This window comes from Micrococcus sp. iso_239, assembly GCF_056173395.1.
In genome coordinates this window covers 1,188,117-1,244,490 of the sequence record NZ_CM149672.1, presented here as the reverse complement: position 1 = coordinate 1,244,490, position 56,374 = coordinate 1,188,117, and the positions used below count along the sequence as shown (strand labels likewise).

General features: G+C 73.9%; 51 protein-coding genes and 1 tRNA gene (1 of these 52 running past the window's edge). 21 read left to right on the top strand and 31 right to left on the bottom strand.

All coding sequences use genetic code 11. The features are described from left to right. The 3 genes in view from AC0VX2_RS05800 to AC0VX2_RS05790 are tightly spaced (at most 16 nt apart) and all read right to left on the bottom strand, a layout consistent with a single transcriptional unit that may run on beyond the window. On the bottom strand, positions 1-137 hold the 5' end (the start) of the coding sequence (locus AC0VX2_RS05800; protein WP_070709752.1) for a tRNA (adenine-N1)-methyltransferase. Its footprint begins 928 nt before the window's first position; only the first 137 of its 1,065 coding nucleotides appear in the window; its start codon is at positions 135-137; the stop codon falls past the left edge of the window. Positions 138-153: 16 nt separating this feature from the next. Then, on the bottom strand, positions 154-1,281 hold the full coding sequence (locus tag AC0VX2_RS05795) for a site-2 protease family protein (RefSeq protein WP_036315175.1): 1,128 nt from the start codon (positions 1,279-1,281) through the stop codon (positions 154-156). Next, the gene (locus tag AC0VX2_RS05790) at positions 1,278-2,018 is read right to left on the bottom strand and encodes an HAD family hydrolase (RefSeq protein ID WP_051995261.1); all 741 of its coding nucleotides are present in this window, start codon (positions 2,016-2,018) and stop codon (positions 1,278-1,280) included. Before AC0VX2_RS05790 ends, AC0VX2_RS05795 begins: the two co-directional genes overlap by 4 nt. A gap of 91 nt (positions 2,019-2,109) precedes the next feature. On the opposite strand from AC0VX2_RS05790, the gene AC0VX2_RS05785 reads away from it, so the two are divergent. Beyond that, entirely contained in the window at positions 2,110-3,060 is a 951-nt protein-coding gene (locus tag AC0VX2_RS05785; protein ID WP_251393442.1) for a proteasome assembly chaperone family protein, read from the top strand. Between the two features lie 22 nt (positions 3,061-3,082). Here the strand turns inward: AC0VX2_RS05785 and mshC are convergent, their stop codons facing one another. The 3 genes from mshC to AC0VX2_RS05770 form a co-directional block, all read right to left on the bottom strand. Beyond that, entirely contained in the window at positions 3,083-4,351 is a 1,269-nt protein-coding gene (gene mshC / locus AC0VX2_RS05780; RefSeq protein ID WP_036315180.1) for a cysteine--1-D-myo-inosityl 2-amino-2-deoxy-alpha-D-glucopyranoside ligase, read from the bottom strand. Between the two features lie 64 nt (positions 4,352-4,415). Then, entirely contained in the window at positions 4,416-5,249 is an 834-nt protein-coding gene (locus AC0VX2_RS05775) for an undecaprenyl-diphosphate phosphatase (RefSeq protein WP_036315183.1), read from the bottom strand. A gap of 69 nt (positions 5,250-5,318) precedes the next feature. Next, a complete protein-coding gene (locus tag AC0VX2_RS05770; protein ID WP_036315190.1) occupies positions 5,319-5,537 on the bottom strand; it encodes a hypothetical protein in 219 nt (72 codons plus the stop codon). 93 nt (positions 5,538-5,630) lie between these two features. Here AC0VX2_RS05770 and AC0VX2_RS05765 point away from each other — a divergent pair, with 93 nt between their 5' ends. Continuing rightward, on the top strand, positions 5,631-5,870 hold the full coding sequence (locus tag AC0VX2_RS05765) for a DUF5703 family protein (RefSeq protein ID WP_036315193.1): 240 nt from the start codon (positions 5,631-5,633) through the stop codon (positions 5,868-5,870). A 52-nt stretch (positions 5,871-5,922) separates the two neighbouring features. Here AC0VX2_RS05765 and AC0VX2_RS05760 read toward each other — a convergent pair whose 3' ends face one another. Next, positions 5,923-7,248: a M20/M25/M40 family metallo-hydrolase gene (locus AC0VX2_RS05760; protein ID WP_036315197.1), complete on the bottom strand. Its 1,326-nt coding sequence runs from the start codon at positions 7,246-7,248 to the stop codon at positions 5,923-5,925. Positions 7,249-7,364: 116 nt separating this feature from the next. Between AC0VX2_RS05760 and AC0VX2_RS05755 the strand changes: the two genes are divergently transcribed. Both AC0VX2_RS05755 and malQ read left to right on the top strand, forming a co-directional pair. Continuing rightward, a tRNA-Leu gene (locus AC0VX2_RS05755) sits at positions 7,365-7,448 on the top strand. Between the two features lie 85 nt (positions 7,449-7,533). Then, the gene (gene malQ, locus AC0VX2_RS05750; RefSeq protein ID WP_036315200.1) at positions 7,534-11,043 is read left to right on the top strand and encodes a 4-alpha-glucanotransferase; all 3,510 of its coding nucleotides are present in this window, start codon (positions 7,534-7,536) and stop codon (positions 11,041-11,043) included. 64 nt (positions 11,044-11,107) lie between these two features. Here malQ and AC0VX2_RS05745 read toward each other — a convergent pair whose 3' ends face one another. Genes AC0VX2_RS05745 through AC0VX2_RS05735 form a run of 3 tightly spaced genes read right to left on the bottom strand, consistent with a single transcriptional unit; the run spans position 11,108 to position 14,729 of the window. Then, on the bottom strand, positions 11,108-12,001 hold the full coding sequence (locus tag AC0VX2_RS05745) for a MaoC family dehydratase (RefSeq protein WP_036315203.1): 894 nt from the start codon (positions 11,999-12,001) through the stop codon (positions 11,108-11,110). A 2-nt stretch (positions 12,002-12,003) separates the two neighbouring features. Continuing rightward, positions 12,004-13,353: a 3-oxoacyl-ACP reductase gene (locus AC0VX2_RS05740; RefSeq protein ID WP_036315206.1), complete on the bottom strand. Its 1,350-nt coding sequence runs from the start codon at positions 13,351-13,353 to the stop codon at positions 12,004-12,006. Between the two features lie 32 nt (positions 13,354-13,385). Then, positions 13,386-14,729: an acetyl-CoA C-acetyltransferase gene (locus AC0VX2_RS05735; protein WP_036315208.1), complete on the bottom strand. Its 1,344-nt coding sequence runs from the start codon at positions 14,727-14,729 to the stop codon at positions 13,386-13,388. A 127-nt stretch (positions 14,730-14,856) separates the two neighbouring features. On the opposite strand from AC0VX2_RS05735, the gene AC0VX2_RS05730 reads away from it, so the two are divergent. Both AC0VX2_RS05730 and AC0VX2_RS05725 read left to right on the top strand, forming a co-directional pair. Further along, a complete protein-coding gene (locus tag AC0VX2_RS05730) occupies positions 14,857-15,570 on the top strand; it encodes a TetR/AcrR family transcriptional regulator (protein WP_036315211.1) in 714 nt (237 codons plus the stop codon). Continuing rightward, positions 15,567-17,690 carry an acyl-CoA dehydrogenase family protein gene (locus AC0VX2_RS05725; protein WP_144869172.1) on the top strand — a complete coding sequence of 708 codons (2,124 nt, stop codon included), beginning with the start codon at positions 15,567-15,569 and terminating at the stop codon, positions 17,688-17,690. Before AC0VX2_RS05730 ends, AC0VX2_RS05725 begins: the two co-directional genes overlap by 4 nt. Positions 17,691-17,766: 76 nt before the next feature. Here AC0VX2_RS05725 and glgA read toward each other — a convergent pair whose 3' ends face one another. Continuing rightward, positions 17,767-18,963, bottom strand: coding sequence for a glycogen synthase (glgA, locus tag AC0VX2_RS05720; RefSeq protein WP_044658928.1), 1,197 nt, complete (start codon positions 18,961-18,963; stop codon positions 17,767-17,769). 113 nt (positions 18,964-19,076) lie between these two features. Here glgA and glgC point away from each other — a divergent pair, with 113 nt between their 5' ends. Beyond that, entirely contained in the window at positions 19,077-20,321 is a 1,245-nt protein-coding gene (glgC, locus tag AC0VX2_RS05715) for a glucose-1-phosphate adenylyltransferase (RefSeq protein ID WP_069941300.1), read from the top strand. A gap of 103 nt (positions 20,322-20,424) precedes the next feature. Beyond that, positions 20,425-23,073: an aminopeptidase N gene (gene pepN / locus AC0VX2_RS05710; protein WP_129866904.1), complete on the top strand. Its 2,649-nt coding sequence runs from the start codon at positions 20,425-20,427 to the stop codon at positions 23,071-23,073. A gap of 79 nt (positions 23,074-23,152) precedes the next feature. On the opposite strand, the gene AC0VX2_RS05705 is transcribed toward pepN, so the two are convergent. The 6 genes from AC0VX2_RS05705 to AC0VX2_RS05680 all read right to left on the bottom strand — a co-directional run bounded on the left by AC0VX2_RS05705 (position 23,153) and on the right by AC0VX2_RS05680 (position 28,274). Beyond that, entirely contained in the window at positions 23,153-24,106 is a 954-nt protein-coding gene (locus AC0VX2_RS05705) for a hypothetical protein (RefSeq protein ID WP_101962892.1), read from the bottom strand. 137 nt (positions 24,107-24,243) lie between these two features. Further along, a complete protein-coding gene (locus AC0VX2_RS05700; RefSeq protein WP_036383370.1) occupies positions 24,244-25,302 on the bottom strand; it encodes a lipoate--protein ligase family protein in 1,059 nt (352 codons plus the stop codon). A 103-nt stretch (positions 25,303-25,405) separates the two neighbouring features. After that, complete coding sequence (locus AC0VX2_RS05695) at positions 25,406-25,663, bottom strand: type B 50S ribosomal protein L31 (protein ID WP_002855042.1); 258 nt, start codon at positions 25,661-25,663, stop codon at positions 25,406-25,408. A 109-nt stretch (positions 25,664-25,772) separates the two neighbouring features. Continuing rightward, positions 25,773-26,615 carry a TrmH family RNA methyltransferase gene (locus AC0VX2_RS05690; protein WP_144859882.1) on the bottom strand — a complete coding sequence of 281 codons (843 nt, stop codon included), beginning with the start codon at positions 26,613-26,615 and terminating at the stop codon, positions 25,773-25,775. Then, positions 26,608-27,453 carry a sulfite exporter TauE/SafE family protein gene (locus AC0VX2_RS05685; RefSeq protein ID WP_036315227.1) on the bottom strand — a complete coding sequence of 282 codons (846 nt, stop codon included), beginning with the start codon at positions 27,451-27,453 and terminating at the stop codon, positions 26,608-26,610. The genes AC0VX2_RS05690 and AC0VX2_RS05685 overlap by 8 nt, the downstream gene beginning before the upstream one ends. Further along, a complete protein-coding gene (locus AC0VX2_RS05680) occupies positions 27,450-28,274 on the bottom strand; it encodes an ABC transporter ATP-binding protein (RefSeq protein WP_051995263.1) in 825 nt (274 codons plus the stop codon). The genes AC0VX2_RS05685 and AC0VX2_RS05680 overlap by 4 nt, the downstream gene beginning before the upstream one ends. 86 nt (positions 28,275-28,360) lie before the next feature. Here AC0VX2_RS05680 and serB point away from each other — a divergent pair, with 86 nt between their 5' ends. Next, a complete protein-coding gene (serB, locus tag AC0VX2_RS05675; RefSeq protein WP_036315229.1) occupies positions 28,361-29,197 on the top strand; it encodes a phosphoserine phosphatase SerB in 837 nt (278 codons plus the stop codon). A gap of 73 nt (positions 29,198-29,270) precedes the next feature. Here serB and AC0VX2_RS05670 read toward each other — a convergent pair whose 3' ends face one another. Then, on the bottom strand, positions 29,271-30,029 hold the full coding sequence (locus AC0VX2_RS05670) for an SDR family oxidoreductase (RefSeq protein WP_036315231.1): 759 nt from the start codon (positions 30,027-30,029) through the stop codon (positions 29,271-29,273). Between the two features lie 37 nt (positions 30,030-30,066). Further along, positions 30,067-30,813, bottom strand: a complete 747-nt coding sequence (locus AC0VX2_RS05665; protein ID WP_036315234.1) for a beta-ketoacyl-ACP reductase — start codon at positions 30,811-30,813, stop codon at positions 30,067-30,069. A gap of 171 nt (positions 30,814-30,984) precedes the next feature. Between AC0VX2_RS05665 and AC0VX2_RS05660 the strand changes: the two genes are divergently transcribed. The 3 genes from AC0VX2_RS05660 to AC0VX2_RS05650 are packed head-to-tail and all read left to right on the top strand — an operon-like array spanning position 30,985 to position 32,734. Next, positions 30,985-31,452: a DUF3099 domain-containing protein gene (locus AC0VX2_RS05660; RefSeq protein WP_044658935.1), complete on the top strand. Its 468-nt coding sequence runs from the start codon at positions 30,985-30,987 to the stop codon at positions 31,450-31,452. Further along, complete coding sequence (locus AC0VX2_RS05655) at positions 31,449-31,820, top strand: hypothetical protein (protein ID WP_036315240.1); 372 nt, start codon at positions 31,449-31,451, stop codon at positions 31,818-31,820. The genes AC0VX2_RS05660 and AC0VX2_RS05655 overlap by 4 nt, the downstream gene beginning before the upstream one ends. Beyond that, the gene (locus tag AC0VX2_RS05650) at positions 31,817-32,734 is read left to right on the top strand and encodes an SURF1 family cytochrome oxidase biogenesis protein (protein ID WP_036315243.1); all 918 of its coding nucleotides are present in this window, start codon (positions 31,817-31,819) and stop codon (positions 32,732-32,734) included. The genes AC0VX2_RS05655 and AC0VX2_RS05650 overlap by 4 nt, the downstream gene beginning before the upstream one ends. A 30-nt stretch (positions 32,735-32,764) precedes the next feature. On the opposite strand, the gene abc-f is transcribed toward AC0VX2_RS05650, so the two are convergent. Next, positions 32,765-34,363: a ribosomal protection-like ABC-F family protein gene (gene abc-f, locus AC0VX2_RS05645; RefSeq protein ID WP_475432785.1), complete on the bottom strand. Its 1,599-nt coding sequence runs from the start codon at positions 34,361-34,363 to the stop codon at positions 32,765-32,767. Positions 34,364-34,484: 121 nt separating this feature from the next. Here abc-f and ypfJ point away from each other — a divergent pair, with 121 nt between their 5' ends. Further along, positions 34,485-35,432, top strand: coding sequence for a KPN_02809 family neutral zinc metallopeptidase (gene ypfJ / locus AC0VX2_RS05640; RefSeq protein WP_069941298.1), 948 nt, complete (start codon positions 34,485-34,487; stop codon positions 35,430-35,432). 108 nt (positions 35,433-35,540) lie between these two features. Here ypfJ and AC0VX2_RS05635 read toward each other — a convergent pair whose 3' ends face one another. The 5 genes from AC0VX2_RS05635 to AC0VX2_RS05615 form a co-directional block, all read right to left on the bottom strand. Further along, positions 35,541-35,867: a metal-sulfur cluster assembly factor gene (locus tag AC0VX2_RS05635; protein WP_070708819.1), complete on the bottom strand. Its 327-nt coding sequence runs from the start codon at positions 35,865-35,867 to the stop codon at positions 35,541-35,543. 1 nt (position 35,868) lies between these two features. Continuing rightward, positions 35,869-36,633 (bottom strand): Fe-S cluster assembly ATPase SufC, encoded by a 765-nt coding sequence (gene sufC, locus AC0VX2_RS05630; protein WP_135040051.1) that lies wholly within the window; start codon positions 36,631-36,633, stop codon positions 35,869-35,871. A 46-nt stretch (positions 36,634-36,679) separates the two neighbouring features. Further along, positions 36,680-37,918: a Fe-S cluster assembly protein SufD gene (gene sufD / locus AC0VX2_RS05625; protein ID WP_036315255.1), complete on the bottom strand. Its 1,239-nt coding sequence runs from the start codon at positions 37,916-37,918 to the stop codon at positions 36,680-36,682. Between the two features lies 1 nt (position 37,919). Continuing rightward, positions 37,920-39,392 (bottom strand): Fe-S cluster assembly protein SufB, encoded by a 1,473-nt coding sequence (gene sufB, locus AC0VX2_RS05620; RefSeq protein ID WP_063189240.1) that lies wholly within the window; start codon positions 39,390-39,392, stop codon positions 37,920-37,922. A 76-nt stretch (positions 39,393-39,468) separates the two neighbouring features. Next, positions 39,469-40,161 (bottom strand): helix-turn-helix transcriptional regulator, encoded by a 693-nt coding sequence (locus AC0VX2_RS05615; RefSeq protein ID WP_223247562.1) that lies wholly within the window; start codon positions 40,159-40,161, stop codon positions 39,469-39,471. 143 nt (positions 40,162-40,304) lie between these two features. Here AC0VX2_RS05615 and AC0VX2_RS05610 point away from each other — a divergent pair, with 143 nt between their 5' ends. Genes AC0VX2_RS05610 through AC0VX2_RS05600 form a run of 3 tightly spaced genes read left to right on the top strand, consistent with a single transcriptional unit; the run spans position 40,305 to position 43,102 of the window. Beyond that, the gene (locus tag AC0VX2_RS05610) at positions 40,305-41,270 is read left to right on the top strand and encodes an ABC transporter ATP-binding protein (protein ID WP_223247537.1); all 966 of its coding nucleotides are present in this window, start codon (positions 40,305-40,307) and stop codon (positions 41,268-41,270) included. Continuing rightward, entirely contained in the window at positions 41,267-42,043 is a 777-nt protein-coding gene (locus AC0VX2_RS05605) for an ABC transporter permease (RefSeq protein WP_036315265.1), read from the top strand. The genes AC0VX2_RS05610 and AC0VX2_RS05605 overlap by 4 nt, the downstream gene beginning before the upstream one ends. 42 nt (positions 42,044-42,085) lie before the next feature. Further along, the gene (locus tag AC0VX2_RS05600) at positions 42,086-43,102 is read left to right on the top strand and encodes a COX15/CtaA family protein (protein WP_119217296.1); all 1,017 of its coding nucleotides are present in this window, start codon (positions 42,086-42,088) and stop codon (positions 43,100-43,102) included. Positions 43,103-43,189: 87 nt separating this feature from the next. Here the strand turns inward: AC0VX2_RS05600 and AC0VX2_RS05595 are convergent, their stop codons facing one another. Further along, positions 43,190-44,173 carry a heme o synthase gene (locus tag AC0VX2_RS05595; protein ID WP_036315269.1) on the bottom strand — a complete coding sequence of 328 codons (984 nt, stop codon included), beginning with the start codon at positions 44,171-44,173 and terminating at the stop codon, positions 43,190-43,192. 262 nt (positions 44,174-44,435) lie between these two features. Between AC0VX2_RS05595 and tkt the strand changes: the two genes are divergently transcribed. Genes tkt through AC0VX2_RS05570 form a run of 5 tightly spaced genes read left to right on the top strand, consistent with a single transcriptional unit; the run spans position 44,436 to position 51,936 of the window. Next, positions 44,436-46,610 carry a transketolase gene (gene tkt, locus AC0VX2_RS05590; protein WP_144859885.1) on the top strand — a complete coding sequence of 725 codons (2,175 nt, stop codon included), beginning with the start codon at positions 44,436-44,438 and terminating at the stop codon, positions 46,608-46,610. A 59-nt stretch (positions 46,611-46,669) separates the two neighbouring features. Then, a complete protein-coding gene (gene tal / locus AC0VX2_RS05585; protein ID WP_063189246.1) occupies positions 46,670-47,788 on the top strand; it encodes a transaldolase in 1,119 nt (372 codons plus the stop codon). Positions 47,789-47,844: 56 nt separating this feature from the next. After that, positions 47,845-49,446, top strand: a complete 1,602-nt coding sequence (locus AC0VX2_RS05580; protein ID WP_144859891.1) for a glucose-6-phosphate isomerase — start codon at positions 47,845-47,847, stop codon at positions 49,444-49,446. Next, complete coding sequence (zwf, locus tag AC0VX2_RS05575) at positions 49,436-50,998, top strand: glucose-6-phosphate dehydrogenase (protein ID WP_115164967.1); 1,563 nt, start codon at positions 49,436-49,438, stop codon at positions 50,996-50,998. Before AC0VX2_RS05580 ends, zwf begins: the two co-directional genes overlap by 11 nt. Next, positions 50,995-51,936 (top strand): glucose-6-phosphate dehydrogenase assembly protein OpcA, encoded by a 942-nt coding sequence (locus tag AC0VX2_RS05570; RefSeq protein WP_036315284.1) that lies wholly within the window; start codon positions 50,995-50,997, stop codon positions 51,934-51,936. Before zwf ends, AC0VX2_RS05570 begins: the two co-directional genes overlap by 4 nt. Before the next feature lie 93 nt (positions 51,937-52,029). On the opposite strand, the gene secG is transcribed toward AC0VX2_RS05570, so the two are convergent. From secG to AC0VX2_RS05545, 5 genes are all read right to left on the bottom strand, one after another. Further along, on the bottom strand, positions 52,030-52,281 hold the full coding sequence (secG, locus tag AC0VX2_RS05565; protein ID WP_036315286.1) for a preprotein translocase subunit SecG: 252 nt from the start codon (positions 52,279-52,281) through the stop codon (positions 52,030-52,032). A gap of 81 nt (positions 52,282-52,362) precedes the next feature. Then, positions 52,363-53,154 (bottom strand): triose-phosphate isomerase, encoded by a 792-nt coding sequence (tpiA, locus tag AC0VX2_RS05560; protein WP_036315288.1) that lies wholly within the window; start codon positions 53,152-53,154, stop codon positions 52,363-52,365. A 2-nt stretch (positions 53,155-53,156) separates the two neighbouring features. Continuing rightward, the gene (locus tag AC0VX2_RS05555) at positions 53,157-54,404 is read right to left on the bottom strand and encodes a phosphoglycerate kinase (protein WP_144820066.1); all 1,248 of its coding nucleotides are present in this window, start codon (positions 54,402-54,404) and stop codon (positions 53,157-53,159) included. A 107-nt stretch (positions 54,405-54,511) separates the two neighbouring features. Continuing rightward, on the bottom strand, positions 54,512-55,522 hold the full coding sequence (gap, locus tag AC0VX2_RS05550) for a type I glyceraldehyde-3-phosphate dehydrogenase (protein WP_144820065.1): 1,011 nt from the start codon (positions 55,520-55,522) through the stop codon (positions 54,512-54,514). Between the two features lie 185 nt (positions 55,523-55,707). Further along, positions 55,708-56,334, bottom strand: coding sequence for a superoxide dismutase (locus AC0VX2_RS05545; protein WP_036315296.1), 627 nt, complete (start codon positions 56,332-56,334; stop codon positions 55,708-55,710). Between the last annotated feature and the right edge of the window lie 40 nt (positions 56,335-56,374).

Here is a 56,374-nt window from a genome sequence, read left to right as displayed (position 1 = left end):
ACGCCCTGGTAGCTGTGGAACTCCCCGCCGGGCAGCAGGGTGATCGTGTTGAGGCGGCCCTTCGCGTCCTTGATCTGCACGCGCTGGCCGGCCCGCAGGGGGCCGCGGCGCGCGCTCACGCCGGTGGGTTCGGTCATGGGGGGCTCCTTCGGTTCAGGGACGCCGCGTCGCGTCGACGGCGGCGAGGATCGTCTCGCGGGGCACCACGGAGCGCACGAGGCCGTGCGCGTCGGTCAGCACCCACACGGGGGTCTGGGGGTCGGCCAGGCGGGCGGCCAGGTCGGGACCGGCGGCGGGGACGTCGTCGCGGACGAGGACGGCCTCCGGAGCCAGGGCGACGGCGACCGCGGCCAGGGCGGTGGTCGTGCGGCGCGCCGGGGTCAGGCCCGCCGCGGCCGTGAGGTCCAGCACGCCGCGGGGCCGACCGGCCCCGTCCACGGCCACGACGGCGCGGCGGCCGCCGTCCGCCTGGGCCAGGGCCTCGGCGACGCTGAGGTGCTCGGGCAGGGCGATGGCGGGCGCCTCGACCTGCTCGAGCCGCAGGGTCTCCAGCCGGCGGCTCCAGCGCCCGTGGCGCACGGCGTCGTCCGCGCCCCGCCACAGCGTGAGGGCGACCCAGGCCGCCAGGACGACGACGAACAGGTCCGGCGCGCGGCCTGCGAGGGTCGGGGGGCCGAGCACCGCCGCGAGGACGCCCACCGCGACGACGCGCCCGGCCCAGCCGGCCGCCTCGACGCCACGGGCCCGGGAGCCGGTGGCGGCCCAGACGGCGGACTCGACCATGCGGCCGCCGTCGAGCGGGGTGCCCGGCAGCGCGTTGAACGCGGCCAGGAGGAGGTTGGCCCACACCGTGACCTCGAGCAGCAGGGCGGGAACGGACGGGCCGGGCACGGCGCGGGCCGCCAGATGGGCGAGGCCCGCGAGCACGAGGTTCGCGGCGGGGCCGGCCATCGCGGTGAGGACCGTGTCCAGCGGTCGAGCGGACGGGCTGCGGAACTGGGTGTGCCCGCCCCACAGGGTGAGCGCGATCTCCTCGGTGCGCTGGCCGAAGGCGCGGCCGGTGAGGGCGTGGGCGGCCTCGTGGACCAGGACGGAGAGGGCCAGGAGCACGGCGTACCCCAGGGCGACCGCGTAGGCGCCGCCGCCGATCGCGGGCAGCGCGCGCTGGATCTGCGGGCCGAACGCGAGGGTGATGACCGCGGCGATCAGGAGCCAGGACCAGGACAGGCGCACCGGCGCGCCGGCGATCGTGCCCAGCCGGACGGAGGCGGGCCCGCTCATCCGGCCCCGTCCGCCCCGGGCCCGCGCGCGGCGGCGATCCGGCGGACCGCGGCGAGGTCGGCCGGCGTGCGGCCGGCGAGCGTCGTCCACTCGACGGTCGCGAGCCCCGCCGGCAGCGGCAGCACGCTGGGCACGCCGACCGTCGGCAGGCCCGCGGCCACGGCCGCGCCGACGCCCACCGGGGAGTCCTCGACCGCCACACAGTCGGCGGCCGTCAGCCCCGGTGTCCGCTCGGCCAGCAGCTGCAGGCCCAGCTGGTACGCCTCCGGGTCGGGCTTGCCCCGGGAGACCATGTCCCCCGAGACGACGACGTCCAGCGTGCCCGCCGGCGCCCGCTCGGCCAGCGCGCGGGCCAGCGGGGCATGGGACATCGTCACGAGGGCGCCCGGCACGCCGGCCTCGGCGAGCGCGACGAGCAGCTCCCGGGCACCCGGCCGCCATGGCACCCCACGGACGACCCCCTGGACGACCTCGTCCATCGTCAGGTCGATGATCCGCTGCACGGGCAGGTCCAGCCCGGCCTCCTGCAGGCGGCGCGCTCCCTCGTCGAGGGGGCGTCCCACGAGGGAGGCGGCCAGGTCATCCGACCAGGTGCCGCCGTGCTCGACCACCAGGCGGCGCTGGACGGCGTTCCACAGGGGCTCCGTGTCCACGAGGGTGCCGTCCATGTCCCACAGGACGGCGCGTGGCAGGCGGCGGGCACGGTCGTCCGGGGCGGGCGCGGGGTGGCGGGGCATGGAGTGCATCCTATCGAGCGCCGCCGCCGGGGTGTGCGGGGCGGATCGCGGGCCGTGGCCCCGTCGTCGGGCCGTGTCTAGGCTGGCCGCCATGACCGACGCTACCTCCGAGGACCAGCCGGACGACGTCCTGGGCCCGCTGCGGACCCACCTGACGGCGACCGTGGACGAGCTCGAGGCCGGGCGGCGGGCCCCCACGGTCCTGTTGCTGGCCTTCGAGGGGTGGAACGACGCCGGGGAGGCCGCGACCGGGGCCCTGGGCGCGCTGCGGGAGCAGTGGGACGCGGCGGACGCGGGACGGGTGTGCGACGGCGAGTTCTACGACTACCAGGTCACTCGACCCCTGGTCCGGCGCGACGCCGACGGGCTGGGGACGCTGGACTGGCCGGCGATCACCCTGCACGAGGCGCTCCTGGACCGTGAGGGTCGGCCCGTCGCGGGCGAGGCTGCCCCGCCGGACGGGGTGCGTGTGCTCCTCGCCGTCGGCGTGGAGCCGAACGTGCGGTGGCGCGCGTTCCTCGAGGAGCTGTTCACGGCGGCCGACGCGCGTGACGTGGACGCCGTCGTGACGCTGGGCGCGCTGCTGGCGGACGTGCCCCACACCCGGCCCCTGCGCGCCCGCCCGACCTCGCCGCTCGTGGACGTGCGGGTGGCCGTCGGCGCGGACCGTCCGGTCTACGAGGGGCCCACCGGGATCATCGGCGTCATCGCGGACGAGGCCGCGCGCCGCGGCCTGCCGAGCCTCTCGCTGTGGGGGACGGTGCCCCACTACGTGGCCCAGGCGCCCTCCCCCAAGACGCTGCTCGGGCTGGTCGAGGCGGTCGAGGACCTGCTGCACGTGAGCGTGTCCACGCGCGGGCTCGAGGACGACGCGAGGGCCTGGCAGCGCGGCGTGGACGAGCTGGCCGCCGAGGACCCCGACGTCGCCGCCTACGTCCGGCAGCTCGAGGAGGCCCAGGACACCCAGCAGCTGCCGGAGGCCTCGGGCGAGTCGATCGCGCGGGAGTTCGAGCGCTATCTGCGCGGGCGCGGCGGACGCTGACGCCCGGCCGCGCCCGGCGGGGTCAGCGCAGGCGCAGACCCAGCAGCGCCGCCACGACGTCGACCACCGGCAGCGGGTCGGCGGCGGCCTCGGCCAGGCCCGGCAGGGTGCCGGCCGCCCATGCGTCGAGGGCCTCCAGCGCGCGGGGGGCGTCGAGGTCGTCCGAGAGCGCCGCGTGCACCGCGTCCAGCACGGCGACGCCGGCGGCGGCATGCGGTCCGTCCAGGGCGGCGCGCCAACGGGCCACCCGCGCCTGGGCGTCGGCCAGCACCTGCTCGGACCACTCCCAGTCCGACCGGTAGTGGTGCGCGAGGATCGCCGCGCGGACGGCCACCGGCTCGACGCCCCGCGCCCGCAGGCGGGAGACGAGTTCGAGGTTGCCGAGGGACTTGGACATCTTCTCGCCGTCCAGGGCCACCATGCCGGTGTGCGCGTAGGTGTGCGCGAGCGGCAGGCCGTCGACGGCGGTGGCGTGCGCGGCGGAGAACTCGTGGTGCGGGAACCGCAGGTCGGAGCCGCCGCCCTGCACCGTGAACGGCGCCGGCAGGTGGGCCCGGGAGATCACGGAGCACTCGATGTGCCAGCCGGGCCGGCCGGAGCCGAGCGACCGACCGTCCCAGGCAGGCTCGCCCTCGCGGTGCACGCGCCACAGCAGCGGGTCCAGCGGGTCGCGCTTGCCGGGGCGGTCGGGATCGCCTCCCCGCTCCGGGAACACCGCGGCCATCTCGTCCAGGCCCATCGCGGAGACCTGTCCGAGGCGCCAGTCGGTCGCGGACTGGGCCGCGCGGACGTCGAAGTAGACGTCCCCGTCGGGCTCGCCGTCGCCGCCCGGCACGCGGTAGGCCCGGCCCGCCGCCAGCATCGTCTCGACGGCGTCCACCACCAGGCCCACCGCCTCGGTCGCGCCGACGTAGTGGTCCGGGGCGAGCACCTCGAGGGCGGCCATGTCCGCACGGAACAGGTCGGTCTGCTCCTCGGCGAGCGCGCGCCAGTCGACGCCGGTCGCCTCGGCCCGCTCGAGCAGGGGGTCGTCCACGTCGGTCACGTTCTGGACGTAGGCGACCTCGAGACCGGCCGCGCGCCAGTAGCGGTGCAGCAGGTCGAAGGCCACATAGGTGCTCGCGTGGCCGAGATGCGTCGCGTCGTACGGGGTGATCCCGCAGACGTACAGCGAGGCGCGCTGCGCGTCGTTGCCCGGATGCCGAGTCCGTCCCGTGGCGGTGTCGTGCAGCCGCAGCCGGTCGGGGCGGCTCGGCACGGCGGGCGGGGCGGGGGTGCTCCAGGACTTCACGGGACTCCTCAGATCGGGGTGGTTCGGCGGTGCCGGGCCGCCATGCCCGGCGGCGGGAGCGGGCTCAGGCGCTGATGACGCCCGCGCCCAGCAGGGCGAACAGGACGCCGCCCAGGAGGATGCGGTACCAGACGAACGGCAGGTACGAGTTGGTGCTGATGAAGCGCATGAGCCAGGCGATGACCGCGTAGGCCACCACGAAGGCGATCGCGGTCGCGACCAGCGTCTCCCCCATGCCGTACGGGCCCTGCGTGCCGGGATCGGTGAGCGAGGTGTACAGCTTGTACAGGCCGGAGGCGAACACGGCGGGCACCGCCAGCAGGAACGCGTAGCGGGTGGCGGCGGGCCGGGTGTAGCCCATGGCCAGGCCGGCCGCGATGGTGCCGCCGGAGCGCGAGACGCCCGGGATCAGCGCGAGGGCCTGGGCCAGGCCGTAGAGGACGCCGTCCCGCACGGTGAGCTTCTCGAGCGGCTTGGTCTGACGGCCGAGCCGGTCCGCCAGGGCGAGCAGGACGCCGAACACGATGAGCATGGTCGCCGTGATCCACAGCGACCGGAACTCCGTGTCGATCCAGTCCTCCAGCAGCAGGCCCAGGACCGCGATCGGGATCGAGCCCACGATGATCAGCCAGCCCATGCGCGCATCGGGGTCCGAGTGCGGGATCCGCCCCGTGACCGCGGCGCACCACCGGCCGATGATGCGGGTGATGTCGCGCCAGAAGTAGATGAGGACCGCCAGCTCCGTGCCGAGCTGCGTGATGGCCGTGAAGGCCGCCCCCGGGTCGGTCGCGGAGGGCAGGAACTCGCCCACGATGCGGATGTGGGCGGAGGAGGAAATGGGCAGGAACTCCGTGAGGCCCTGCACCAGGCCCAGGATGATGGCTTCGATCCACGTCACGGAGGGTCACTGTACGCCACGGCCCCGGGTGGGAACCCGGGGCCGTGCGATCCGTCACGAGCAGGACGGTCAGTCGTCGTCGTCCTCGTCGTCGAAGAGGTCGAGCGGGGTGACCTCCTCGGTGTCCGCGTACAGGGCGTCCTCGTAGGCCTCGAAGGCGTCGGCCACGGCGAAGAAGGCGGCTTCGACGGCGGGGTCGTCCTCGCCCCGCTTGTTCTGCGCGGCCACGAGGTGTTCGTTCAGGGCGGTGGTGAGGGCCTCGAGGGCCATGCGGGCGTCAGAGCTCATGGGTGAACGGTAACCCGGTGGCCGGTGACGCGGCCAGGGGTGGGCCGTGCGGGACCGGCCGCCGGACCCGACGCCGTCTGCCAGGATGGGCGGGTGCGTGAACAGCTGATGTCCTCGACCCTCGACGCGATCTCCCGCGGACAGAAGTGGGAGTACCTGGTGATGACGGTCGCCGCCCACGAGTCCCTCGCCGACGCCCGGCGGCGCCTCGTGGAGCACGCGGAGTACGGCCAATGGGAGCTGCAGCGCTCCGTGCACTACCGTGACGGGGCGCGCCGCTACTGGATGCGCCGCCGCGTGATGCGCGTGGCCTCGACCCTGCAGACCCTCTGAGGCGCGGGCGCGACGACGCCGCCCCGGCCGTCGTCGCCGCCCGCGGCCCGGATCAGCGCGGCTCCAGCATCCGCTCGAGCACCCGGCAGCCGAACTCGAGCGCGTCCACGGGCACCCGCTCGTCGATGCCGTGGAACAGGGACGTGAAGGCCAGGTCGGCGGGCAGGCGCATGGGCGCGAAGCCGTAGCCGGTGATGCCCAGCCGGGAGAGGGACTTGTTGTCCGTGCCCCCGCCGAGCATGAACGGCAGCACCTGGGCCTCGGGGTCCTCCGCCTGCAGCGAGGCGATCATCAGCTCCACCAGGTCCCCGGAGAAGGGGGTCTCCAGGGTGACGTCCCGGTGCTCGGGTGCGATGGTCACGTCGGGACCGGCGAGCTCGGCGATCGTGGCGAGGGCGGACTCCTCCTCCCCGGGGATCAGGCGCACGTCCACGGTGCCGGTGGCCGAGGACGGGATGACGTTGTGCTTGTAGCCGGCGGTCAGCCCCGTCGGGTTGGACGAGGTGCGCAGGGTGCCGGCCACCCAGGAACGGGCCTGCCCGAGCGCGTCGAGCTGCGGCGTCGGGTCCGTCTCGTCGAAATCCACGCCCATGATCTCGGCCACCTGTTCGAGCAGCGCGCGCGTGGTCTTGGTGTACACGAGCGGCCACTCGTGCCCGCCGATGCGGGTCATGGCGCCGGCCAGCCGGGTGACCGCGTTGTCCGGGTGCGGGGCCGAGCCGTGCCCGGGGGCGCCCTCCGCGGTGAGGTTGAGCCAGGCGAGCCCCTTCTCCGCGGTCTGCACGAGGTAGGCGCGCGAGCCGTGCACCTCGGTGGAGAAGCCCCCCACCTCGGAGATCGCCTCGGTGCACCCGTCGAACACCTCGGGGTGATGGTCCACGACCCAGCGTGCGCCGTAGACGCCGCCGGCCTCCTCGTCGGCGAAGAACGCAACCGTCAGGGGTCGCCGCGGCCGGCGGCCCGTGCGGGCCAGGTGCAGCAGCACCGCGAGCACCATGGCGTCCATGCCCTTCATGTCCACGGCGCCGCGCCCCCAGATCATGCCGTCCTTGAGCTCGGCGCCGAACGGGTCCACGCTCCACTCGTCCGCCTCGGCGGGGACCACGTCCGTGTGCCCGTGGATGACGAGCCCCGGCGCCTCCGGATCCCAGCCCGGCAGGTGCCCGACGACGGAGACCCGGCCCGGCGCCGACTCGAAGAAGCGGGGGGTCATCCCCGCCTCGGTCATGAGCCGGGCGCAGTACTCCGCGGCCTCAGGCTCACCGACGGAGACGTTGCCCCCGCGGTTGGTGGTGTCGATCCGGATGAGGTCGCGGCAGATCTCCACGACGCGGTCCTCGGGGCGCGAGCGGGCGGGGTTCTCGATGTTCTCGACCATGGTTTTGAGCCTAGCCCGAACCCGTGCTATCTTTCTCGAGTTGCCCGGAGCGGGACGGACCGGACAGGACCGGAACGCGGTGGGCGACGGAGCCTCTCCCAGGGCTCCACCGATGAGCGCGAGTGGCGGAATTGGTAGACGCGCAGCGTTGAGGTCGCTGTGTCCGCAAGGACGTGGGGGTTCAAGTCCCCCCTCGCGCACCGCTCGTCGAGCAGCAGGGCCCCGGTCGTCACGACCGGGGCCCTGCGTGTTCCCCGGACCGGCGTCCCCTCTAGAGTGGTGTCTGTGCGACGGCAGGCGCCGTCGGTGGAACCGCACGACGGCATGGAGGACCTGATGGCCCTGGAAGCCCCCGCACTGCTGCACCGGCTCGCGCGAGCCCACGGGGTGCAGCCCGAGTACGTCGGGCAGGACGGCTCGGCCCAGACCGTGCCGGACGAGGCCCTCGTGAAGGTGCTCGCCGCCCTCGGGGTGTCGGTCCGTCCGGACGGGGTCGCCGCTCTGGCCGAGGCGCTGGAGGAGGCGGAGACGGCCCCCTGGCGGGACGTGCTCCCGCCCACCGTGGCCGCCCGGTCCGGCCACCGCCTGTCCGTGCCGTGCCACGTGGCCGCGGGCGAGCCGGTCGTGGCCCGCGTGCGCACGGAGGACGGGCGGACCCTCGAGGTGAGCGTGAGCGAGCCGGTGTCCGAGGTCCGCCTCGTGGACGGCGTCGAACGCGAGCGCGTCCACGTTCAGATCCCCGCCGACCTCGCCCCGGGCTGGCACCGGCTGGAGGTGACCAGCGGCTCCGGCTCCACCGCCTCCGCGGTCCTGGTCTGCGCCCCGACCCGGCTGAGCACGGCGCGTCCCTTCCTCGAGCGCCGCGGCTGGGGCGCGGCCGCGCAGGGCTACTCGGTGACCTCGGCGGACTCGTGGGGCATCGGCGACGCGGCGGACATGGCGTCCCTGGCCGAGATCGTCGCCCGGCACGGTGCCGACTTCCTGCTGCTGCACCCCCTGCACGCGATCGAGCCCGGCCCCCATCCGGCGGACTCCCCCTACTCCCCCGTCTCCCGTCGGTTCCTCTCGGCGCTGGTCGTGCACGTGCCCTCGATCCCCGAGTTCGCCGACCTGCCCGCCGCGGAGCAGGCGGAGCTGCGGTCGGCCGGCGCCCGCGTCCAGGCGGAGCTGGAGCGCACCGGCCGGATCGATCGGGCCGCCGTCGCCGCCGTCCTGTGGCCCGCGCTGCGCCGCGTGCACGAGGTGCCCCGCTCCCCCGAGCGCGAGGCCGCCTACGCACGGTTCCGCGCCGAGGCCGGCCCGGGCCTGGACGACTTCGCCCTCTGGTCCGTCCTGCGGCTGGACGGCGACGGCACCGGACCCGATCTCGCCGACCCGGCCTGGGCGCCGGGCGGGGTCGAGGCGGAGCGGGTCCGCGTCGAACGCGCGACCGACGTCGACCTGCACCGCTGGGTGCAGTGGATCGCCGCCGAGCAGCTCGCCGGCGTGCAGGAGCGGGCCCGGGCGGCCGGCATGCGCATGGGCGTCATGGTGGACCTGGCAGTCGGGGCGACCCGCGAGACCGCGGACGCGTGGATGCTCGGGGACGTGCTGGTGCCGACCATGTCCGTCGGCGCGCCGCCCGAGCTGTTCAACCAGCTGGGCCAGGACTGGTCGCAGCACCCCTGGCATCCGCGCCGCCTGGCCGAGACCGGCTACGCCGCGTTCCGGGACATGCTGCGCACCGTGCTGCGCGGCGCGGGCGGCATCCGGATGGACCACGTCCTGGGGCTGTTCCGCCTGTGGTGGATCCCGGAGGGCGCCGGTGCCACCCAGGGCGCGTACGTCGAATACGACCACGAGGCGATGCTCGCCGTGCTCACGCTCGAGGCCGAGCGGGCCGGCGTCGTCGTGGTGGGCGAGGACCTCGGCACGTTCGAGCCGTGGGTGCAGCGCCGCCTGGCCGAGGCCGGCGTGCTCGGCACGTCGATCCTGTGGTTCGAACAGGAGGACGGCGAGCCCACCCCGCCGGAGCGCTACCGGCGGCTGGCCATGGCGGCGGTGAACACGCACGACCTGCCGCCCACGGCCGGTTACCTCGAGGGCGTCCAGGTGGACCTGCGCGAACGGCTGGGCCTCTACACCGTGGACGTCGCCCAGGAACGCCGCCGGTCGGCGGAGGAGGTGCGCGCGTTCCTCGCCGCCGCGGCCCGGCGCGGGCTGCTCGCCGAGGCGGACGTGGACGTCCCCGACGCCGGCCCCGAGGTGCGCGAACGCCAGATCGTGGCCCTGCACCGCCTGCTCGCGCAGGCGCCCTCGGCCCTGCACAGCGTGGCGCTCGTGGACGCCGTGGGCGAGCGGCGCATCCAGAACCAGCCCGGCACCCTCCAGGACCAGTACCCGAACTGGACTGTGCCGCTCGGCGACGGCGCCGGACGGATGGTCTCCGTCGAGGACCTGGCGGACTCGGCGTCGGCGGCCCGGCTGTTCGACGCCGTGGACGCCGAACTGCGGGCGTCCGTGCCGGTGGGGATCGGGGTCAGCCTGCACACCTCCCCCCTGGCCCAGCCCGGCCGCGGCGACGCCGGCGGCATGAACGTCTACGTGCGGCAGGCCGCCGTGGCCCTGGCCCGCCGGGGCGTGCGGATGATCCTGCTGACCCGGGCGGAGGAGCCGGTGGGAGCGGATGGCGCACGGGTCCGGATGCTGGACGCCGGCGGGCAGGCCCCGCCGGTCACGGTCGTGGACCTCGCCGCCGGGCCGTCCGCTCCCGTGCCCAAGGAGGAGCTGGCGGGACTGGGCGCCGAGTTCACCCGCGCGGCCCTGGACTGGCTCGCCTCGGACGCCGTGCCGGGCGGTCCCGTCCTCGGTGGCGCGGACGCCCCGCCCGTCGCGTTCGTGCACGGCCACTACTGGCTCTCCGGGTCCACCGCCGCGGCGCTGGCGCGGGCGGCGCACGCCCCGTACCTGCAGACCATGCACACCACGGCGGCGGCGAAGATGCTCGAGGACCCCGAGCTGCGCGAGCCGGCCGCGCGGATCGAGGCCGAGCGCGAGGTCGCCGAGCGGGCCGACCTGCTCGTGGTCAACTCCGCCGCCGAGGTCGCCGACCTGCGCGAGCTGCTGGACGTGCCCCGCGCCCGCACCCGGGTGCTGCCCCCCGGGGCCGACCTCGAGACGTTCACGCCGGAGGGCGCCGCGCAGTGGCCGGGCGCCCCGGACGACAACGGAGCCCTGCGGGTTCTGTTCGCCGGCCGCGTGCAGCGGCACAAGGGCCCGCACCTGCTCGTGGCCGCCCTCGGTGTGCTGCGCGAGCGGGCCGGTGGCACGGGCGCCGACCCGGGTGTGCGCCTGCACGTGAACGGGGCCGCCTCGGGGGGCGACGAGCTGGACCTGGCGAGCCTGGCCGCGGAGGAGGGGGTCGCCGACCTGGTGACGTTCTCCGGGCCGGTGCCCGCGCCCGCCCTGGCCGCCCAGTTCCGGGCGGCGGACGTGGTGGCGATGCCGAGCGCGTCGGAGACCTACGGCCTGGTCGCCCTCGAGGCACAGGCCTGCGGCACGCCCGTGCTGGCGCACCGGGTCGGCGGACTGGTCTACGCGGTCCTCGACGGCGTGTCCGGCCGCCACGTGACGGCGGGCACCCCTGAGGCGTGGGCCGATGCCCTGGCCGAGATCCTGGCGGATCGTGACGCCTGGGCCGCGTTGGGGCCCGGCGCCGTGCGTCACGCCGCCGGTCACTCGTGGGAGGCCTACGCGGACGGGCTGCTCGAGGCCGTCGCCGCCGTGCCGCGGCGGTCGCCCGGGCCGGACGCCTGAGCCGCCGCGCTCACCGGCCCGCCGGGACGGGTGGTCCCGGCGGGCCGACGCGTCGGCCCGGCCGTCAGGGCTCGAGCGGAGTGATCTCCCCGGAGAAGTGCGGGCGCCGGCGCCGCGCATCCCAGCCCCACACGCGCGTGCCGCCGTCGGGCCCGGGCTCGTAGCGGACGGCCACGGTGGTCGGCAGCACGACGGGCGCCTCGAAGTCGATGTGCCAGCGGAACCCGGCGCCGGCCGGCTCACGGCCCTCGAGCATCCGGGCGGCCAGGAACATCCCGTGGGCGATCGCGCCCTTCATGCCGAACAGTCGAGCCGAGACGCCCGTCAGGTGGATCGGGTTCCAGTCCCCGGAGACGCCCGCGTACCGGCGTCCGGCCCCCGTCCCGAAGCGCCACTGGGCGGTCGGCGTCGGGGGCACGAAGTCCGGGCGGGCGGGCCGCTCGGGACGCAGGCCGGAGAGGTGGACGCCCTTGGCGAGGTACCGGGAGACGCCCTCCCACAGCAGTGCCTCCTCGCCGTCGTCGCCGGGCCCCTCGACGGTCACGACGACGTCCACGGCGGTGCCCGCGTGGTGCGGGACGAGACCCACCGCACGTGCGGTGACGCGCAGGGCGGTCTCCGCCGCGACGGGCCGGTGGTGCAGGACGGTGTTGCTCAGGTGCACCAGCCCGGGCAGGGGCAGCGGGAACTCGGGGTCGGCCATCAGCTCCATGGCCGCGCCGAACACCTGGGTGTGCACCAGGACCGAGGGCAGGTCCGCCGGATTGGCGGACCCGACGGCCCCGCGCCACGCGGTCACGGCCTCGGCCGGGATGCGGTGGCCGGTCACGACCACCTGACGGTCCGGGAGCTCGCGGGGACGGCGCCGACGGACGACGGCGTCCGTGGCGGCCCGCCCGGCGGCCCGGACGTAGAGCCGGCCGAGGGAGGGCGGGGCGGACAGCTGCGTGGTCTGCATCCTCACGCCCCCAGCTTCGACTGGCCGCAGACCCGCAGCGTGGCCCCGTTGGTGCCGCCGGCGGCGTCCGAGGCGAGCCAGGCCACCGTCTCGGCCACGTCCTGCGGCAGGCCGCCCTGCTGCAGCGCGTTGAGCCGCCGGCCCACCTCGCGCGTGGCGAGCGGGATCTTCGCGGTCATCTCGGTCTCGATGAAGCCCGGGGCCACCGCGTTGATCGTGCCCCCGCGGGCCGCGAGGACCGGGGCGGACGCCGCGGTCAGGCCGATGACCCCGGCCTTCGAGGCCGCGTAGTTCGTCTGGCCGCGGTTGCCCGCGATGCCGGAGATGGAGGCCAGGCCCACGATGCGCAGCCCCTGACCCGCCACGTCCCGGGCGTCCTCGGCGAGGAACGCCTCGTTCATGGCCAGCTGGGCCGTGGTGTTCACGGCGAGGACGGAGTCCCAGCGTGCGGCGTCCATGTTGGCCAGCATCCGGTCCCGGGTGATCCCGGCGTTGTGCACCACCGCGTCCATCCGGCCGTGCCGGGTGCGGCAGTGCTCGAGGATGCGCGTGCCGGCGTCCGGCGCCGTGATGTCCAGGGCCAGCGCGGTGCCGCCCACCTCGTTCACAACCTCGGCCAGCGCCTCGCCCGCCGCCGGGACGTCCACACCGACGACGACGGCCCCGTCGCGGGCGAGCGTCCGAACGATAGCGGCGCCGATGCCGCGGGCGGCACCCGTGACCACGGCCACCTTGCCGGCCAGCGGGCGCGCCGCGTCGGCGGGGACCGCGCCGTCGGCGGTGGCGACGGGCACGAACTGGCCGGAGACGTACGCCGCACGGCCGGAGAGCAGGAACGCCAGCGCGCCGGCCGCACCGGGGGCGGTGAGCGGCACACCCTCGCCCAGGACCAGGCCGTTGGCCGTGCCGCCGCGACGCATCTCGTGCGCGATGGAGCGGGTCAGGCCCGTCACGCCCTGGCGGGCGGCGCGCAGGGTCGGGTCCGTGGCGGCCTCGGGGTCCTCGAACACGGTCACCACGCGCGAGGAGGAGCCCAGCGAGCGCAGCGCGCCGCCGATCTCCAGCGCCACCGCGCCGAGGTCCGCGGGCGTGGCGACCCCGTCGAAGCACGCGACGATCGCCGCGTGGCGGGCGCCCTCCCGGGGGGCGTCGGCGACCTCGAGGCCCCACGAGGCCAAGAGGGTGCGGGCGTCCGCGGCTGCGGGGGTCGCGCCCAGGACGAGAACGGAGCCGGGCAGCACGGGGTCGCCGGGGGTGTGCCGGCGCAGCTCGACGGGCTGAGGCAGGCCCAGGGCGCCGGTGAGGCGGCGGCCCAGGGGCGAGGCGACGAAGGTGCCGTAACGGTCGGTCATGGTCGGTCCTCTCGGGTCGGGTCGGTCGGGGCTCAGCGGCCGCGGAGCAGGGCGACGATGCCCTGGCCGCCGGCGGCACAGACGGAGATGAGGCCGAGGGAGCCCTCCCCCTTCTCGTGCAGCATCTTGGCCAGCAGGGCGACGATGCGGCCGCCGGTCGCGGCGAAGGGGTGACCCGCCGCCAACGAGGAGCCGTGCACGTTGAGCCGGGCGCGGTCCACCGAGCCCAGCGCACCCGGCAGCCCGAGGCGCTCGCGGCAGTACTCCTCGTCCTCCCAGGCGGCGAGGGTGGACAGGACGGTGCCGGCGAACGCCTCGTGGATCTCCACGAAGTCGAGGTCGTCGAGGGTGAGCCCGTGCCGGGCCAGCAGGCGCGGGACGGCGTAGGCCGGGGCCATGAGCAGGCCCTCGTGCCCGTCGACGAAGTCCACGGCGGCGTTCTCCATGTCCACGAACTCGGCGAGCACGGGAAGCCCGCGCTCGGCGGCCCACTCCTCGGAGGAGAGCAGCACCGCGGAGGCGCCGTCGGTGAGCGGGGTGGAGTTGGCGGCCGTCATGGTCGCCTCGTCCCCCAGCTGGCGACCGAACGCGGGCTTCAGGCCGGCCAGCTTCTCCGGCGTGGAGTCGGGGCGGAGGTTGTTGTCGCGGGCCAGGCCGTGGAACGGGGTCACCAGATCGTCCATGTACCCGGCGGCGTACGCGGCGCCGAGGTTCCGGTGGGAGGCCGCGGCGAGCTCGTCCTGGGCCTGACGGGTGATGCCCCACTTGTGGGTGGTCAGGGCCTGGTGCTCGCCCATGGACATGCCGGTGCGCGGCTCGCCCGCACCGGCCGGCTCGGGCACGAGCTGCCCGGGGCGCAGCTGGGCGAGGGCGCGCAGGCGGTCCTTCATGGTCTTGGCGGTGTTCAGCTGCAGCAGCACGCGGCGCGCACCGTCGGAGAGCGAGACGGGTGCGTCCGAGATCGAGTCCACGCCGCCGCCGATGGCGGAGTCGAGCTGACCGAGCCGGATCTTGTTGGCCAGGGTGCCCAGGGCCTCCATGCCGGTGGCGCAGGCCACCTGGACGTCGGCGGCCGGGGTCGCGGCGGAGAGCGCGGAGCCCAGGACGGCCTCGCGGGTGAGGTTGAAGTTGCGCGGGTGCTTGAGGACGGCGCCGGCGGTGACCTGACCGAGGCGCTCGCCCTGGAGCCCGAACCGCGCGACGAGGCCGTCGAGCGTGGCCGTGAGCATCTCCTGGTTCCCGACCTCGGCATAGGCGGTGTTGGCACGGGCGAAGGGGATGCGGTTGCCGCCCAGGATGACGGCGGGGCGCAGCGCTCCACCGGCGACGGCGGGGCGGGAGGCGGTCTCGGACGCGGGGGTCTCGTGGTGGGTCATGACGGTCCTCTCGACGGCGGGCCCACCGCCGACGCGGCGGGGGCGTTGTCACCCCGGACGATACGGACGATACGGACGTCGGCGGGGTGGGTGACTGTGATCCACAGTACCTGATACGCTCGGTTTCGTGAATCCCGTCACGTCCACCGCCCGGGACGGTCGCAGCGTCCGCTGGGACCGGCACCGCGCCGAGCGCCGTCTGGAACTGGTCCGGGCCGCCCGGTCGGCCGTGCACGCCCTGGGCGCACACGCCTCGATGGAGGAGATCGCGTCCCACGCGGGCACCTCCAAGACCGTCTACTACCGCTATTTCGGCGACCGCGAGGGCCTGCGCCTGGCGGTGTCCGAGCGGGTCACCGCCCACATGGAGCGCCGCCTGCTCGAGGTCGCGGACGAACCGGTCTCCGAACCCGAGGCGCTGCGTCGCATGGTCGAGGTGTACCTCACGGTCGCGGCGACGTCGCCCGAGGTGTACGCGTTCGCCGTCGCCCCGTCCCCCGCCGCGGCCGAGGCCCCTGTGCTGGGCCCGTTCCTCGAGCGCGTCTACGCCATGCTCGAGTCGGGCCTGGCGCGCGGGATGGCCGCGCGGGGCCACGCCCCGGCGCCGGCGGACCCGCTCGCCCTGTGGCCGCGCGCCGCCGTCGGCCTCGTCCGGGCCGCCGCCGAGACCTGGCTGCGGACCCCGGCCGCCGGTCGCATCCCGGTCGAGGCGATGGCCCGCGCCATCGCCGACTGGCTGCTCACCGGCCTCATCGGCGCCGCGCCCGGCGCCGCCCTCGAACCCGCGGCGGCGGACGCCGTCCGCGCCCGCCCCCACTCACGAACAGGAGCATCGTCATGACCGTCCACGAGAAGCTCGCCCCCCAGTCCTCGACGCCCAGCACCGAGGTTCCCTCCGACGTCGCCGAGATCGCGCCCGAGCGGCCGACGCCCGGCTCCCTCGACGCCGCGGCCCTCGAGGAGGCCCTCCTCGGCCGCTGGGCCGCGGAGCGCCGCGAATCCCGCGAACTGGTCAAGGATCCCGCCCTGTGGCGCGACCCGCTGCTCGGCATGGACGAGCACCGCGCCCGCGTCCTGCGGCAGCTGGGCGTCCTCGTGGAGCGCAACGCGGTCCACCGCGCCTTCCCGCGCGAGTTCGGCGGCGAGGACAACCACGGCGGCAACCTCGCCGCCTTCGGTGACCTCGTGCTCGCCGACCCCTCCCTGCAGATCAAGGCCGGTGTGCAGTGGGGCCTGTTCAGCTCGGCGATCCTGCACCTGGGCACCGCGGAGCACCACCGCCGGTGGCTGCCGGGCGCGATGGACCTGAGCGTCCCGGGCGCCTTCGCCATGACCGAGATCGGGCACGGCTCGGACGTCGCCTCGATCGCGACGACCGCCACGTACGACGAGGCGACCCAGGAGTTCGTCATCCACACCCCGTTCAAGGGCGCCTGGAAGGACTACCTCGGCAACGCCGCGCTGCACGGCAGGGCGGCCACGGTCTTCGCGCAGCTGATCACCCGGGGCGTCAACCACGGCGTGCACTGCTTCTACGTCCCCATCCGGGACGAGAAGGGCGCCTTCCTGCCCGGCGTGGGCGGCGAGGACGACGGCCTCAAGGGCGGACTGAACGGCATCGACAACGGCCGTCTGCACTTCACTCAGGTCCGCATCCCGCGCACCAACCTCCTCAACCGCTACGGCGACGTGGCCGAGGACGGCACCTACTCCTCGCCCATCGCCTCCCCCGGGCGTCGCTTCTTCACGATGCTCGGCACGCTCGTCCAGGGCCGCGTCTCCCTGTCCCTCGCCGCCACCACGGCCTCCTTCCTCGGCCTGCACGGTGCGCTGGCCTACGCGGAGCAGCGCCGCCAGTTCAAGGCCTCCGACCCGCAGCGGGAGGAGGTGCTGCTGGACTACCAGAACCACCAGCGCCGCCTCATCGACCGCCTGGCCCGCGCCTACGCGGACGCCTTCGCCTCCAACGAGCTCGTCGAGAAGTTCGACGACGTCTTCTCGGGCCGCTCCGACACGGACGTGGACCGGCAGGAGCTCGAGACGCTCGCCGCGGCCGTGAAGCCGCTGACCACGTGGCACGCCCTGGACACCCTGCAGGAGGCCCGCGAGGCGTGCGGCGGCGCCGGGTTCCTCGCCGAGAACCGGGTGGCCCAGATGCGCGCCGACCTGGACGTGTACGTCACGTTCGAGGGCGACAACACGGTGCTCCTGCAGCTCGTGGGCAAGCGTCTGCTGACCGACTACTCGAAGGAGTTCGGACGTCTCAATGTGGGCGCCGTCTCCCGCTACGTGGTCCATCAGGCCTCGGACGCCCTCCACCGTGCGGGCCTGCACAAGGCCGTCCAGTCCGTGGCCGACGGCGGGTCCGAGCGCCGCTCGGCGAACTGGTTCAAGGACCCCGCCGTCCAGCATGAGCTGCTCACCGAGCGCGTCCGTGCCAAGACCGCCGACATCGCCGGCACCCTCTCGGGGGCCCGGGGCAAGGGCCAGGCGGCGCAGGCGGAGGCGTTCAACACGCGCCAGCACGAGCTCATCGAGGCCGCCCGCAACCACGGCGAGCTGCTGCAGTGGGAGGCCTTCACCCGCGCCCTGGAGGGCATCACGGATGAGACCACGAAGACCGTCCTGACGTGGCTGCGCGACCTGTTCGCGCTGCGCCTCATCGAGGACGACCTCGGCTGGTTCGTGGCCCACGGCCGCGTCTCGAGCCAGCGCGCCCGGGCCCTGCGCGGCTACGTCAACCGGCTGGCCGAGCGGCTGCGCCCCTTCGCCCTCGAGCTCGTCGAGTCGTTCGGCCTCGAGCCCGAGCACCTGCGCATGGCGGTGGCCACGGACGCCGAGACCCAGCGCCAGGAGGAGGCCCACGCCTGGTTCACGGCCCGCCGGGCCGCCGGCGAGGAGCCGGAGGATGAGAAGGCCGTGCGCGCCCGCGAGAAGGCGGCGCGGGGTCGCCGCGGCTGACCGTGGCCGTCCCCGGACGCACACGGGCCCCCGTCACCTCGCGGTGGCGGGGGCCCGTGTGCGTGGTCGGGCGGGCTCAGCGCAGCACGGCCTCGTAGACCTCGATCGTGCGCTCCGCGATGGTCTCCCACGAGAAGTGCTCGATCGCGCGGGCCCGGCCGGCCTCACCCATCGCGCGGGCGCGCTCCGGGTCCTCCACGACGCGGGTGAGCGCGGCCGCGAAGTCGGCGGCGAACCTCTCCTCGTCCACGGGCGCCCCCGTGCCGTCGTCGACCTGCTCGAAGGGGACGAGCAGGCCGGTCTCGCCGTCCTGCACGACCTCCGGGATGCCGCCCACGGCGGAGGCGACGACGGCGGTGCCGCACGCCATCGCCTCGAGGTTGACGATGCCCAGCGGCTCGTAGACCGAGGGGCAGGCGAACACGGTGGCGGCCGTGAGGATCTCCATCACCTCGTGGCGCGGGATCATCCCCTCGATCACGACGACGCCCTGGCGGGTGCGCCGCAGCTCGGAGATCAACTCGTTCACCTCGTGCGCCAGCTCCGCGGTGTCCGGGGCGCCCACGCACAGCACGAGCTGGACGTCCTCCGGCAGCCGCAGGGCCGCACGGAGCAGGTGGGGCACGCCCTTCTGGCGCGTGATGCGGCCGACGAACGCGACGGAGGGCTTGTCCGGGTCGATTCCGTACTTCTCCAGTGCGGCGGTGCCGGTCTGCGGGGTCCAGACCTGCGTGTCGATGCCGTTGTGGACCGTGTGCACCTTCGCCGGGTCCACGTCCGGGTAGCAGGCCAGGATGTCCCGGCGCATGCCGTCCGAGACCGCGATGACCGCGTCCGCCCCGAGGTACGCCGTGCGCTCGGCCCAGCTGGACAGGGCGTAGCCGCCGCCGAGCTGCTCCGCCTTCCAGGGGCGCAGCGGCTCGAGGGAGTGCGCGGAGAGGACGTGGGGGGTCTGGTGCAGGAGCTTGCCGAGGTGGCCGGCCAGGTTGGCGTACCAGGTGTGGGAGTGGATGACGTCGGCGCCCTCGAGGTCGCCGAGGATCGTGAGGTCGGTGGCCAGGGTCTGCACGGCCCCGTTGGCGGCGTCGAACCCGGGCGGGTTCGGGTACGTCAGGACGCGGGCCCCGTGGTAGTCCGGGTCGCGCGGCGCGCCGAAGGCGTGCACGCGGACGTCGGCGCGGGAGGCCAGGACACGGGTCAGCTCGGCGACGTGGACGCCGGCACCGCCGTAGATGGACGGGGGGAACTCTTTGCTCACGATGTCGATGCGCACGCCCCCAACCTAGTTCAGCCCGGCGGGGGTCGATAGTCTGGCGGCACGGATGCCCCGCACGCCCCGAGCACGCGTGCGGGTCGCGACGACCCGGCTCACGAGGAGTGACGCAGATGGTGCAGAAGAAGGTCCTCTCGGTCGTGCTGGCGGGCGGTGAGGGCAAGCGCCTGATGCCGCTGACGGCCGACCGTGCCAAGCCGGCCGTCCCGTTCGGCGGCACGTACCGCCTCATCGACTTCGCGCTGTCCAACCTGGTCAACAGCCGGTACCGCGAGATCGTCGTGCTGACGCAGTACAAGTCGCACTCGCTGGACCGCCACATCTCCGAGACGTGGCGGATGTCCACGCTGCTGAACAACTACGTGGCCTCCGTGCCGGCACAGCAGCGCCGGGGCAAGGACTGGTTCACGGGCAGCGCGAACGCCATCTATCAGTCCATGAACCTGATCCACGACGCACGGCCGGACATCGTCGTCGTCATCGGCGCGGACCACGTCTACCACATGGACTTCCAGCAGATGGTGGACCAGCACATCGCCTCGGGCGCCAAGGCGACCGTGGCCGCGGTGCGCCAGCCGCTCGAGCTGGCCTCCTCGTTCGGGGTGATCGAGACGGACCCACAGGACAGGACGCGGATCTCGGCGTTCGTGGAGAAGCCGGAGACGACCCCCGGCCTGCCGGACGACCCCACGCAGTTCCTGGCCTCGATGGGCAACTACGTGTTCGACACCGACGCCCTCGTGGCGGCGCTGAACCAGGACGAGGAGAACCCCGAGTCGAACAACGACATGGGCGGGGACATCATCCCGCTGTTCGTGGAGCGTGGCGAGGCCGGGGTGTACGACTTCACCGCCAACGAGGTGCCCGGGGGCACGGCCGGCAAGCACTACTGGCGGGACGTCGGCACCCTGGACTCCTACTACGACGCGCACATGGACCTGGTGCAGCCGTGGCCGGAGTTCAACCTCTACAACCGCGAGTGGCCGCTCTACACCCGCCAGTCCGTCTCCCCGCCCGCCAAGCTCGTGCGCTCATCCACCCGCCGCCCCGGCTCGGCGAACGACTCGATCCTCTCCCAGGGCGTGGTCATCTCCGGCGGCACCGTGGCCCAGTCCGTGCTCTCCACGGACGTGCGCGTGCACAACGAGGCGTGGGTGGAGCAGTCGGTGCTGCTGGACTCCGTCGTGATCGGCGAGGGGGCCCACGTGCGCAACGCGATCCTGGACAAGAACGTGGTCGTGCCCCCGGGCGCGCGCATCGGCTTCGACCGGGCGGAGGACGAGGCGAACGGCTACACCGTCACAGAATCCGGGCTGACGGTGCTCTCCAAGGGCCAGCCCGTCCCGACGCCGCACTGACGCGGCCCCGGGCCGCCGGTCCCGGACCACCGCCGACGCGCGGGCACGCCCCGGTGTGTCCGCGCGTCGCCGTCCCCGCTGGATCCCCGACCGGAGGCTCGCCTTGACCGACACCACCCCCGAACTCGACGCCACCAACGTCACCCGCGCGGAGGCCGCGGACCGCTCCCGCCTGCTCACGGTGCAGGACTACGTCGTGGACGTGGACCTCTCCGACGCCCGGGACGCCGCCGCCGACACCTATCCGGTCCGCACCGTGATCCGCTTCGCGTGCGCCGAGCCCGGCGCGCAGACCCACCTGGACTGGATCCACGGCGGCGTGGAGTCGGTGACCCTCAACGGCACGGCGCTGGACGTGGCCGAGGTCGTGGGCGAGGCCCGGGTGCTGCTGCCCGACCTGGCGGCGCAGAACGTGGTCGAGCTGGTCGGCCGGTCCGTGTACTCCCGGTCGGGCGAGGGCCTGCACCGCTTCACGGACCCCGCCGACGGCGAGGTCTACCTCTACACCCAGTACGAGCCCGCCGACGCGCGCCGCGTGTTCCCGGACTTCGAGCAGCCGGACCTCAAGGCCGCCTTCACCTTCTCCCTCACCGGACCCGAGGACTGGGTGCTGGCCTCGAACCGGCCGGAGGTCTCCCGGACGCCGACCGGGGACGGTGTCGTCCGGGTGGAGTTCGCCCCGACGCTCCCCCAGTCCACCTACATCACGACGCTGCTCGCCGGCCCCTATGCGCAGTGGGAGGACGCCTGGGACGGTCACCCGGCCAGCGGTGCGCAGGCCGTGCCGCTGCGGCTGTTCACCCGGCGCACGATGGCCGACGCGTTCGACCCCGAGGCCGTGTTCGACGTGACGAAGCGGGGGCTGACGTTCTTCCACGACCTCTTCGGCGTCGCGTACCCGTGGGGCAAGTACGACCAGGCGTTCGTGCCCGAGTACAACCTCGGCGCCATGGAGAACCCGGGCCTCGTGACCTTCACCGAGGACTTCGTGTTCACCTCGCGGGCCACCGCGGTCCAGTACGAGGGCCGCGCCAACGTGATCCTGCACGAGATGGCGCACATGTGGTTCGGCGACCTCGTGACGATGCACTGGTGGGACGACCTGTGGCTCAAGGAGTCGTTCGCGGACTACATGGGCGCCCTCGGCGTGGACGAGGCCACCGACTTCCGGACCGCGTGGGTGACCTTCGCGTCCCGCCGCAAGGCCTGGGCGTACGTGCAGGACCAGATGCCGACGACGCACCCCATCGTCGCGGACATCGTCGACCTCGAGGCCGCCCGTCAGAACTTCGACGGGATCACCTACGCCAAGGGCGCCTCCGTGCTCAAGCAGCTGGCCGCCTACGTGGGCCGTGACGCGTTCCTCGACGCCGCACATCGCTACTTCGCCGCCCACGCGTGGGGCAACGCCTCCCTCGCCGACTTCATGGCGGTCCTCGAGGCCGCCTCGGGGCGGGACATGCGCGCGTGGGCGGACGCGTGGCTGCACACCTCCGGCGTGCCCCGGCTGCGGGTCGACGTCGACGGCGACGCCCCGGTGCTGCGCCAGGAGGGCGCGGACCCGGTCACGGGCGGGCCGATCCTCCGCCCGCACGTGCTGAAGGTCGGCGTCTTCACGCCCGGGCAGGACGGCGTCCTGCGCCGCACCGCCCAGGTCACCGCCGATGTGCCGGGTGGGGCGGAGGGCGCGGCCGTGCCCCTGCCGGACCTCGAGGTGCCCGGGGGCGTCCGCCTCGTGCTGCCCAACGACGAGGACCTCACCTACGCCGCCGTCGCGCTCGACGCGGGCTCGCTGCGCGCGGCCCTGACGCACCCCATCGCGGACCCGCTCGCGGAGGCCACCGTGTGGGCCGCCCTGTGGTCGATGACCCGCGACGGCGAGCTGCCGGTCGCCCGGTTCCTGGACGCGGTGGCGACGCTGTCCGCGCGGATCGCGACCGTGGGCGTGCACGCGCAGGTGCTGGCGCAGGCCGCCGCGGCCGTGGGCCAGTACGCCCGCGCCGAGGACCGTGACGCGCTGCGGTCCCGGCTGGGCGAGGTCCTGGCCGAGCAGACCCGCACGCTCGAGGCCGGCTCCGACCGCCAGCGCACCGCGGCCCGCACGTGGGCGACGCTGGCGCGGGCCGACGTCGGGATGGCCGCGGCCCTCGAGGCCGCCCTGCTCGGCGAGGACGCGGCGGCGTTCGCGCCGGGCCTGGCGGTCGACGCGGAGCTGCGCTGGCTCGTGCTCCAGGCCCTCGCCGCGACCGGCCGGGCCGACCAGGACCGCCTGGACGCGGAGCTCGAGGCCGGCCGCACGGCGCAGACCGTCACGTGGCACCGGCTCGCCGCAGCCGCCCGCCCCGAGGCCGAGGTCAAGGCCGCCGCGTGGGAGGCGGTCATGTCCGGCCGCACGACCACCGGCACGGAGCTGTCCAACGACCTGCTCTCGGCCACGGCGGCCGGCTTCGCCGCGGGCGGGGTCGAGCTCCTCGCCCCCTACGAGTCCGGCTTCTGGCCGCGCCTGACCTCGGTGTGGGCCTCGCGGTCCAACGGGCTGGCCTCGCGCGCGATCGGCGGGCTGTTCCCGGGCCGCCAGGACGCGGTGGCCGGCGGCGCCGACGCGCAGGAGTCGCACCCGACGCTGGCCGCGGCCCAGCGCTGGCTGGACGAGCACCCCGACGCCCCGGGGGCCCTGCGGCGCCTGGTCGTGGAGCACACGGACGCCCTGCGGCGGTCCCTGCGCGTGCAGGCGGTGCAGCCGGCGGGCTGAGCGGTAAGCCCTCCCGCGCAGAGTGGTCACGACACGCCGCCTCCCCTCGGGCGAGGCGGTGTGTCGTGACCATTCCAGCTCAGGGCGCGGCAACGCGGAGCACGCGTTCCCGGCCCACCCGGCGCAGGCCCACGGCGTCGGCGGCGCGCTGGGCGTCCCGGTCGCGCATCCCCACCCGCTCGACGACGACGGGCCGCGTCTCCAGCACGGCCGTCAGTTCGGCGTGGCGCGCCACGTGCGCGGCCCCGCCGTCCGGGTCGAGAGACAGCGCCTGCCGGTCGGCCGCGTGGAGCCAGGCCGCCGACACGTCCTCCACCGGGCCGCGCAGGTGCGCGCCGAGGGAGGCGTCGTCGAGCAGGTCGGAGACGTCGGCGTCCGCGAGGCGGGCCACGAGTGCGGGTGGCCCGGCGACCACCGCGGTCGTGTGGAGCAGGACCACGTGCAGCAGCTCCGGGTCGGCGTCCGCGGCGGGCGCGAGCACGACGCCCGGGTCCTCCCACGCCGTCGGCGCGACGCCGAGTCCCGCGGCCAGCCCGGTCCGCAGCGCGGCGGTCGCGTCGGCGCCCAGCACGTCGGCCGGCGCGACCGTGCCGAGGGCCAGCGGGTGGACGCCGAGCAGCCGGTTCAGGGCGCGGGCCTCGCGGTGCGCCCGGTCCACGAGGGCGGCCAGCTCGGGCGAGGTCTCCCCCACCAGCGGCAGCTCGCGCAACGTTGCGGCACCCACCGGCACCCCGGCCTCGGCCGCGACCGCTGCCAGCGCGTCCCAGTGTCGCGTCTCCTCCTGGGCAGGCGTGCGGCCGCCGCCCGGCTCGTCCGGCCCGGTCACCGTGGCGGCGGCCTCGTCGAGGTCGCGGACCGTGACGAGGTCCCACGTGCCGTCCGCGCTCCAGCCGCGGTCCGTGAGCAGAGGCACGCGGCGGCCGGAGGCGAGCTCCAGCTCGAGGGCGCAGTGGACGTCCACGGTCGACCGTGGGCGCCGCGGGGCGTCGGAGCGGGCGATCAGGCGGACGGGGGCGTCGTCGTCGGGGGTCATGGTCCGATCCTGACAGAGCCGCCCCGCCACACCTCGACGCGTCGGGGGCGGTTTCGGGCGGTATTCACGTCGAATACCACCGCAAACCGCCCCCGGACGGAAGCGTGCCGGACGGTGCCGGGACGCCGTCAGGCGGCTCAGGGCACCCGCGCGGTCCACTCCGGGGTCGCGAACTTGGTGCGGGCCAGCTGCTCGGCCTCCTCACGGGTGGCCTCGTCCAGCTCGACGCGGCGGGCGCCGTAGCGCTCCTCGAAGGTGGTCATCATGGTCTCCCAGATCTCGGCGCGGGAGACGCCGGTCTGGCGCCGGAGCGGGTCCACGCGCTTCTTCGCCGAGGTCACGCCCTTGCCGCGCAGCTTCTCCCGGCCGATGCGCAGCACCTCGAGCATCTTGTCCGCGTCGATGTCGTAGCTCATCGTCACGTGGTGCAGCAGCCCGGCCGTGCCCACCCGCTTCTGCGCGGCGCCGCCGATCTTCCCCTGGTCCGTGGCGATGTCGTTGAGCGGCTGGTAGAACGCGTGCACGCCGAGTCGGGAGAGCGCGTCCATGGTCCACTCGTCCAGGAACGGGTAGGACTCCGCCGTCTCCAGCCCGTCGACCAGCGACGACGGGACGTGCATCGAGTACGTGACGCAGTTGTCCGCCTCCATGAACATCGCGCCGCCGCCGGAGATCCGCCGCACCACGTTGATGCCGTGCCGCCGCGCCCCCTCGGGGTCCACCTCGTTGGCGAGCGACTGGAAGGCGCCGATCACCACGGCCGGCTCGTTCCACTGCCACAGGCGCATGGTCGGCTTGCGACGTCCCTCGGCCACCTGCCGGGTGAGCACCTCGTCCAGGGCCACGGTGAGCGCGATCGGCATCGGCTCCGGCCCGATGACCTCCCACTCGTGGTCCCCCCACGTGGTCGCCTTGCCGAGGGCCCGACGCACGGCCGAGGCCACCGCGAAGGCGTCCACGCCGAACAGCTCGGCCTCGGGTCGCAGACCCCGCTCGACGGCCTCCCGGATGACGCGGTGCTCAGCGTCCGCGGACAGCCCGGCCACCGCCGCGTTGAGGTCCTCGAGCGCCTCATCCGGCTCGAGGTAGAAGTCGCCGTTGATGCTCGCGGTCGCGATCCGGCCGTCCGCGAGGCTCAGGTCCGCCGCGACCAGCTTGCCGCCGATCACCTTGTATTCACCGTGGAGAGTCGTCATGCCCGTCAGCCTACGGGCGACGCGACGGGCCCCGCACCGCCCGGATCGTTCCGGGGGCGCGGGGCCCGTCGTCGTGGTGGGCGTGCGGCTCAGGCCGCCGCGGTCACTTCTTGCCGCCGAAGCCCTTGAAGCGGGCGTTGAAGCGCTCGACGCGGCCGGCGGTGTCCATGATGCGCTGCTTGCCCGTGTAGAACGGGTGCGAGGCGGCCGAGATCTCGACGTCGATCACCGGGTAGGTGTTGCCATCGGTCCACTCCGCGGTCTTGTCGGAGTTCGCGGTGGTGCGGGTGAGGATCTTCTCACCGGAGGCGAGGTCGTTGAAGATGACGTAGCGGTAATCCGGGTGGATCTCAGACTTCATGGTGCATCCTTCGTGTCAGCCGCCTGATTGGGACCAGGGGCGCGAGAGGTGTGGTCAGGGGGTCCGCCGGAGGGCGGGCCAGCCGCCCACTCTACCGCACCCGGGCCGGTCAGCGCGCGCGCAGCTCCCACAGCGCGACCGCCGCGGCCGCCGCCACGTTCAGCGAGTCGACGCCGGCGGGCATGGGGATGACGACGTCGGCGTCGGTCTGGGCGAGGGTCTCGGGACGGACCCCCGGCCCCTCCTGGCCGAGGACGAGGGCCAGGCGCTCGGCGGTGCGCAGCGGCTCGATCCAGGCGGAGTCCAGGCCCACGGCACGCTCCGTCACCTCGAGGGCGGCCACCGCGAACCCGGCCGCCCGCAGCGCGGGCAGCGACTGGGCGACCGGACCGGGCAGGCGCGCCCACGGCAGGCGGAACACCGTGCCCATCGAGACGCGGATGGCGCGCCGGTAGAGCGGGTCGGCGGCCTGCGGGGTGAGCAGCAGGGCGTCCCAGCCGAGGGCGACGGCGGAGCGCACCACGACGCCCAGGTTCGTGTGGTCCACGAGGTCCTCGGCGATGAGCACGCGCCGCGCGCCCGCGAGGACGTCGGCGAGCGGCCGGGGCGCGGGGCGGTCCATCGCGGCCAGGGCGCCGCGGTGCAGGTGGAAGCCGGTGAGTGCCTCGAGCACGTCGTCGGGTCCGGTGAAGACCGGGACGTCCGGGTGGGCGGCGAGCACGTCCGCGAAGGAACCGCGGTAGCGGTCCCCCAGCAGGAAGGAGCGCGGGGTGTGTCCGGCGTCCAGTGCGCGGCGGACCACCTGGGAGGACTCGGCGAGGAAGACGCCGTGCTCCGCGTCGACGCGACGGCGCAGGGCCGCGTCTGTCATGGTCGTGTAGGGGGCCAGGCGGGGGTCGGCGAGGTCCTCGATCCGCTCCAGGCGCACCTCGCGGGCCCCGCCCTCACCCACCCGAGACCTGCCGCATCACCATGACCACCAGCCCGGCCAGGCCCACGATCACGATGGTGACGCGCAGCGCCGTCGGCGAGATGCGCCGCCCGATCCGCGCGCCCACGAGCCCGCCCACGAGCGAGGAGAGCGCGATCAACAGGACGGCCCGCCAGTCGATGCGGTCGAAGGCGAACACCAGGTAGAACGCCGCGGCGGTGAGGTTGACCACCAGCGACAGCCACGTCTTCACCGCGTTGGCGTGCACGAGGGTGCCGCCCACCAGCAGCACGCCGAAGATCGCCATGAGCATGACGCCCTGGGCGGCCACGAAGTAGCCGCCGTAGATGCCGGTCAGGAACACGAGCGTCCACAGTGTCGGGGTCACGGGGCCCACCGGCACGGGAGAGTCCGCGCCGGGGGTCGGTCCCTGGTCCTCCGCCCGACGCCGGACCCACCGCTGGATGCGCGGCTGCAGCACGACGACCGTCAGGGCCACCACGAGCAGCACCGGCGCGACGTAGCCGAACACGGCCGGGGGCAGCGTGGTGAGCAGGGCGGCGCCGATGACCCCGCCGAGCAGGGACGCGACGGTCAGCTTCGGCAGGAGCGCCCGGGACTGGGCCAGCTCTCGGCGGTACCCGTACGTGCCGGAGAAGCCCGAGGCCACCAGGCCCATCGCGTTGGAGACCTGGGCCGTCACGGGCGGGAACCCGACCGCCACGAGCGTCGGGAAGGTGACGAGCGTGCCCGAGCCGATCACCGAGTTGATCGTGCCGGCCCAGAACCCCGCGAGCAGCACGAGCAGGACCTGCCACAGGTCCATGCCCAGCAGCTGCGCGGTCAGCAGCCCCGTCACCGGGCGACGGCGGTGTACCGACCGCCGGTGCGGGTCACCTTCAGGTCCGTGCCGAACGCCGAGGAGAGGTGCTCCTCGGTGAGCGTCGACTCGATGGGCCCGGCCGCCACGACGCCGCCGGCCCGCAGCAGCAGTGCATGCGTGAAGCCCGGGGGCACGTCCTCGAGGTGGTGCGTGACGAGGACCAGCGCGGGCGCGTCCTCGTCCGTGGCGAGCGCCGTCAGCTGGCGCACGAGGTCCTCCCGCCCGGCGAGGTCCAGGCCCGCGGCGGGCTCGTCCAGCAGGAGCAGCTCGGGGTCGGTCATCAGGGCACGGGCGATGAGCACGCGCTTGCGCTCACCGTCGGAGAGGGTGCCGAACGCGCGGTGCGCGAGGCGGGAGAGCCCCCAGGTCGCCACGAGGCCGAGCGCGCGGGCGCGATCCTCCGTCTCGTACCGCTCGCGCCACGTGCCGGTGATCCCGTAGGCGGCGGTGACGACGGCGTCCTGCACGGTCTCGTTCGCGGGCACCTGGGCGGCGAGCTGGGCGGAGGACAGGCCGATGCGCGGGCGCAGCTCGAACACGTCGACGGCGCCGAGCACCTCGTCCAGCACGCCGACGTCGCCGGCGGTCGGGTGCAGGCGGGCCGCGGCCAGCTGGAGCAGCGTCGACTTGCCGGCGCCGTTCGGGCCCATCACGATCCACCGCTGCCCCGCGCGGACCGTCCAGTCCAGGGGGCCGAGGATGTCGGTGGTGCCGCGGCGCACGCGCACGCGGCGCATCTGCAGCACGGCGTCCTCGTCCGGGAGGAACCAGTCGTCGGGAGGCGCGGGGGTGGTCATGGGGGCCAGCCTAGTCCGGCCGGCCGGCGCGTCGCCGATGCGACGCACGCCCGGCCGCGCCCGCACCCCCGCCTAGGATGCCGCGCATGAGCACCCTGCGCCGCCTCGTCGTCACCGCCGACCCCGCCCTCCTCGTCACGGACGCGCCCCCGGCCGGCGTGCCCGACGACGCCGAACGGCTCACCGACGACGGCCTGCTGGGCTGGCGCTTCGCCGCGGACGAGTGGGCGGCGGCCCCGGAGCCGGGCTCCGGGTGGGACGTGCTCACGGTGCCGGCGACGGTCGCCGCCGCGCCGGCGCCCCTCGTGGTGACGGACGTGGACTCCACGCTGATCCGGCAGGAGGTCGTCGAGCTGCTCGCCGCCCACGCCGGCCGCGAGGCCGAGGTCGCCGAGGTGACGGAGCGGGCGATGCGCGGTGAGCTCGACTTCGCCGCCTCGCTGCACGCGCGCGTCGAGGCGCTCGCGGGGCTGCCCGTGGGCGTCGTGGCGGACGTGGTGCGGGCCATCCGGCCCACCGACGGAGCCCTCGCGCTGATCGAGGCCGTCACCGCGGCCGGCGGCCGGGTGTGCGCGGTCTCCGGCGGCTTCACCCAGGTGCTCGCCCCGCTGGCCGAGGCGTGGGGCGTGCACGCCTACTGCGCCAACGAGCTCGAGGTGCGGGACGGGCACCTGACGGGGAAGGTGCTCGGCGACGTCGTGGACCGCGCGGCGAAGGCCGCCATGCTGCGCGCCTGGGCCGAGGACGCGGGGCTCACCCCCGAGCAGGCCGTCGGCGTGGGCGACGGCGCCAACGACATCGATCTGCTCGAGGCGGCCGGCTGCGGCGTGGCGCTGTGCGCGAAGCCGATCCTCCGGGAGCACGCGGACGTCGTCGTCGACGTGCCCTCCTTCACCCCCCTGCGGTGGCTCCTCGGTCTCTGAGGCGTCCGCTCCCGGAGGTCACGAGGGCCGGATCCCACGGATCCGGCCCTCGTCGTCAGGGGTGTGGTGCGGTTCAGTTCTGCTGGAGGAAGTCCTCGGCGCCGCCCACGAGCTCGGTGTGGCCGACCTCGAGGTCCTCGCGGCCCACGAGGGAGGCGATCTCGGCGGCGAACTCCTCCACGGAGTAGAGCTTGCCGGCGGCCTCGCGGCGGGCCTCGATGGCACCGGGCTCGGCGCGGTCGAGCAGGGTGGCGGTGATGGTGCCCTCGATCATGTCGCCGGAGACCACCACGAAGCCCACGCCCTTCTCTGCGAACGCGGGGATGCGCTCGCGCAGGGCGTCCTCGCCGGCGCGCTTGGAGCGGGCCACGGGCTCGTAGGAGTCCATCGTGGCGACCTCGTCGATGAAGTGCGCCTGGTGGGAGGTCACGAACACGATCTGCCCGCCGGCACCCATGCGCTCGAGCGCGGCGTCGGCCAGCGCGGCCTGGGCGTCACGGTTGAGCTTCAGGGCGTAGTCCTCGCCGAACTGGGACTCCATGCCGCCCGAGGCGTTGAGCACGAGCACGTCGAGCGAGCCGAAGTGCTCCACGGCGGCGTCCAGCAGCGCGGCCCGATCCTCGGCGACGGTCACGTCGCCGCCCACGGCCACGGCGCGGCCGCCGGCGTCCTCGATCCTCTGCACCACCTTGTTCGCGCGCGGCGCCTTCTGGCGGTAGTTCACCACGACGCCCGCGCCGCGGGCGGCCAGCAGCTCGGCGGTGGCGGCTCCGATGCCGCGGGAGGAGCCGGTGACGACGACGCCGCGTCCGGCCAGGTCCTGCTCGGTCATGTTCTGTGCTTCCTGTCTGCTCAGCGGTCGGTGGTCGTCAGTGGCCCATGCCCAGGCCGCCGTCCACGGGGATCACGGCCCCGGAGATGTACGCGGCCTCGTCCGAGGCCAGCCAGCGCACGACGCCGGCCACCTCCTCCGGGGCGGCGAAGCGGCCGGCCGGGATGGACGTCTTGTACTGGGCCTTGAGCTCGTCGTCGAGGGACTGCGTCATCTCGGTGTCGATGTAGCCGGGGGCCACGACGTTCGCGGTCACGCCGCGCGCGCCGAGCTCGCGCGTGATCGAGCGGGCCATCCCGACGAGGCCGGACTTGGAGGCGGCGTAGTTGACCTGGCCGGGCGAGCCGAGCAGGCCCACCACGGAGGAGACCAGGACGATGCGTCCGCGCTTCAGGCGCATCATGCCCTTGGTGGCGCGCTGCACCACGCGGAAGGCGCCGGTGAGGTTCGTGTCGATCACCGAGGTGAAGTCGTCCTCGGACATGCGCAGCAGCAGCTGGTCGTGGGTAATGCCGGCGTTGGCCACGAGCACCTCGACCGGGCCGTGGACCTCCTCGACCTCGCGGAAGGCCGCGTCCACGGAGGCCGCGTCCGTCACGTCGGCCCGGACCGCGAGGACCCCCTCCGGCCCCTCCCCCGAGCGGGAGGTGATGGCCACCCGGTCGCCGTGCGCGGCGAACGCCCGGGCGATGGCCAGGCCGATGCCGCGATTGCCCCCCGTGACGAGGACGCTGCGGCCGGCGGCCTGCGCGTCCGCTGCGGGCGTGGTGGTCTGATCGGCCATGGGAACACCTTCCGGACGGGACGGGACTAGACTGAAGCACCGGCGCGGCGCCGTCGACGCCGTCCTGCGGGACGCCGCCGAGGGCGGGCGCGCCGGCATGTGAACCACCACTCTACGTCCGCGGCCACGCGGGGGCCCTCCGCAGGGCGCGACGTGCCAGGAGGATGCGCCATGACCAGCTCCGCCGCCGGCTCCCGAGCCGGCCGTCCCGCCCGCGCCGGGCGCGGGACGACACCGGAGGTCCAGGGGGTCACCACCGCCGCCGCCGGCCGCAGCGCGGACCGGGAGGCGCGCATGAAGGTCTACCTGGTCCAGATGCTGCTCCGCACCGCCTGCTTCGTCGCCGCGCTCTTCACCCACGGCTGGTGGCAGCTCGGGTTCATCCTCGGCGCGGTCGTGCTGCCCTACGTCGCCGTCGTGCGCGTGAACAACACCGGCCCGCAGCAGGCCGGCACCCTGCACGCCGTGCCCGCCCAGGGACCCGCCCTGGCCCCCCGCCCCGACGACACGGCGGCGCCCAAGCCGGTCGTGCTCACCGGCGACCTCGTGGACGACCCGCGCGACCGTGCGCCCCGGGCGCTGGGCCGAGGGTCCTCGTCCGCCGGCGGTCCCGGCCTGCCCGGACGGGGCGCCGCGTGATCGGGGCGGGCCCGGGTGAGCCGGGCATGGACCTGCTGGGCGCCCTCGCGTCCGGCCGCCTCGACCCCGCCGCCGGTGCCTCCGCCGCCCGATCCCCGCACGCCGCAGCGGACGGGCCCGAGCGGCCGGTCTGCTCGCGCCGCGGGTGCACCGCGGAGGCGACCTGGGCCCTGGAGTGGAACAACCCGCGCGTCCACGCCCCGGACCGCGTGAAGACCTGGCTGGCCTGCGCGGACCATCGACCCTTCCTGGACGACTTCCTGAGCGCCCGCGGCTTCCTGCGGCGCTCCCGCCCACTCGACCCGCCCGCCACGGAGGCGCCCGAGGTCGAGACGCCCGAGACCCCGCAGGAGCCCCCGCGCCCATGAGCACCCCCGCACCCATGTCGGCCCCGACCGCCCGCGACGCCGAACGCCTGCCTCCCCTGCGCTTCGGCTTCCTTGCCACCGGCCCGTGGATCCTCGGCTTCGTGCTGTGCATCCTCTTCGCGTTCCTGTGCCATGCGCTCGCCCAGTGGCAGTGGGACCGCCGCGTGGAGGTCCAGCACCGCGTCAACCGCGTCCTGGAGAACTACGACGACGACCCGGTCCCGTTCGCCGAGGCCTCCCGGCTGTTCACCGCGTTCCAGACCGAGGACGAGTGGACGCCTGTGACACTGACCGGCGAGTACCTCGTCGACGAGACGCTCATCGTCCGCAACCGTCCCCGCGCCGGCCAGCCCGGCTACGAGGTGCTCGTGCCGTTCCGGACGGACGAGGGCCCCGTCGTCGTGGTGGACCGCGGCTGGCTCCCGGTGGGCAACAGCCCGGGTCAGCCGGACGCCGTGCCGGCCCCGCCCGCCGGCCACGCCGAGGTCGTGGTGCGGGTCAAGCCCGGGGAGCCGGCCCTGGACCGCGACGCCCCGGACGGCCAGGTGCCCTCGATCGACCTCGCCGAGATCGCCGACACCGTGGGCGGGCCCGTGGCCGGGACGGCCTACGGGATCATGGTCACGGAGGACCCGGCGGTGGAGTCGATGCCGCAGAAGCTCGTCGAGCCCACCCTGGACGAGGGCCCGCACCTGTCCTACGCGATCCAGTGGTACCTGTTCGCGGCCATGGGCTTCGGGGTGTGGGGGTACTCCGCGTGGATGCGCGCCCGCAACGACCGGGCCGACGCCCTCGACGACGCCGCGGACGACGGGCTGCTCTCCGCGCACCGGGTCCCCCGCGCCAAGCCGGCCCGGCGGCGGCGCGACGGGCGGCTTACGGACGAGGAGGCCGAGGACGCGCTCTTCGACTGAGCCCGCCCTCCGCCTCGGCGGCCCGCGCACTCAGGCGAGGGTGATGAGGTCCCTGTAGTCGTCGTTCCAGAGGTCCTCGACCCCGTCCGGCAGCAGCACCACGCGCTCGGGGTCGAGCGCCTCGACGGCGCCCTCGTCGTGGGTCACGAGCACCACGGCACCCTCGTACTGGCGCAGCGCATGGAGGATCTCCTCACGGCTGGCGGGGTCGAGGTTGTTCGTGGGCTCGTCCAGCAGCAGCACGTTCGCGCTCGAGGCCACGAGCGTGGCCAGCGCCAGGCGGGTCTTCTCGCCACCGGAGAGGACGCGGGCGGGCTTGTCGACGTCGTCGCCCTGGAAGAGGAACGATCCGAGCAGCGTGCGCGCCTGGGTGTCGCCGAGCTGCGGGGCGGCGTGGCGCATGTTGTCCAGGACCGACGCGTCCTGGTCCAGGGTGTCGTGCTCCTGGGCGAAGTAGCCCAGCTTGAGCCCGTGGCCCGCCTGGACCTCGCCGGTGTCCGGGGTCTCCTCCCCGGCGAGCATGCGCAGCAGCGTCGTCTTGCCGGCGCCGTTGTAGCCCAGGATCACCACGCGCGAGCCGCGGTCGATCGCCAGGTCCACTCCCGTGAAGATCTCGAGCGAGCCGTAGGACTTGGAGAGGTTCTCGGCGCGCAGCGGCGTCTTGCCGGAGGCCTGCGGGGTGGGGAAGCGGATCGCGGCCACGCGGTCGACCGCGCGCTCGCCCTCGACGCCGCGCATGAGCCGCTCGGCGCGCTTGATCATGTTCTGCGCGGCGGTGGCCTTGGTCGCCTTGGCACGCATCTTCTCGGCCTGGGCCATGAGGGCCGAGGCCTTCTTCTCCGCGTTGGCGAACTCCCGGCGGCGGCGCGCCTCGTCCTGCTGGCGCTGGGCGAGGTAGTTCTTCCACGTCATGTTGTAGACGTCCATGGTCTGCCGGTTCGCGTCCAGGTAGAGGACCTTGTTCACGGTCATCTCCATGAGCTCCACGTCGTGCGAGATCATCAGGAGGCCGCCGGAGTAGGTCTTCAGGTAGTCGCGCAGCCACACGATCGAGTCGTGGTCGAGGTGGTTGGTGGGCTCGTCCAGCAGCATGATGTCCGCGTCGGAGAAGAGGATGCGGGCGAGCTCCACGCGGCGGCGCTGGCCGCCGGAGAGGGTGTGCAGCGGCTGGCCCAGGACGCGGTCCGGCAGGCCGAGGTTGGACGTGATCCGGGCGGCCTCGGACTCGGCCGCGTAGCCGCCGCGGGCCTCGAACTCCGCCTCCAGACGGGAGTAGCGGTTCATCGCCCGCTCCCGCTCGGCGTCGTCGACGGCGGCCATCCCGGCCTCGGCCTCACGCATGCGGCGGATCGTCTGGTCCAGGTCGCGGGCGGAGAGGATGCGGTCGCGGCCGGACTGGTCCATGTCCTCGACCTTGGGGTCCTGGGGCAGGTAGCCGATGCGCCCGGTCCGGGTCACCGTGCCCGCCGTGGGCTGCCCGCCGCCGGCCAGGACCTTGGTCAGCGTCGTCTTGCCGGCGCCGTTGCGCCCCACGAGGCCGACCTTGTCCCCCTTGTCCACGCGGAAGTTCACCTCGTCCATGAGGAGACGGGCGCCCACGCGCAGTTCGACATCGGTGACGGTCAGCATGGGGGTGTCAGACTCCAGGGGTCGAGGGAAGGACAGGGGTGCACCGGCGGGGCCGGCCGATCTCGACGGGCGGGGGCCAGTGCGGTGCCGGGCCAGTCTAGTCCGTCTACACTCTGGCCCCATGAGCTTCAACGAGAACGTGCAGATCGACGCCGGCCGGGCCCGATCGGGCGGTGGCGGCGGGCTGGGGGGCCGGGGCATCGCCATCGGCGGTGGCGGCGGCCTGCTCGCGTTGCTGCTCGCGATCTTCGCCCCCGGGCTGGCCGAGCAGCTCGGGATCGACACGGGCGGCGGGTCCGTCGGCCAGAGCCAGTACCAGCAGCAGACGGGCTCGGGCGGCCAGAGCCAGCCCCTCTCGGACGAGGAGTGCGCCAGCGGTGCGGACGCCAACCAGAACACGGACTGCCGCGTCATCGCGACCACCGAGGCCGCGGACGAGTTCTGGGGCGAGTACCTCGCGCAGTTCTCGGACATCCAGTGGCGCCAGCCGCAGCTGACCCTGTTCCAGGGCGGCGTGAGCACCGGCTGCGGCAGCGCCTCCTCGGCCACGGGCCCGTTCTACTGCCCGGCGGACGAGTCCATGTACTTCGACACCGCGTTCTTCGAGACGCTGCAGACCGATTTCGGCGCCGAGGGCGGACCGCTGGCGGAGGAGTACATCGTGGCGCACGAGTACGGCCACCACGTTCAGCAGGTGACCGGCTACCTGCAGCACTCCAAGGACGGGACCACCGGCCCCACCTCCGGCGCCGTGCGCGCAGAGCTGCAGGCCGACTGCTTCGCCGGCATGTGGGCCGGGCACGCCGCCTCCACCGTGGACCCCGAGTCCGGCGCGCCGTTCCTGAAGCCGATCTCGCAGGACCAGCTGCGCCAGGCCATCGACGCGGCCTCCGCCGTGGGCGATGACCGCATCCAGTCCACCCACACCGGCCGGGTGGACCCCGAGGCGTTCACGCACGGCACCTCGGAGCAGCGCATGGCCTGGTTCATGCGCGGCTACCAGAGCTCCCAGCAGGAGCCCGACATCCGCCAGTGCGACACGTTCCGGGCCTCCTCCCTGGACATCTGAGCCGGGAGCGCCGGGGCGCCTGCCGGCCCGTCCGCACTCCCCCACCACGACGGCGGCCCGTCACCTTCTGCGCGAAGGTGACGGGCCGCCGTCGTCGTCCGGACCGGATCAGATGTTGAAGCCGAGGGCGCGCATCTGGTCGCGGCCGTCCTCGGTGATCCGCTCGGGGCCCCACGGGGGCATCCAGACCCAGTTCAGCCGCCACTCGTCCACCATGGTGCCGATCGCGCGGGAGACCTGGTCCTCGATTTCGTCCGTGAGCGGGCAGGCCGCGGTGGTCAGGGTCATGTCCACGAGCAGCGCGCCGTCGTCGGCGTAGTGCAGCCCGTAGAGCAGGCCCAGGTCCACGACGTTGACGCCCAGCTCCGGGTCGATCACGTCCTTGAGGGCCTCACGGATGTCCTCCGTGGGCACCTGGTTCGCGGTCTCCGTCATCTCAGGCCCCCGCCGCGGCCTTCTCGAAGCGGGCGTAGCCCTCGGCCTCGAGCTGCTCGGCGAGCTCCGGGCCGCCGGACTCGGCGACGCGGCCGTCCACCAGCACGTGCACGTGGTCCGGCTTGATGTAGTTGAGGATCCGCGTGTAGTGGGTGATCAGCAGGGTGCCCATCTCGTTCTGCGCCTGGGCGCGGTTGACGCCCTCGGAGACGATGCGCAGCGCGTCGACGTCGAGGCCGGAGTCGGTCTCGTCGAGGATCGCGAACGTGGGCTTGAACAGCTCGAGCTGGAGGATCTCGGCGCGCTTCTTCTCGCCGCCGGAGAAGCCCTCGTTGACGTTGCGGTTCATGAACGCCGGGTCGATCTGCAGGGCCTCGAAGGCGCCCTTGACGTCCTTGGTCCAGGTGCGCAGCGAGGGGGCCTCGCCGTCAAGCGCGGTCTTGGCGGTGCGCAGGAAGTTGGTCATGGTGACGCCCGGGATCTCCACGGGGTACTGCATGGCCAGGAAGAGGCCGGCCTGGGCGCGCTCGTCGACGCCCATCTCCAGCACGTCCTCGCCGTCGAGGGTGATGGAGCCGGAGGTGACCTCGTAGCGCGGGTGGCCGGCGATGGTCGAGGCCAGGGTGGACTTGCCGGAGCCGTTCGGGCCCATGATCGCGTGGGTCTCGCCTGTCTCGATGGTCAGGGAGAGGCCCTTCAGGATCTCCTTGGGGCCGTTCTCGGTCGCGATCTGCACGTGCAGGTCGGTGATCTGCAGGGTTGCCATGGTGGTTCTCCTCGGGTGGAAGGCGGTGGGGTCTGCGGGGCGTCGGTCAGAGCTGCGCGATGCGCAGCTCGTCCTCCATGACGGCGGTCAGCTCGTCCTCGACGTCGCCGATGCCGATCTTCTGGATGATCTCGTTGAGGAAGCCGCGCACGATCAGGCGGCGGGCCTCGGTCTCGGAGATGCCGCGGGCCATCAGGTAGAACAGCTGGGTCTCGTCGAAGCGGCCGGTCGCGGACGCGTGGCCCGCCCCCTCGATCACGCCGGTCTCGATCTCCAGGTTCGGCACCGAGTCCGCGCGCGCCCCGTCGGAGAGCAGCAGGTTCTGGTTCTTCTCGTACGTGTCCGTGCCCTCGGCCTCCTTGCGGATCAGCACGTCGCCCACCCACACGGTGCGCGCGTCCGTGCCCTGCAGGGCGCCCTTGTAGAGCACGTTCGAGACGCAGTCCGGCTGGTTGTGGTCCACGAACAGGCGGTTCTCGAGGTGCTGACCGGCGTCGGCGAAGTACAGGCCGTACATCTCGGCCTCGCCGCGCTCCGCGGCGAACCGCGCGGTCGGGGTCAGCCGCACCACGCCGCCGCCGTAGGACACGGCCACGTGCTTGAAGTGCGCGTTCGTGGCGACCGAGGCCTGCTGGGCCGAGACGTGCACGGCATCGCCCTCCCAGGCCTGCAGTGCGACCACGTTCAGGCGGGCGTCGCGGCGCACGTCGAACTCGACGTTCTGGGCCAGCACGGCGGTGCCGCGGTGGGCGATCACGACGTCGGCCTGCGCGTTCTCCTCCACGAGCACGGTCAGGTGCATCGCGGCCGGGTCGGCGGAGGAGCCGACGACGTCGATGCGCACCGGCTCGGCGACCTCGCCGGAGATCGTCACGACGGTGGCCTCGGAGACCGAGTTCCAGGCCGCGGCGGACACGCGGTCGTCCGGGGTCAGCACGGAGCCGACGCGGGCGTCGTCGCGGGCCACGGTCTCCACCGTGACGCCGGCCTGCTCGGCCACGGTCACGGCGGGCGCGGCACCGGTCAGGCGCGCGTCGTCGCCCTCGGGCAGGTGCAGCCCGCCCAGGCGCTTGAGCGGGGTGAAGCGCCAGTCCTCCTCGCGCCCCGTGAGCACGGGGAAGTCGGACAGCTCGAAGGAGCTGAGGCGATCGGCGCGCGAGCCCGCGGCGTTGCGCTCCCGGCCCCCGGCCCGGGCGGCCGGGTTCTGCGCGGCGGTGAGCTTCTCGCCCTCCTCGCCCATGCCCGGGATCATGGTCCGCTGGGTGTTCTCAACGGTGTCGGTCATGTCAGCCCACCGATCCTTCCATCTGCAGTTCGATCAGCTTGTTGAGCTCGAGCGCGTACTCCATGGGCAGCTCGCGGGCGATCGGCTCGATGAAGCCGCGCACGATCATGGCCATGGCCTCGTCCTCGGACATGCCACGGCTCATGAGGTAGAAGAGCTGCTCCTCGGACACCTTCGAGACGGTCGCCTCGTGGCCGAGGGTCACGTCGTCCTCGCGGATGTCGATGTACGGGTACGTGTCGGAGCGGGAGACCGTGTCCACGAGCAGGGCGTCGCACACCACCGAGTTGGCGGAGCCGTTCGCGCCCTCGGCGATCTGCACCAGGCCGCGGTAGGCGGCGCGGCCGCCGCTGCGGGCCACGGACTTGGACACGATCGAGGAGTTCGTGTGCGGGGCCATGTGCACCATCTTGGAGCCGGTGTCCTGGTGCTGGTCCTTGCCCGCGAACGCGACGGAGAGGGTCTCGCCGGTGGCGTGCTCGCCGGTCAGGTACACGGCCGGGTACTTCATGGTCACCTTGGAGCCGATGTTGCCGTCGATCCACTCCATGGTGCCGCCGGCCTCGACCACGGCGCGCTTGGTCACGAGGTTGTACACGTTCGTGGACCAGTTCTGGATGGTGGTGTAGCGCACGCGGGCGTTCTTCTTCACCACGATCTCGACGACGGCAGAGTGCAGCGAGTCGGACTGGTAGATCGGGGCGGTGCAGCCCTCGATGTAGTGCACGTACGAGTCCTCGTCCGCGATGATCAGCGTCCGCTCGAACTGGCCCATGTTCTCCGTGTTGATGCGGAAGTAGGCCTGCAGCGGGATCTCCACGTGCACGCCCTTGGGCACGTACACGAAGGAGCCGCCGGACCACACGGCCGTGTTCAGGGAGGCGAACTTGTTGTCGCCGACCGGGATCACGCTGCCGAAGTACTCCTCGAAGATCTCCGGGTGCTCCTTGAGCGCGGTGTCGGTGTCGAGGAACACGACGCCCTGCTCCTCCAGGTCCTCGCGGATCTGGTGGTAGACGACCTCGGACTCGTACTGGGCGGCGACGCCGGCCACGAGACGCTCGCGCTCGGCCTCGGGGATGCCCAGGCGCTCGTAGGTGTTGCGGATGTCCTCGGGCAGGTCCTCCCAGGTCTTGGCCTGGCCCTCGGTGGAGCGCACGAAGTACTTGATGTTGTCGAAGTCGATGCCGGACAGGTCCGGGCCCCACGCCGGCATCGGCTTGCGCTCGAAGTACTTGAGGGCCTTGAGGCGCAGGTCACGCATCCACTCCGGCTCGTCCTTCTTGCCGGAGATGTCGCGCACGACGTCCTCGTTCAGACCGCGGACGGCCTTCTCGCCGGCCGCGTCGGAGTCGGCCCAGCCGTACTGGTAGGCGCCGATGGCGTTGAGCTCGGGGTTCTTGTCGAGGATCTCCTGGATCACGCCGGGGTCGGCGGTCTCCGCGGAGTCCCGCTGGACGATCTGGTCGGTCATCTCAGCCTCTCTCACTAGTCACTGCGGTCGGGGTCGGTCGGGTGGTCGGCGGGAGCCGGGGCGAGGCCCGCGCGGCTCAGTCGCGGCCCAGCGGCACGTGTGTGGTGCACACGTGGGCGCCGGCGGCGAGGGTCGAGAGCCGGCGCACGTCCACCTCGAGCAGGCGGGCGAACAGCGCGGTCTCCTCTTCACAGAACTCCGGATGGCGCGCGGGAATTCCCTGGAACGGGCAGTGCCCCTGGCAGACCTGGTCCGCGCGGAGGGTGGGCGCCAGGCCCGCGCCGAAGTGGCGCAGCGTGCCGGCGTAGCCGGCCTCGTCGAGGACCCGCGCGAGGATCCGGGTGCGGTCCTGCAGCGCGGTCTCCCGGCCGTCGACGGCGGCCGTGAAGCGCTCCTCGATCTCGCGGAAGGCGTGGCGCGCGGTGCGGCGCACCTCCTCCTCCCCGCCGAGCTCCTCGAGGCGGGCCAGGGTGTCCAGGGCGACGGCGAGGTGGTCCTTGGGCAGGTGCTCCTGCGCGTGCGAGGTGACCACGTAGCGGCGGGAGGGCCGTCCCGCGCCGCGGGCCGCGGTGACCCGCTTGACCTCGACGAGCGAGTCCTCCTCGAGCGCGTCCAGATGGCGGCGCACGGCGGCCGCGGTCAGCTCCAGCTCGCGGCCGATCTCGGCCGCGCTCACGGGTCCACGCGTCAGGACCAGCTGCAGCACACGCTCGCGCGTGCCCTCGGCCGGGGCCGGAGCGGGGGGCGACGCAGACTGATCCGAATACACCACGCCATCATGACCTATTGATCTGGAACGGTTCAAGTGAGGCTCACCTGGCTTGATGACGCCCACGGCGGAACCCGCCGCAGACCCGGGCACCCCCGGCCCCACGAGCCGGGGTCGCAGGGCCCGAGGACTAGACTGGCACAGTGCCCCGACCTCCCCTGACCCCGGATCCCGTGCCGCGCGACGAGCCCGTCCTGCGCCTGAGCGACGTCCACCGGAGCCTCGGCCGCGGCCGGTCCCGCACCCCCGTCCTGCGGGGCGTCGACCTCACTGCCCGTGCCGGCGCCGTCACGGTGCTGCTCGGCCCCAACGGGGCCGGCAAGTCCACCACCCTCGGCCTCTGCCACGGCATGGACCGGCCCGACGCCGGCACCGTGCGCGTGTTCGGCGCAGACCCGTGGCGGGCCTCCGCCGACCTGCGCGCCCGCATCGGCGTGATGTGGCAGGAGGGCGGCCTGCCGCCCGCGATCCCCGCCCGCCGCTTCGTCGGCCACGTGGCGTCCCTGTACCGCGACCCGCTGCCCGTCGAGCCGCTGCTGGAGCGCCTGCTGATCGCCGAGGTCGCCGGCCGCCCCCTGCGCCGCCTCTCCGGTGGCCAGCGCCAGCGCGTCGCGCTCGCGGCCGCCCTCGTCGGCCGGCCGGACATGCTGTTCCTCGACGAGCCCACCGCGGGCCTCGACCCGGAGACCCGGCCCGTCGTGCACGACGTCGTGCGTGAACAGACCGACCGCGGCGCCGCCGTGCTGCTGACCACGCACCTGCTCGACGACGCCGAGCGGCTCGCGGACGACGTCGCCATCCTGCGCGCCGGCCGCGTGGTGCGCTCCGGCTCGCTGGCCGAGCTCACGCGCGTGGCCGAGGGCGACGTCGTCGACGTGGACTTCGGCGACGCCTCCCCCGACGCCGTCCGCGCCTGGGCCGACACCCTGCCCGCGCCGCTGCGCGCGGCCGGCCTCGACGAGTCCGCCCGCCTGCGCGTGGCCGGCGTCCGCGGCCCGGACGACCTGGCCGTCCTCGCCGCGAGCTGGCGGGAGCACGCCCTGATGCCCACCCGATTCGAGCGCGCCGGACTGCGCCTCGAGCAGATCCTCCGGGAGACCGCCGCATGAGCACGCCCGTCGTCGACCACCGCGCCCCGGCCGGCACCGGAGCCCACGCCGGCGCCGCCCCGCTGGCCGCCCGCGTCCTGCGTCAGGCCGGCTACGAGACCGGCACCGCGCTGCGCAACGGCGAGCAGCTGCTCGTCACCGTGGTGCTGCCCCTGCTCGCGCTCGTGGGCGTGCACGTCACCGGCCTGCTGGACGCCCCCGGCCGCTCGGGCCTGGACGTGGCCGTGCCCGGCGTGCTCGCCCTGGCCGTGATCAGCTCCGCGTTCACGGCCACCGCGATCGCCACGGGCTTCGAGCGTCGCTACGACGTGCTCGCCGCCCTGGCCACCACCCCGCTGGGCACGCTCGGCCTCGTCGCCGGCAAGGCCCTGGCGGTGGTGGCCCTCCTGCTGGTGCAGGTGAGCGTGATCGGCGGCGTCGGCCTGGCGCTCGGCTGGCGTCCGGACCCCGAGGGGATCCTGCCGGCCCTCGTCGCCCTCGCGCTGGGGGCCGCCGCCTTCACGGCCCTCGGGCTGCTGCTCGCCGGCACGGCCCGGCCGGAGGCGACCCTCGCCGTCGCCAACCTGCTGTGGGTGCTGTTCGGCGCCGTCGGCGGCACGGTGTTCCCCGCGCGGGTGCCCGGCGTGGACCTGCTCCCCTCCGGCGCGCTGGGCACGGCCCTGCGGGCCGCCCTCCTGGACGGGGCCTGGTCGCCCGTCCCCCTGCTCGTGCTCACCCTGTGGGGCGCCGTGGCCGTCGCGGCCGCGCTCCGCTGGTTCCGCTGGCGGCCCTGAGCCGTTCCCCGTCCCCCTGCATCGAACGATCGGAAGGACACCGTGTCCACCACCACCCCCGCGGCCGGGACCGCCCCGGCCGGGCTCGCCGCCCGCCTGCCGCAGCGCCTCACGAAGGCCACCATGGCCCTCGCCGTGGCGTCCCTGGCGTCCGAGATCGGCATCATCGTCACCGGCGGCGCCGTGCGCCTCACCGGCTCCGGCCTGGGCTGCCCCACGTGGCCCAAGTGCTCACCCGAGTCCCTCACCAACACCCCAGAGATGGGCATCCACGGCTACATCGAATTCGGCAACCGGACGCTGACGTTCGTCCTGGTGGTCATCGCCGCCGCCATGTTCCTGTCCCTGTGGAACCTGCGCGGCACCCACCGGAGCCCCTTCTGGCTCTCCGTGGGCCTGCTGGCCGGCATCCCCGCGCAGGCCCTCGTGGGCGGCGTCGTGGTCCTGACGCATCTGAACCCGTGGTGGGTGGCCGGTCACTTCATCGTGTCCTCGATCATGGTCGCCGTGGCGACCCTGCTCGTGGTGCGCATCGCCGCCGAGCGCCGCGCCGGCCGGGCGGGCGTGCCCCTCGTGGACGGCGCCACCACCGTCCGGTCCCGTGCCGCCGCCTGGGCGGCGTTCGCGCTGACGTGGGCCGCCGTGTACCTGGGCACCGTGGTGACCGGCACGGGCCCGCACTCCGGCGACCCCGGCTCGCCGCGCCACGAGTTCGACCCGCTGCTGGTCACCCGGATCCACGTGATCCCGGTGTACCTGCTCCTGGCGGCCGCCCTGGTCCTGTTCTTCACGGTGCGCCGCGCGGCCGGCGCCTCCCGCCTGCAGCGCGCCGCCGTGCTGCGGCTCCTGCTCGCCCTCGTGTTCCAGGCCGCCGTGGGCTACACCCAGCACTTCACGGGCCTGCCGATCGGTGTGGTCCTGCTGCACATGCTCGGCTCGGCACTGCTCGTGGCGTCGGCGACGGAGGCCTGGGACCGGCAGGTCGCCCGCTACGTCACGGCCGGACCCGGTGCCGCGGTCGAGACCGCCACGCCCCCGCGCACCGTCGCCGCGGGCTGACGCCCCGCGCACGCGAACGGCCCCGCACCGGCTGGTGCGGGGCCGTCGTCGTCGGCGTCCCGGGGAGCGCTGGGGGCGGACCGGCGCTCAGGCGCCGAAGTGCATCAGCGGCGCACCCACGAACGGGTCCACGGCCAGGGCGATGAACAGCAGCGTCAGGTAGGTGATGGAGAGGTGGAAGACCTTCATGGCCTTGCGGTCCTCGAAGTCCTCGCGCTGGGCCTGCACCTGCAGCACGTGGGACTCCCAGATGAACCAGCCGCCGACGACGAGCGCGACCGCGGTGTAGACGATGCCGGCCCAGCCCATCGGCACGAGCAGGAGGGAGCAGGCCACGGTGGCCCACGCGTAGAGCACGACCTGGTTGGAGACGTGGCGCGCGGAGGCGATGGCGCCGAGCATCGGCACGTCGGCCTGCTGGTAGTCGCGCTTGTACTTCATGGACAGCGGCCAGTAGTGCGGGGGCGTCCACAGGAAGACCACGAGGAACAGCACGATGGCCGGCCACTCGACGGTCCCGCGCACGGCCGCCCAGCCGATCAGCACGGGGAAGCAGCCGGCGATGCCGCCCCACACGATGTTCTGCTCCGTGCGGCGCTTGAGCACGAGCGAGTACACGACCACGTAGAAGAAGATGGCGGCCACACCCAGGCCGGCCGCCAGCCAGTTGGCGCCGAACCCGAGGATCAGGATGGACACGACCGTCTGCACCCACGCGAACACGAGGGCCTCGCGGGGGGTGACCTCGCCGGTGACGAGCGGCCGGTTCTCGGTGCGCTTCATGACCCGGTCGATGTCGCGGTCGATGTAGCAGTTGAAGGTGCCGGAGGCGCCGGCGGCGAGCGCACCGCCGACGAGCGTGGCGATCATGGTGAGCACGTCCGGGAAGCCGCGCTGCGCGAAGATCATGGTCGGCAGCGTGGTCACCAGCAGCAGCTCGATCACCCGGGGCTTCGTCAGCTCGACGTACGCCCGGACCTTGCGGCGCAGGGGCAGCGGGGACCGGTCGACGACGCCGGGCTCGGCGGCGGCGACGCGGGCGGCGGACGGCGACTCCAGGGAGGATGACATCTGCTTCTCACGGTGAGGGGACGGTGGGCGTGCCCGTCCCGGGGTTCGGATCGGCCACTCGGGCGGTCCGCCTGCGGTCAGGCCTTGACCCAGTCTACTCGTGTCAACGGCTGTTCGCCCGGGGGCGAAGCATGTCATGAGGCGCCCGGTCGGGCCCGCCCCGCCGTCGCGCGGCTAGGCTGGGACGACGGCCCCGCGCCGCGACGCCCCGGCGTCGGCCGGGGCCGCACCCCGACGCTCCCGATCCGCCAGGAGAGAACCCGTGACCGACGCCGCGCAGCCGTCCACCCCCCCGACCCTGGACCGGGTGGCCCCGGCCCGCGGGTTCGTCTACTCGGAGCAGGACCGCCGGATGGTGGACACGCTCAAGGCGCTCTCGGCGGACGCCGTGGAGAAGGCCGGGCACGGCCACCCCGGCACCGCGATCTCGCTGGCCCCCGTGGCGTGGCAGCTGTACCAGAACGTCATGCACCTGGACCCCACGGACGACCGCTGGGAGGGCCGGGATCGCTTCATCCTCTCCGCGGGCCACGCCTCGCTCATCCAGTACCTGCAGTTGTTCGCCGCGGGCGCCGGGCTCGAGATCGAGGACATCCAGGGGCTGCGCACCGAGGGATCCAGGACCCCGGGCCACCCGGAGTACGGCCACACCCACGGCGTCGAGGTGACCACGGGTCCGCTGGGCCAGGGCCTGGCGATGGGCGTCGGCTTCGCGTACGAGCAGCGCCGCGTGCGCGGGCTGATGGACCCCGACGCCGCCCCCGGCACCTCCCCGTTCGACCACCACGTGTTCGTGCTCGCCTCCGACGGGGACATCCAGGAGGGCGTCGCCGCCGAGGCCTCCTCGCTGGCCGGGCACCAGGAGCTCGGGAACCTGGTCGTCGTCTACGACGCGAACCGCATCTCGATCGAGGACGACACGGACATCGCGTTCACCGAGGACGTGGTCCGCCGCTACGAGGCCTACGGCTGGCACGTGCAGGAGGTCGACTGGACCAACGGCGCCCAGGGCCACGCCGTGACCGAGTACACGGAGGACGTGGAGGCCCTGTACGACGCCCTCGTCGCGGCCAAGGCCGAGACCGGCCGGCCCTCGCTGATCAAGCTGCGCACCGTGATCGGCTGGCCCTCCCCCACGAAGCAGAACACCGGCGGCATCCACGGCTCCAAGCTCGGCACGGACGAGGTCGCCGGCCTCAAGGAGAGCCTCGGGCTGGACCCGACCAAGACCTTCGACGTCGACCCCGAGCTCCTGGCCCGCGCCCGGTCCATCGCCGAGCGCTCGGCAGAGTACCGCCGCGGCTGGGAGGCGGCGTTCCAGGCCTGGCGCGAGGCGAACCCGGAGAACGCGCGGCTGTACGACCGACTGGCCGGACGAGAGCTGCCCGCTGGCTTCGCGGACGCGTTCCCGTCCTGGGACGCGGACGAGAAGGGCCTGGCCACGCGCGCGGCCTCCGGAGAGGTGCTCACGGCCCTCGCGCCGGTCATGCCCGAGCTCTGGGGCGGCTCGGCCGACCTCGCCGGGTCGAACAACACCACCATGAAGGGCGAGCCCTCCTTCATCCCGGCCCGCCGCTCCACCGCCACGTGGCAGGGCCACGAGTACGGCCGCACCCTGCACTTCGGCGTCCGCGAGTTCGCGGCCGGGGCGATCGTCAACGGCATCACGATCGGCGGCCTGACCCGCGCGTACGTGGGCACGTTCCTGACGTTCTCCGACTACATGCGCCCCGCCGTCCGCCTGGCCGCCCTCATGGGCACCCCGAGCACGTACGTGTGGACGCACGACTCCATCGGCCTCGGCGAGGACGGCCCCACGCACCAGCCGGTGGAGCACCTGGCCGCCCTGCGGGCCATCCCCGGGCTCGACGTCGTCCGCCCGGCCGACGCCAACGAGACCGCGTGGGCGTGGCGGACGGTGCTCGAGCACCGGGACCGCCCGGCCGGGCTCGTCCTGTCCCGGCAGAGCCTGCCCGTGCTCCCCCGGGACACGGACGGCTTCGCCCCCGCCTCGGGCGTGGCCCGCGGCGCCTACGTCCTCATCGACGCCACGGATGCCGACGGCGCGCCGACGCCGGCCCGCGCGCTGCTGATCGCGACCGGCTCCGAGGTCTCCGTGGCCGTGCGGGCCCGCGCGCTGCTGCAGGCCGACGGCGTCCCGACCCGCGTCGTCTCCGCCCCCTGCCTCGAGTGGTTCGCCGAGCAGGACGAGGCCTACCGGGCCGAGGTCCTGCCCGACGGCCCCGACGCCCCGGTCCGCGTCTCCGTCGAGGCCGGCATCGCGATGCCGTGGTTCGAGCACACGGTGACGGCCTCCTCCCCGGGCGCCCGCGTGAGCCTCGAGCACTACGGCGAGTCGGCCGACGGCGCCCGCCTGATGGAGAAGTACGGATTCACTGGCGAGCACGTCGCCGAGGTGACCCGCGGCCTCCTCTGAGGCCCGGCGCCCACGGCGCCCCGAGCACGTCCACCCCGAAGGGAAGGCACCCGCAGACCATGAGCACCCCGCAGAACCCGAACACCGCCGCGCTGGCCCAGGCCGGTGTGTCGATCTGGCTCGACGACCTCTCCCGCACGCGGCTGGACGAGGGCACGCTCGAAGAGCTGATCGCCACCCGCTCGGTCACCGGCGTCACCACGAACCCGTCCATCTTCGCGGTCGCCCTCGCGGACGCGGGCGCCTACCAGGGACAGCTGCGCGACCTCGCCGCGGCCGGCGCCTCGGTGGACGAGGCCGTCGTCGCCCTGACGACCGAGGACGTGCGCCGCGCCGCCGACGTGCTCGCGCCCGTCCACGAGCGCACCGGCGGGGCGGACGGCTTCGTCTCCCTTGAGGTCGATCCGCGCCTGGCCCGCGACGCCGCCGGCACCGTGGCGCAGGCCCGCGAGCTGGCGGCGGCCGTCGACCGTCCCAACCTCATGGTGAAGATCCCCGCGACCGTGGAGGGCCTGTCCGCCATCGCGGACGTGCTCGGCGCGGGCATCAGCGTGAACGTGACCCTGATCTTCTCCCTGCCCCGCTACCGCCGGGTGCTCAACGCCTGGCTCACCGGCCTGGAGAAGGCCCGGGCGAACGGGCACGACGTCCGCCGCCTCCACTCGGTGGCCTCCTTCTTCGTCTCCCGTGTGGACACGGAGGTCGACGCGCGGCTGCGCGCGATCGGCACCCCCGAGGCCGAGGCGCTGACCGGCCGGGCCGCCGTCGCCAACGCGCGCCTGGCCTACCGAGCCTTCGAGCAGGCCCTGGACTCGGAGCGCTGGCGCCTGCTCGAGGCGGCCGGCGCCCCCGTGCAGCGGCCCCTGTGGGCCTCCACCGGCGTCAAGGACCCCGCCCTGCCGGACACGCTGTACGTCACCGAACTCGTGGCACCGCACACCGTGACCACCCTGCCGGAGAAGACCCTCGAGGCGGTCGCCGACCACGGGGTGATTGCGGCGGACACCGTCACGGGCGCCTACGCCGAGGCCGATGCCCTGCTCGACGCGGTCGGCGCGGCAGGCGTGTCCTACCAGGACGTCGTGGACGTGCTGGAGACTGAGGGCCTGGAGAAGTTCGAGGCCGCGTGGGACGAGCTGCTCGGCTCGGTCCGCTCCGGGCTCGACGCCCATCGCTGACCGCACCCGCCCCCCGACCCCGCCGCCCGCTCGCCACGCGCACGGAAGGACCCCCCATGAGCACCCTCGGCCTCACCGCCACCGGAGCCGCCCTCGAGGCGATCGACCGCCATCTGCCCGCCCTCCTCCAGGACCGCGTCGCCTCCCGCCTCGGGGCGCAGGACGCCGACCTGTGGGGGGCGCCGGCCCGCGACGAGGCCGCCAAGCGGCTCGGCTGGATCGACCTGTTCGAGGACTCCCGCGCCCTCGTCCCGCACATCGCCCAGCTGACCCGGGAGCTGCGCGCCGAGGGCGTGGACCGCGTGGTCCTGGCGGGCATGGGCGGCTCGTCCCTGGCCCCCGAGGTGATCGCGGCGACGGCCGGCGTCGAGCTCGAGGTCCTGGACTCCACGGACCCGCTCCAGGTCTCCCGCGCCCTCGAGCGCGACCTCGAGCGAACCGTGCTGGTGGTCTCCTCCAAGTCCGGCTCCACCGTGGAGACCGACTCGCAGCGCCGCGTCGTCGAGGCCGCGTTCCGCGACGCTGGGATCGACCCCCGCACCCGCCTGGTCGCCGTCACGGACCCGGGCTCACCGCTGCACGCCGCGTGCGAGTCCGCCGGCTGGCGCGCCGTCTTCACCGCGGACCCGACCGTGGGCGGGCGTTTCTCGGCCCTCACCGCGTTCGGCCTGGTCCCCACCGGCCTGGCCGGCGTGGACGTCGCGGCCCTGCTGGACGACGCGGAGGCCGTGCTCGACCTGCTGATCGCCGACGACGAGGACAACCCGGGCCTGCAGCTCGGCGCGGCCCTGGGCGGCACCCGCCCGCTGCGCGACAAGCTCGTCTTCGCCGACCACGGGTCCGGCATCGCCGGACTGCCGGCCTGGATCGAGCAGCTGATCGCCGAGTCCACGGGCAAGGACGGCACCGGGCTGCTGCCCGTCGTCGTCGCCCCCGGCGACCCCGAGACCGCGTGGGACGCCCCCGACCTGCTGCAGGTGCAGCTCGTCGGCGAGGACGACGTCGCGGCCCCGGGCCACGGCGTGCAGGTCGCCGGCTCGCTCGGCGCCCAGCTGCTGCTGTGGGAGGTGGCCACCGCGGTGGCCGGCCGCCTGCTCGGGATCAACCCCTTCGACCAGCCGGACGTGGAGGCCGCCAAGGCCGCCGCGCGCACCCTGCTGGACAGCCCCGCCGCCGAGCGGACGGCCGACGGCGAGGTGGAGGGCGTCGAGGTCTCCGGCCCGGCGTCCGTGACCTCTGCCCCGGACCTGGCCGGCGTGCTGCGCGCCACGGCGGCGCTGGTGCCCGAGGACGGCTACCTGGCGGTCCACGCCTACCTCTCCCGTCACGACGACGCCGAGCTCGAGGAGCTGCGTGCGGACCTGGCGGACCTGGTCGGCCGCCCGGTCACGTTCGGCTGGGGTCCGCGGTTCCTGCACTCCACCGGACAGTTCCACAAGGGCGGCCCGGCCGTCGGCGTGTTCCTGCAGATCACCGGCGACGCCGGCCTGGACATCGAGGTGCCCGGCCGCCCGTTCTCCCTGGGCAGGCTCATCGCCGCGCAGGCCGCGGGCGACGCCCGGGTGCTCGGCGATCTCGGCCGCCCCGTGGTCACCCTGCACCTGCGCCGCCGCGACGCGGGCATCGAGGCCCTGAGGAGCGCCGTCCGTGGCCGGTGAGTCCCGGACCGCCCCCCGCAACCCGCTGCGCGACCCCCGTGACCGGCGCCTGACCCGCATCGCGGGCCCGTCGGCGCTCGTGCTGTTCGGCGTGACGGGCGACCTGGCGAAGAAGAAGCTCCTGCCGGCCATGTACGACCTGGCCCAGCGCGGCCTGCTGCCGCCGGCGTTCTCCCTCGTCGGCTTCGGCCGCCGCGACTGGTCCGACGAGGAGTTCGCCGACTATGTGCGCGCCGCCGTGGAGGCCTCCTCCCGGACCACGTTCGACGAGACCGTGTGGGACCAGTTCCGGGGCGGCCTGCGCTTCGTCTCCGGCGCGTTCGACGACGAGGCGGCCTACGTCCGTCTCGACGAGGTGCTCGCCGAGCTCGAGACCTCCCGCGGCACGCGCGGGAACACCGCGTTCTACCTCTCCATCCCGCCGGACTGGTTCGAGGCCGTCTCCCGCCACCTCGCCGACCAGGGCCTGGCCGACCGGTCGCAGCCGGCCGAGGGCCCGTGGCGCCGCGTGGTGATCGAGAAGCCCTTCGGCCACGACCTGGCCAGCGCGCAGGAGCTCAACGCCGTGATCGAGCGCGTCTTCCCCTCGGACGCGGTGTTCCGCATCGACCACTACCTCGGCAAGGAGACGGTGCAGAACATCCTCGCGTTCCGGTTCGCCAACCGGATGTTCGAGCCGCTCTGGAACGCGGAGCACGTGGACCACGTCCAGATCACGATGGCCGAGGACATCGGCATCGGTGGACGGGCGAGCTACTACGACGGCGTGGGCGCGGCGCGCGACGTCATCCAGAACCACCTCCTGCAGCTGCTCGCGTTCACCGCGATGGAGGAGCCGATCTCGTTCGACGCGGACCATCTGCGCGCGGAGAAGGAGAAGGTCCTCGAGGCCGTGACCGTCCCGGACACGCCCGAGGGACTCGCGGCGGCCTCCGCCCGCGGCCAGTACACCTCCGGCTGGCAGGGCGGCGAGCGGGTCACGGGATTCCTCGACGAGGAGGGCTTCAACCCGGCGTCCGTCACGGAGACGTACGCCGCGCTCAAGGTGGGCATCCGCACGCGGCGCTGGCAGGGCGTGCCGTTCTACCTGCGGGCCGGCAAACGCCTCGGCCGGCGGGTGACGGAGATCGCCGTCGTCTTCAAGAAGCCCCCGCACCTGCTGTTCCCCGTCCACGACGGGGACGAGTTCGGGCAGAACATCATCGTCATCCGGGTGCAGCCGGACGAGGGCGTCACCATCCGCTTCGCGTCCAAGGTGCCCGGCACGCAGACCGAGATCCGCGACGTCACGATGGACTTCGGCTACGGCCACGCCTTCACCGAGGACTCCCCCGAGGCGTACGAGCGTCTCATCCTCGACGTGCTCCTCGGGGAGCCGCCGCTGTTCCCGCGCCAGGCCGAGGTGGAGCTGTCCTGGCGGATCGTGGACCCGTTCGAGGAGCACTGGGCGAGCCTGGGCACCCAGCCCGAGCCCTACGCCCCGGGCACGTGGGGACCGCCCTCGGCCGACGCCCTCATGGCCCGCGACGGACGAAGCTGGAGGCGCCCGTGAAGATCCGCATGCACGACACCACCACCTCCCAGGTGGCCAAGCGCATCACGCAGCTGCGCGAGAAGAGCGGGGTCGTGGCCCTCGGCCGCGTCCTCACGCTCGTGATCAGCACGGACGACGCCGGCATCGAGTCCGCCGTCCAGGCCGCCAACGCGGCCTCGCTCGAACACCCGTGCCGCATCGTCGTCCTGGCCCTGGGCGACCCCGCGGCCCCCACCCGCCTGGACGCCGAGATCCGGGTCGGGGGCGACGCCGGCGCCTCCGACGTCGTGGTGCTGTGGTGCGCCGGGGAGAACGCCCACGCCGACGAGTCGCTCGTCTCCGGGCTGCTCCTGCCCGATGCGCCCATCGTCGTGTGGTGGCCCGGGGTGCCACCCGGGGTCCCCTCGGCGACGGCGCTCGGTCGCCTGGCCCACCGCCGGATCACGGACACGGCCTCGGCGTCCGCGGCCGAGCCCGCCCTGTGGGCTCTGCGCGCGGGCCACCATGAGGGGGACACCGACCTGGCCTGGACGCGCCTGACGCTGTGGCGGATCCAGGTGGCCGGGATCTTCGACACGCTCGACGTGGCCACCCTGCGCTCGGTGACGGTGGACGGGGCGCCGGACTCCCCCAGCACCATGCTGCTCGCGGCGTGGCTCACCCTGACCCTGAAGGTGCCCGTGACGATCGCGCACTCGAAGGTCGGCCACGGGATCCGTGCGGTGCGCCTGCGGTGCACGGACGGGGACGTGGTGCTCTCCCGCTCGCAGTCGCAGGTGGCCCGGCTCTATCAGCAGGGCCGGCCGGTGCAGCGCATCTCCCTGCCACGCCGGACGATCCAGGACTGCCTGGCCGAGGAGCTGCGCCGCCTGGACCCGGACGAGGTCTTCGGCGCCGTGCTCCACCAGGGCCTGCCGCGCACGGACCTCTCCCCCGTGCAGGCCTCCGAACGCTGAGGGGCCCCCGGCGCCCCACCGGTCCGGGACGCGCGAACGCCCCGCACGGATCTTCCGTGCGGGGCGTTCGCGTCGGGGCCCGGCGGGGCGGCCTCAGGACTCCATGGTCAGACGCGGCAGGACGCCGAGCAGGGCGATCACGACACCCCAGGCGACCACGGAGCCGACGGTCAGGCGGGTGAGCAGACGCTGGGCGGAGCCCGAGGAGCTCATCGAGCTGGTCACGCCGCCGCCGAACATGTCCGAGACGCCGCCGCCGCGGCCCTTGTGCAGCAGGATGAGCAGCACGATGACCACGCTGAGCACGACCACGAGGATCTGCAGGGCCAGGGTCAGGACGTCCACGGGAGGGCTCCTCGGGTCGAGGTGCGGCCCCGGCGCGCGCCGGGGCCGTCACGGAGAATGCGGTCGGTCGGGCCGGACGGATCAGGCCTGGTCGAACCGGACGATCTTAGCAAACTCGTCCGCGTCGAGGCTGGCGCCGCCCACGAGGGCGCCGTCCACGTCTGGCTGCGCCAGCAGCGCCGGCGCGCTGGAGGACTTCACGGAGCCGCCGTAGAGGATCCGCAGTCCGGCGGCGACGTCGTCGCCGTGCAGTGCGGCCACGCGGGCGCGCAGGGCCGCGCACATCTGCTGCGCGTCCTCGGGGCCGGCGACCTCGCCCGTGCCGATCGCCCACACGGGCTCGTAGGCGACGACGACGCCGGCCACGTCCTGCGCCGACAGGCCCGCGATCGAGCCCTCCAGCTGGGCGAGCGTGTGCTCGACGTGCCGGCCGGCCTGGCGCACCTCCAGGCCCTCGCCCACGCAGATCACCGGGGTGAGGCCGTGGCGCAGGGCCGCGGCGGCCTTGCGCGCGACGAGCGCGTCGTCCTCCCCGTGGAGGGTGCGACGCTCGGAGTGGCCCACGATCGCGTAGCGGCACCCCAGCGCGGCCAGGAACGCGCCGGAGACGTCGCCCGTGTAGGCGCCGGCGTCCTCGGGCGAGAGGTCCTGCGCGCCGTAGGCGAGGTCCAGGCGGTCGCCGGTGACGAGCGTCTGCACGGCCCGCAGGCCCGTGAAGGGCGGGAACACCGCGACCTCCACGGCCTCCTGGTCATGGTCCGCGTCCGTGAGGAGCCACGTGAGGCGCTGCACCAGGGTGACGGCCTCGAGGTGGTCCAGGTTCATCTTCCAGTTGCCCGCGATCAGCGGCACGCGTGTGGTCTGCTCCGCCATGCTCACGCCCGCCCCTCGCCGGCCAGGGCGGTGACGCCCGGGAGCTCCTTGCCCTCGAGGTATTCGAGGGAGGCGCCGCCGCCGGTGGAGATGTGGCCGAACGCGTCGTCGGCGAAGCCGAGCGTGCGCACGGCCGCCGCGGAGTCGCCGCCGCCGACCACCGACAGGCCGCCGGCCGCGGAGGCCTCGGTGAGGGCCCGGGCCACCGCCCGGGTGCCCTCCGCGAAGGCCGGGAACTCGAACACGCCCATGGGGCCGTTCCAGAACACGGTCTGGGCGCCGCGGATCTGCTCCGCGAACGCCCGGGCCGTCTCGGGGCCGATGTCCAAGCCCATGGCGGACGCGCCGTGCGCGCCCGAGGTGAGGGCGTCCACGGCCAGGACCTCGTGCTCGGCGTCGGCCGCGAAGCCGGAGGCCATGACGATGTCCGTGGGGAGCACGATGCGGGCGGCCCCGGCCTCGGAGCGGCGCAGGTACTCGCGGACGGTGTCGAGCTGGTCCTCCTCGAGCAGGGAGGCGCCCACCTCGTGGCCCTGCGCCTTGAGGAACGTGAAGAGCATGCCGCCGCCGATCAGCAGCGTGTCGGCCTTGTCCAGCAGGTTGTCGATCACGGCCAGCTTGTCCGAGACCTTCGACCCGCCCAGCACGACGACGTAAGGCCGCTCCGGGGACTCGGTCAGACGGGTGAGCACCTCGAGCTCGGCGGCGACCAGCGGGCCCTGGTGGGCCGGCAGCTGTGCCGCGACGTCGAACACGGAGGCGTGCTTGCGGTGGACCGCGCCGAAGGCGTCGCCCACGTAGGCGCCGTCTTCGCCGGCCAGCGCCGCCATCTCGCCGGCCAGTGCGGCGCGCTCGGCATCGTCCTTGGAGGTCTCGCGGGCGTCGAAGCGCACGTTCTCCAGCAACAGCACCTGGCCGTCCTGCAGGGCGGCGGCCTTCGCGCGCGCGTCGTCCCCGGTCACGTCCGCGGCCAGGGCGACGTCGGCGCCCAGCAGCTCGGCCATGCGCGCGGCGACCGGACGGAGGGAGTACGCGGGGTCCGGCTCACCCTTGGGGCGGCCCAGGTGGGCCATGACGATCACGCGCGCACCGGCCTCGGCCAGGTCCCGGATCGCGGGCAGCGAGGCCCGGATGCGGCCGTCGTCGGTGACGGTGTCCCCGTCCAGCGGGACGTTCAGGTCGGACCGGATGAGCACGGTGCGGCCGGCGACGCCGGCCTCGAGCAGATCGGTGAGGGTCGGTGCGGGCATGATGCCTCCTGGGGTGCCGGAGCGGGGTCGGTTCACGGTGCAGTCTAGGCGGACGGCCCGGGCCGACGGAGGAACCGTCGGCCCGGGCCGTCGGGCGCCGTGCGGGCTCAGAGCTTCGAGCCGATGAGGTCTGCGAAGTCCATGAGCTGGGAGGTGTAGCCGTACTCGTTGTCGTACCAGCCGATGATCTTCACGGTCTGGCCGATGGACTTGGTCAGCGGGGCGTCGAAGGTGCACGCCGCCGGGGAGGTGATGATGTCCGAGGACACGATCGGGTCCTCCGAGTAGACCAGGCGGCCCTTCAGCGGACCGGACTCCGCGGCCTTCTTGAACGCCGCGTTGATCTCCTCGACCTCCACGTGGCGCGTCAGCTCCACGGTCAGGTCGGTGGCCGAGCCGGTGATGGTAGGCACCCGCATGGCGAAGCCGTCGAGCTTGCCCTTCAGCTCCGGGATGACCTCGCCGATGGCCTTGGCCGCGCCCGTGGAGGTGGGCACCATGTTCTGGGCGGCGGCGCGCGCCCGACGGCGATCCTTCTTGTGCACGTTGTCGTGCAGGTTCTGGTCGCCGGTGTACGCGTGGATCGTGGTCATGATGCCGTCCACGATGCCGAACTCGTCGTTGAGGACCTTCGCCATCGGGGCCAGGCAGTTCGTGGTGCACGAGGCGTTCGAGACGATGTGCATCGTCTCCGCGTCGTAGGTGTGCTCGTTCACACCCATCACGAAGGTGCCGTCGACCTCCTTGGCGGGAGCGGAGATGAGGACCTTCTTGGCCCCGGCGTCGAGGTGGGCCTGCGCCTTGGGGCCGGTCGTGAAGATGCCGGTGCACTCGATGACCAGGTCCACGCCGAGCTCACCCCACGGCAGCTTCGTCGGGTCGGCCTCCTGGAAGAACGCGACGTCGCGGCCGTCGATGCGGAACCCCTTCTCGGTCCGCTCCAGCTCGCCCGGGTAGCGGCCCAGGATGGTGTCGTACTGGGTCAGCCAGAACAGGTCCTCGGGGTCGGCGAGGTCGTTCACCGCGACCAGCTCGAGGTTCTCGTGGCCGCGGTCCCTGAGCACGCGCACGATGTTGCGTCCGATGCGGCCGTAGCCGTTGATGGCGATCTTGGTCATGGTGGTCTCTCTCGTTAGTTCGCGTTGCGTGGTCCCCGTGGCGGTGGGTCCGGGGCGGTACGGTCGAGCGGTCGCGCCCGGTCCGGGCGCGCGGTGGGGACAGGGCCGGAGCGCCGAGCCCCTCCCCGCATCGGGGCGCTGACGTCGTGGGGCCACGACGTCAGCGCCCCGGTGCGCGGTGTGGATCAGGCCGGGAGGATCAGGCCGGAGGCGCCGGCGCGGGCGGCCTCGAAGCGGGCCTGCACGTCGGCCCAGTTCACGATGTTCCAGATCGCCTTGACGTAGTCCGCCTTGACGTTCTGGTAGTCGAGGTAGAAGGCGTGCTCCCACATGTCCAGCTGGAACAGCGGGATGGTGGCGACCGGCACGCCGTTCTGCTGGTCGTAGAACTGCTCGATCACCAGGTTGCCGCCGATGGGCTCGTAGGCCAGCACGGCCCAGCCGGAGCCCTGGATGCCGAGGGCGGCGGCGGTGAAGTGGGCCTGGAACTGGTCGAACGAGCCGAAGTACTCGTCGATGGCGGCGGCCAGCTCGCCGGTCGGCTTGTCGCCGCCCTCCGGCGAGAGGTTCTTCCAGAAGATCGAGTGGTTCGTGTGCCCGCCCAGGTTGAAGGCGAGGTCCTTCGACAGCTGGTTCACGGAGCCGAAGTCGCCGGCCTCACGCGCGGCGGCCAGCTTCTCCAGGGCGGTGTTCGCGCCCTTGACGTACGTGGCGTGGTGCTTGGAGTGGTGCAGCTCCATGATGCGGGCCGAGATGTGCGGCTCCAGCGCGGCGTAGTCGTAGTCCAGCTCCGGAAGGGTGTATTCGGTCATGCTTCCTCCTTGGTCAGGCGAGGCTGCGGGCAGGACGCCC

Coding starts and splice junctions, on each gene's coding strand:
- AC0VX2_RS05795 (WP_036315175.1), bottom strand. CDS start 1,281: ATGAGCGGGCCCGCCTCCGTCCGGCTGGGCACGATCGCCGGCGCGCCG.
- AC0VX2_RS05790 (WP_051995261.1), bottom strand. CDS start 2,018: ATGCCCCGCCACCCCGCGCCCGCCCCGGACGACCGTGCCCGCCGCCTG.
- AC0VX2_RS05785 (WP_251393442.1), top strand. CDS start 2,110: ATGACCGACGCTACCTCCGAGGACCAGCCGGACGACGTCCTGGGCCCG.
- AC0VX2_RS05770 (WP_036315190.1), bottom strand. CDS start 5,537: ATGAGCTCTGACGCCCGCATGGCCCTCGAGGCCCTCACCACCGCCCTG.
- AC0VX2_RS05760 (WP_036315197.1), bottom strand. CDS start 7,248: ATGGTCGAGAACATCGAGAACCCCGCCCGCTCGCGCCCCGAGGACCGC.
- AC0VX2_RS05745 (WP_036315203.1), bottom strand. CDS start 12,001: ATGCAGACCACGCAGCTGTCCGCCCCGCCCTCCCTCGGCCGGCTCTAC.
- AC0VX2_RS05740 (WP_036315206.1), bottom strand. CDS start 13,353: ATGACCGACCGTTACGGCACCTTCGTCGCCTCGCCCCTGGGCCGCCGC.
- AC0VX2_RS05735 (WP_036315208.1), bottom strand. CDS start 14,729: ATGACCCACCACGAGACCCCCGCGTCCGAGACCGCCTCCCGCCCCGCC.
- AC0VX2_RS05725 (WP_144869172.1), top strand. CDS start 15,567: ATGACCGTCCACGAGAAGCTCGCCCCCCAGTCCTCGACGCCCAGCACC.
- glgC (WP_069941300.1), top strand. CDS start 19,077: ATGGTGCAGAAGAAGGTCCTCTCGGTCGTGCTGGCGGGCGGTGAGGGC.
- AC0VX2_RS05705 (WP_101962892.1), bottom strand. CDS start 24,106: ATGACCCCCGACGACGACGCCCCCGTCCGCCTGATCGCCCGCTCCGAC.
- AC0VX2_RS05700 (WP_036383370.1), bottom strand. CDS start 25,302: ATGACGACTCTCCACGGTGAATACAAGGTGATCGGCGGCAAGCTGGTC.
- AC0VX2_RS05695 (WP_002855042.1), bottom strand. CDS start 25,663: ATGAAGTCTGAGATCCACCCGGATTACCGCTACGTCATCTTCAACGAC.
- AC0VX2_RS05680 (WP_051995263.1), bottom strand. CDS start 28,274: ATGACCACCCCCGCGCCTCCCGACGACTGGTTCCTCCCGGACGAGGAC.
- serB (WP_036315229.1), top strand. CDS start 28,361: ATGAGCACCCTGCGCCGCCTCGTCGTCACCGCCGACCCCGCCCTCCTC.
- AC0VX2_RS05670 (WP_036315231.1), bottom strand. CDS start 30,029: ATGACCGAGCAGGACCTGGCCGGACGCGGCGTCGTCGTCACCGGCTCC.
- AC0VX2_RS05665 (WP_036315234.1), bottom strand. CDS start 30,813: ATGGCCGATCAGACCACCACGCCCGCAGCGGACGCGCAGGCCGCCGGC.
- AC0VX2_RS05660 (WP_044658935.1), top strand. CDS start 30,985: ATGACCAGCTCCGCCGCCGGCTCCCGAGCCGGCCGTCCCGCCCGCGCC.
- AC0VX2_RS05650 (WP_036315243.1), top strand. CDS start 31,817: ATGAGCACCCCCGCACCCATGTCGGCCCCGACCGCCCGCGACGCCGAA.
- abc-f (WP_475432785.1), bottom strand. CDS start 34,363: ATGCTGACCGTCACCGATGTCGAACTGCGCGTGGGCGCCCGTCTCCTC.
- ypfJ (WP_069941298.1), top strand. CDS start 34,485: ATGAGCTTCAACGAGAACGTGCAGATCGACGCCGGCCGGGCCCGATCG.
- AC0VX2_RS05635 (WP_070708819.1), bottom strand. CDS start 35,867: ATGACGGAGACCGCGAACCAGGTGCCCACGGAGGACATCCGTGAGGCC.
- sufC (WP_135040051.1), bottom strand. CDS start 36,633: ATGGCAACCCTGCAGATCACCGACCTGCACGTGCAGATCGCGACCGAG.
- sufD (WP_036315255.1), bottom strand. CDS start 37,918: ATGACCGACACCGTTGAGAACACCCAGCGGACCATGATCCCGGGCATG.
- sufB (WP_063189240.1), bottom strand. CDS start 39,392: ATGACCGACCAGATCGTCCAGCGGGACTCCGCGGAGACCGCCGACCCC.
- AC0VX2_RS05605 (WP_036315265.1), top strand. CDS start 41,267: ATGAGCACGCCCGTCGTCGACCACCGCGCCCCGGCCGGCACCGGAGCC.
- AC0VX2_RS05595 (WP_036315269.1), bottom strand. CDS start 44,173: ATGTCATCCTCCCTGGAGTCGCCGTCCGCCGCCCGCGTCGCCGCCGCC.
- tal (WP_063189246.1), top strand. CDS start 46,670: ATGAGCACCCCGCAGAACCCGAACACCGCCGCGCTGGCCCAGGCCGGT.
- AC0VX2_RS05580 (WP_144859891.1), top strand. CDS start 47,845: ATGAGCACCCTCGGCCTCACCGCCACCGGAGCCGCCCTCGAGGCGATC.
- tpiA (WP_036315288.1), bottom strand. CDS start 53,154: ATGGCGGAGCAGACCACACGCGTGCCGCTGATCGCGGGCAACTGGAAG.
- AC0VX2_RS05555 (WP_144820066.1), bottom strand. CDS start 54,404: ATGCCCGCACCGACCCTCACCGATCTGCTCGAGGCCGGCGTCGCCGGC.
- gap (WP_144820065.1), bottom strand. CDS start 55,522: ATGACCAAGATCGCCATCAACGGCTACGGCCGCATCGGACGCAACATC.
- AC0VX2_RS05545 (WP_036315296.1), bottom strand. CDS start 56,334: ATGACCGAATACACCCTTCCGGAGCTGGACTACGACTACGCCGCGCTG.